General features: G+C 32.5%; 65 protein-coding genes and 4 pseudogenes (2 of these 69 cut by a window edge). 20 read left to right on the top strand and 49 right to left on the bottom strand.

Features of this window, described 5'->3' with window-relative positions:
• From AC0L3M_RS15855 to rpsL, 37 genes and pseudogenes are all read right to left on the bottom strand, one after another.
• Positions 1-985 carry the 5' portion of a citrate synthase gene (locus AC0L3M_RS15855; protein ID WP_473431355.1) on the bottom strand. Its footprint begins 302 nt before the window's first position, so 985 of the gene's 1,287 nt are visible here — the first part of the coding sequence; its start codon is at positions 983-985; its stop codon lies off the left edge, out of view.
• A gap of 180 nt (positions 986-1,165) precedes the next feature.
• Positions 1,166-2,458 (bottom strand): phosphopyruvate hydratase, encoded by a 1,293-nt coding sequence (gene eno, locus AC0L3M_RS15850; protein WP_099570092.1) that lies wholly within the window; start codon positions 2,456-2,458, stop codon positions 1,166-1,168.
• A gap of 151 nt (positions 2,459-2,609) precedes the next feature.
• On the bottom strand, positions 2,610-3,713 hold the full coding sequence (gene carA, locus AC0L3M_RS15845; RefSeq protein ID WP_473431354.1) for a glutamine-hydrolyzing carbamoyl-phosphate synthase small subunit: 1,104 nt from the start codon (positions 3,711-3,713) through the stop codon (positions 2,610-2,612).
• Between the two features lie 76 nt (positions 3,714-3,789).
• On the bottom strand, positions 3,790-4,497 hold the full coding sequence (locus tag AC0L3M_RS15840) for a hypothetical protein (RefSeq protein WP_292946292.1): 708 nt from the start codon (positions 4,495-4,497) through the stop codon (positions 3,790-3,792).
• Positions 4,498-4,554: 57 nt separating this feature from the next.
• Positions 4,555-5,295 (bottom strand): hypothetical protein, encoded by a 741-nt coding sequence (locus AC0L3M_RS15835; RefSeq protein WP_473431353.1) that lies wholly within the window; start codon positions 5,293-5,295, stop codon positions 4,555-4,557.
• A gap of 89 nt (positions 5,296-5,384) precedes the next feature.
• Positions 5,385-5,849 (bottom strand): 50S ribosomal protein L17, encoded by a 465-nt coding sequence (rplQ, locus tag AC0L3M_RS15830; RefSeq protein WP_145000889.1) that lies wholly within the window; start codon positions 5,847-5,849, stop codon positions 5,385-5,387.
• A gap of 60 nt (positions 5,850-5,909) precedes the next feature.
• Positions 5,910-6,902, bottom strand: coding sequence for a DNA-directed RNA polymerase subunit alpha (locus tag AC0L3M_RS15825; RefSeq protein WP_028283893.1), 993 nt, complete (start codon positions 6,900-6,902; stop codon positions 5,910-5,912).
• 97 nt (positions 6,903-6,999) lie between these two features.
• On the bottom strand, positions 7,000-7,605 hold the full coding sequence (rpsD, locus tag AC0L3M_RS15820) for a 30S ribosomal protein S4 (RefSeq protein ID WP_145000891.1): 606 nt from the start codon (positions 7,603-7,605) through the stop codon (positions 7,000-7,002).
• A gap of 186 nt (positions 7,606-7,791) precedes the next feature.
• Positions 7,792-8,184, bottom strand: coding sequence for a 30S ribosomal protein S11 (gene rpsK, locus AC0L3M_RS15815; protein ID WP_028283891.1), 393 nt, complete (start codon positions 8,182-8,184; stop codon positions 7,792-7,794).
• Between the two features lie 8 nt (positions 8,185-8,192).
• Positions 8,193-8,567, bottom strand: a complete 375-nt coding sequence (gene rpsM, locus AC0L3M_RS15810; protein ID WP_028283890.1) for a 30S ribosomal protein S13 — start codon at positions 8,565-8,567, stop codon at positions 8,193-8,195.
• Positions 8,568-8,569: 2 nt separating this feature from the next.
• Positions 8,570-8,686: a type B 50S ribosomal protein L36 gene (ykgO, locus tag AC0L3M_RS15805; RefSeq protein ID WP_010519235.1), complete on the bottom strand. Its 117-nt coding sequence runs from the start codon at positions 8,684-8,686 to the stop codon at positions 8,570-8,572.
• A gap of 4 nt (positions 8,687-8,690) precedes the next feature.
• Positions 8,691-8,906, bottom strand: coding sequence for a translation initiation factor IF-1 (gene infA / locus AC0L3M_RS15800; protein ID WP_007094967.1), 216 nt, complete (start codon positions 8,904-8,906; stop codon positions 8,691-8,693).
• A gap of 10 nt (positions 8,907-8,916) precedes the next feature.
• Positions 8,917-10,266 (bottom strand): preprotein translocase subunit SecY, encoded by a 1,350-nt coding sequence (gene secY / locus AC0L3M_RS15795; RefSeq protein WP_145000893.1) that lies wholly within the window; start codon positions 10,264-10,266, stop codon positions 8,917-8,919.
• Positions 10,267-10,280: 14 nt separating this feature from the next.
• Positions 10,281-10,733 carry a 50S ribosomal protein L15 gene (gene rplO / locus AC0L3M_RS15790; protein ID WP_090841251.1) on the bottom strand — a complete coding sequence of 151 codons (453 nt, stop codon included), beginning with the start codon at positions 10,731-10,733 and terminating at the stop codon, positions 10,281-10,283.
• A gap of 11 nt (positions 10,734-10,744) precedes the next feature.
• Positions 10,745-10,927 carry a 50S ribosomal protein L30 gene (rpmD, locus tag AC0L3M_RS15785; protein WP_028283887.1) on the bottom strand — a complete coding sequence of 61 codons (183 nt, stop codon included), beginning with the start codon at positions 10,925-10,927 and terminating at the stop codon, positions 10,745-10,747.
• 11 nt (positions 10,928-10,938) lie between these two features.
• Entirely contained in the window at positions 10,939-11,463 is a 525-nt protein-coding gene (rpsE, locus tag AC0L3M_RS15780; protein ID WP_099570084.1) for a 30S ribosomal protein S5, read from the bottom strand.
• Between the two features lie 6 nt (positions 11,464-11,469).
• Positions 11,470-11,823, bottom strand: a complete 354-nt coding sequence (rplR, locus tag AC0L3M_RS15775) for a 50S ribosomal protein L18 (RefSeq protein WP_145000895.1) — start codon at positions 11,821-11,823, stop codon at positions 11,470-11,472.
• Between the two features lie 9 nt (positions 11,824-11,832).
• Entirely contained in the window at positions 11,833-12,375 is a 543-nt protein-coding gene (rplF, locus tag AC0L3M_RS15770; RefSeq protein WP_145000897.1) for a 50S ribosomal protein L6, read from the bottom strand.
• Between the two features lie 18 nt (positions 12,376-12,393).
• Entirely contained in the window at positions 12,394-12,792 is a 399-nt protein-coding gene (gene rpsH, locus AC0L3M_RS15765) for a 30S ribosomal protein S8 (protein ID WP_145000899.1), read from the bottom strand.
• Between the two features lie 59 nt (positions 12,793-12,851).
• Positions 12,852-13,121 (bottom strand): 30S ribosomal protein S14, encoded by a 270-nt coding sequence (rpsN, locus tag AC0L3M_RS15760; RefSeq protein WP_028283882.1) that lies wholly within the window; start codon positions 13,119-13,121, stop codon positions 12,852-12,854.
• Positions 13,122-13,124: 3 nt separating this feature from the next.
• Positions 13,125-13,676, bottom strand: coding sequence for a 50S ribosomal protein L5 (rplE, locus tag AC0L3M_RS15755; RefSeq protein WP_292946133.1), 552 nt, complete (start codon positions 13,674-13,676; stop codon positions 13,125-13,127).
• Between the two features lie 2 nt (positions 13,677-13,678).
• A complete protein-coding gene (gene rplX, locus AC0L3M_RS15750) occupies positions 13,679-13,990 on the bottom strand; it encodes a 50S ribosomal protein L24 (protein WP_292946130.1) in 312 nt (103 codons plus the stop codon).
• Between the two features lie 11 nt (positions 13,991-14,001).
• Positions 14,002-14,370, bottom strand: a complete 369-nt coding sequence (gene rplN / locus AC0L3M_RS15745; RefSeq protein ID WP_028283879.1) for a 50S ribosomal protein L14 — start codon at positions 14,368-14,370, stop codon at positions 14,002-14,004.
• A 2-nt stretch (positions 14,371-14,372) separates the two neighbouring features.
• Positions 14,373-14,630 (bottom strand): 30S ribosomal protein S17, encoded by a 258-nt coding sequence (rpsQ, locus tag AC0L3M_RS15740; RefSeq protein ID WP_028283878.1) that lies wholly within the window; start codon positions 14,628-14,630, stop codon positions 14,373-14,375.
• A gap of 13 nt (positions 14,631-14,643) precedes the next feature.
• Positions 14,644-14,835, bottom strand: a complete 192-nt coding sequence (gene rpmC, locus AC0L3M_RS15735) for a 50S ribosomal protein L29 (protein ID WP_028283877.1) — start codon at positions 14,833-14,835, stop codon at positions 14,644-14,646.
• Between the two features lie 13 nt (positions 14,836-14,848).
• Positions 14,849-15,268 carry a 50S ribosomal protein L16 gene (gene rplP / locus AC0L3M_RS15730; RefSeq protein ID WP_028283876.1) on the bottom strand — a complete coding sequence of 140 codons (420 nt, stop codon included), beginning with the start codon at positions 15,266-15,268 and terminating at the stop codon, positions 14,849-14,851.
• 20 nt (positions 15,269-15,288) lie between these two features.
• Positions 15,289-16,008 carry a 30S ribosomal protein S3 gene (gene rpsC, locus AC0L3M_RS15725; protein WP_028283875.1) on the bottom strand — a complete coding sequence of 240 codons (720 nt, stop codon included), beginning with the start codon at positions 16,006-16,008 and terminating at the stop codon, positions 15,289-15,291.
• Positions 16,009-16,015: 7 nt separating this feature from the next.
• Complete coding sequence (rplV, locus tag AC0L3M_RS15720; protein WP_145000908.1) at positions 16,016-16,423, bottom strand: 50S ribosomal protein L22; 408 nt, start codon at positions 16,421-16,423, stop codon at positions 16,016-16,018.
• Between the two features lie 3 nt (positions 16,424-16,426).
• A complete protein-coding gene (gene rpsS, locus AC0L3M_RS15715; RefSeq protein ID WP_028283873.1) occupies positions 16,427-16,705 on the bottom strand; it encodes a 30S ribosomal protein S19 in 279 nt (92 codons plus the stop codon).
• A gap of 6 nt (positions 16,706-16,711) precedes the next feature.
• A complete protein-coding gene (gene rplB, locus AC0L3M_RS15710) occupies positions 16,712-17,536 on the bottom strand; it encodes a 50S ribosomal protein L2 (protein WP_473431352.1) in 825 nt (274 codons plus the stop codon).
• A 10-nt stretch (positions 17,537-17,546) separates the two neighbouring features.
• Positions 17,547-17,837, bottom strand: coding sequence for a 50S ribosomal protein L23 (gene rplW, locus AC0L3M_RS15705; RefSeq protein WP_028283871.1), 291 nt, complete (start codon positions 17,835-17,837; stop codon positions 17,547-17,549).
• A gap of 7 nt (positions 17,838-17,844) precedes the next feature.
• Positions 17,845-18,474, bottom strand: a complete 630-nt coding sequence (rplD, locus tag AC0L3M_RS15700) for a 50S ribosomal protein L4 (protein ID WP_145000912.1) — start codon at positions 18,472-18,474, stop codon at positions 17,845-17,847.
• A pseudogene (gene rplC / locus AC0L3M_RS15695) lies at positions 18,474-19,090 on the bottom strand (50S ribosomal protein L3). Before rplC ends, rplD begins: the two are co-directional and overlap by 1 nt.
• A 145-nt stretch (positions 19,091-19,235) precedes the next feature.
• Positions 19,236-19,541, bottom strand: coding sequence for a 30S ribosomal protein S10 (gene rpsJ, locus AC0L3M_RS15690; protein WP_010181931.1), 306 nt, complete (start codon positions 19,539-19,541; stop codon positions 19,236-19,238).
• Between the two features lie 11 nt (positions 19,542-19,552).
• On the bottom strand, positions 19,553-21,679 hold the full coding sequence (gene fusA, locus AC0L3M_RS15685; RefSeq protein WP_473431351.1) for an elongation factor G: 2,127 nt from the start codon (positions 21,677-21,679) through the stop codon (positions 19,553-19,555).
• A 6-nt stretch (positions 21,680-21,685) separates the two neighbouring features.
• Positions 21,686-22,162, bottom strand: coding sequence for a 30S ribosomal protein S7 (rpsG, locus tag AC0L3M_RS15680; RefSeq protein ID WP_028283867.1), 477 nt, complete (start codon positions 22,160-22,162; stop codon positions 21,686-21,688).
• 21 nt (positions 22,163-22,183) lie between these two features.
• On the bottom strand, positions 22,184-22,558 hold the full coding sequence (rpsL, locus tag AC0L3M_RS15675; RefSeq protein ID WP_028283866.1) for a 30S ribosomal protein S12: 375 nt from the start codon (positions 22,556-22,558) through the stop codon (positions 22,184-22,186).
• Between the two features lie 180 nt (positions 22,559-22,738).
• Here rpsL and AC0L3M_RS15670 point away from each other — a divergent pair, with 180 nt between their 5' ends.
• From AC0L3M_RS15670 to rlmB, 6 genes and pseudogenes are all read left to right on the top strand, one after another.
• Complete coding sequence (locus AC0L3M_RS15670; RefSeq protein WP_473431350.1) at positions 22,739-24,433, top strand: POTRA domain-containing protein; 1,695 nt, start codon at positions 22,739-22,741, stop codon at positions 24,431-24,433.
• 116 nt (positions 24,434-24,549) lie between these two features.
• Entirely contained in the window at positions 24,550-27,612 is a 3,063-nt protein-coding gene (locus AC0L3M_RS15665) for a SusC/RagA family TonB-linked outer membrane protein (protein WP_473431349.1), read from the top strand.
• Positions 27,613-27,624: 12 nt separating this feature from the next.
• On the top strand, positions 27,625-29,112 hold the full coding sequence (locus tag AC0L3M_RS15660; RefSeq protein ID WP_473431348.1) for a SusD/RagB family nutrient-binding outer membrane lipoprotein: 1,488 nt from the start codon (positions 27,625-27,627) through the stop codon (positions 29,110-29,112).
• A 19-nt stretch (positions 29,113-29,131) separates the two neighbouring features.
• Entirely contained in the window at positions 29,132-30,031 is a 900-nt protein-coding gene (locus AC0L3M_RS15655) for a hypothetical protein (protein WP_473431347.1), read from the top strand.
• Between the two features lie 13 nt (positions 30,032-30,044).
• The gene (locus AC0L3M_RS15650; RefSeq protein WP_473431346.1) at positions 30,045-31,058 is read left to right on the top strand and encodes a hypothetical protein; all 1,014 of its coding nucleotides are present in this window, start codon (positions 30,045-30,047) and stop codon (positions 31,056-31,058) included.
• Positions 31,059-31,132: 74 nt separating this feature from the next.
• Positions 31,133-31,866: pseudogene (gene rlmB / locus AC0L3M_RS15645) on the top strand (23S rRNA (guanosine(2251)-2'-O)-methyltransferase RlmB).
• Here the strand turns inward: rlmB and AC0L3M_RS15640 are convergent.
• Entirely contained in the window at positions 31,861-32,613 is a 753-nt protein-coding gene (locus tag AC0L3M_RS15640; RefSeq protein ID WP_473431345.1) for a rhomboid family intramembrane serine protease, read from the bottom strand. The pseudogene rlmB and the gene AC0L3M_RS15640 overlap by 6 nt on opposite strands.
• A gap of 243 nt (positions 32,614-32,856) precedes the next feature.
• Between AC0L3M_RS15640 and AC0L3M_RS15635 the strand changes: the two genes are divergently transcribed.
• Positions 32,857-34,134: a replication-associated recombination protein A gene (locus AC0L3M_RS15635; RefSeq protein ID WP_473431344.1), complete on the top strand. Its 1,278-nt coding sequence runs from the start codon at positions 32,857-32,859 to the stop codon at positions 34,132-34,134.
• On the opposite strand, the gene AC0L3M_RS15630 is transcribed toward AC0L3M_RS15635, so the two are convergent.
• The 4 genes and pseudogenes from AC0L3M_RS15630 to radC form a co-directional block, all read right to left on the bottom strand.
• Positions 34,131-34,982, bottom strand: coding sequence for a hypothetical protein (locus tag AC0L3M_RS15630; protein WP_473431343.1), 852 nt, complete (start codon positions 34,980-34,982; stop codon positions 34,131-34,133). The two genes, AC0L3M_RS15635 and AC0L3M_RS15630, sit on opposite strands and share 4 nt — an antisense overlap.
• Before the next feature lie 2 nt (positions 34,983-34,984).
• Positions 34,985-35,596: pseudogene (locus AC0L3M_RS15625) on the bottom strand (HAD family hydrolase); the annotation flags it as partial.
• 78 nt (positions 35,597-35,674) lie between these two features.
• A pseudogene (locus AC0L3M_RS15620) lies at positions 35,675-36,958 on the bottom strand (polysaccharide deacetylase family protein); the annotation flags it as partial.
• Position 36,959: 1 nt separating this feature from the next.
• Entirely contained in the window at positions 36,960-37,658 is a 699-nt protein-coding gene (radC, locus tag AC0L3M_RS15615) for a RadC family protein (protein WP_145000942.1), read from the bottom strand.
• A 74-nt stretch (positions 37,659-37,732) separates the two neighbouring features.
• Between radC and AC0L3M_RS15610 the strand changes: the two genes are divergently transcribed.
• The gene (locus tag AC0L3M_RS15610; protein ID WP_473431342.1) at positions 37,733-38,326 is read left to right on the top strand and encodes an FMN-binding negative transcriptional regulator; all 594 of its coding nucleotides are present in this window, start codon (positions 37,733-37,735) and stop codon (positions 38,324-38,326) included.
• A 10-nt stretch (positions 38,327-38,336) separates the two neighbouring features.
• Entirely contained in the window at positions 38,337-38,669 is a 333-nt protein-coding gene (locus AC0L3M_RS15605) for a DUF1304 domain-containing protein (RefSeq protein ID WP_473431341.1), read from the top strand.
• 31 nt (positions 38,670-38,700) lie between these two features.
• On the opposite strand, the gene AC0L3M_RS15600 is transcribed toward AC0L3M_RS15605, so the two are convergent.
• Entirely contained in the window at positions 38,701-39,408 is a 708-nt protein-coding gene (locus AC0L3M_RS15600; RefSeq protein WP_473431340.1) for a uracil-DNA glycosylase family protein, read from the bottom strand.
• 118 nt (positions 39,409-39,526) lie between these two features.
• Between AC0L3M_RS15600 and AC0L3M_RS15595 the strand changes: the two genes are divergently transcribed.
• Positions 39,527-39,664 carry a 30S ribosomal protein THX gene (locus AC0L3M_RS15595; protein ID WP_145000950.1) on the top strand — a complete coding sequence of 46 codons (138 nt, stop codon included), beginning with the start codon at positions 39,527-39,529 and terminating at the stop codon, positions 39,662-39,664.
• Between the two features lie 284 nt (positions 39,665-39,948).
• On the opposite strand, the gene yaaA is transcribed toward AC0L3M_RS15595, so the two are convergent.
• The 3 genes from yaaA to AC0L3M_RS15580 form a co-directional block, all read right to left on the bottom strand.
• Positions 39,949-40,707, bottom strand: a complete 759-nt coding sequence (gene yaaA / locus AC0L3M_RS15590; protein WP_473431339.1) for a peroxide stress protein YaaA — start codon at positions 40,705-40,707, stop codon at positions 39,949-39,951.
• A gap of 212 nt (positions 40,708-40,919) precedes the next feature.
• The gene (locus AC0L3M_RS15585) at positions 40,920-41,957 is read right to left on the bottom strand and encodes an RluA family pseudouridine synthase (protein WP_473431338.1); all 1,038 of its coding nucleotides are present in this window, start codon (positions 41,955-41,957) and stop codon (positions 40,920-40,922) included.
• A gap of 3 nt (positions 41,958-41,960) precedes the next feature.
• Positions 41,961-42,524, bottom strand: a complete 564-nt coding sequence (locus AC0L3M_RS15580) for a PASTA domain-containing protein (RefSeq protein WP_145000957.1) — start codon at positions 42,522-42,524, stop codon at positions 41,961-41,963.
• A gap of 126 nt (positions 42,525-42,650) precedes the next feature.
• Here AC0L3M_RS15580 and AC0L3M_RS15575 point away from each other — a divergent pair, with 126 nt between their 5' ends.
• Genes AC0L3M_RS15575 through coaD form a run of 3 tightly spaced genes read left to right on the top strand, consistent with a single transcriptional unit; the run spans position 42,651 to position 44,741 of the window.
• Positions 42,651-43,625 (top strand): D-alanine--D-alanine ligase, encoded by a 975-nt coding sequence (locus AC0L3M_RS15575; protein WP_473431337.1) that lies wholly within the window; start codon positions 42,651-42,653, stop codon positions 43,623-43,625.
• 39 nt (positions 43,626-43,664) lie between these two features.
• On the top strand, positions 43,665-44,273 hold the full coding sequence (locus tag AC0L3M_RS15570; protein WP_473431336.1) for a zinc-ribbon domain-containing protein: 609 nt from the start codon (positions 43,665-43,667) through the stop codon (positions 44,271-44,273).
• A gap of 12 nt (positions 44,274-44,285) precedes the next feature.
• The gene (gene coaD, locus AC0L3M_RS15565; protein ID WP_145000963.1) at positions 44,286-44,741 is read left to right on the top strand and encodes a pantetheine-phosphate adenylyltransferase; all 456 of its coding nucleotides are present in this window, start codon (positions 44,286-44,288) and stop codon (positions 44,739-44,741) included.
• 46 nt (positions 44,742-44,787) lie between these two features.
• On the opposite strand, the gene AC0L3M_RS15560 is transcribed toward coaD, so the two are convergent.
• Complete coding sequence (locus tag AC0L3M_RS15560; protein ID WP_145000965.1) at positions 44,788-46,449, bottom strand: SulP family inorganic anion transporter; 1,662 nt, start codon at positions 46,447-46,449, stop codon at positions 44,788-44,790.
• Positions 46,450-46,545: 96 nt separating this feature from the next.
• On the opposite strand from AC0L3M_RS15560, the gene AC0L3M_RS15555 reads away from it, so the two are divergent.
• The 5 genes from AC0L3M_RS15555 to AC0L3M_RS15535 all read left to right on the top strand — a co-directional run bounded on the left by AC0L3M_RS15555 (position 46,546) and on the right by AC0L3M_RS15535 (position 53,148).
• Positions 46,546-48,276 (top strand): M14 family metallopeptidase, encoded by a 1,731-nt coding sequence (locus AC0L3M_RS15555; protein ID WP_473431335.1) that lies wholly within the window; start codon positions 46,546-46,548, stop codon positions 48,274-48,276.
• Positions 48,277-48,355: 79 nt separating this feature from the next.
• Complete coding sequence (locus tag AC0L3M_RS15550) at positions 48,356-49,882, top strand: GNAT family N-acetyltransferase (RefSeq protein ID WP_473431334.1); 1,527 nt, start codon at positions 48,356-48,358, stop codon at positions 49,880-49,882.
• Positions 49,883-49,989: 107 nt separating this feature from the next.
• Positions 49,990-51,435, top strand: coding sequence for a RimK family protein (locus AC0L3M_RS15545; protein ID WP_339808476.1), 1,446 nt, complete (start codon positions 49,990-49,992; stop codon positions 51,433-51,435).
• A gap of 2 nt (positions 51,436-51,437) precedes the next feature.
• A complete protein-coding gene (locus tag AC0L3M_RS15540; RefSeq protein ID WP_473431333.1) occupies positions 51,438-52,670 on the top strand; it encodes a glutamate-cysteine ligase family protein in 1,233 nt (410 codons plus the stop codon).
• A gap of 1 nt (position 52,671) precedes the next feature.
• Positions 52,672-53,148, top strand: a complete 477-nt coding sequence (locus AC0L3M_RS15535; RefSeq protein WP_473431332.1) for an N-formylglutamate amidohydrolase — start codon at positions 52,672-52,674, stop codon at positions 53,146-53,148.
• A 251-nt stretch (positions 53,149-53,399) separates the two neighbouring features.
• On the opposite strand, the gene AC0L3M_RS15530 is transcribed toward AC0L3M_RS15535, so the two are convergent.
• Positions 53,400-55,571 (bottom strand): T9SS type A sorting domain-containing protein, encoded by a 2,172-nt coding sequence (locus AC0L3M_RS15530; RefSeq protein ID WP_473431331.1) that lies wholly within the window; start codon positions 55,569-55,571, stop codon positions 53,400-53,402.
• Between the two features lie 168 nt (positions 55,572-55,739).
• Complete coding sequence (locus AC0L3M_RS15525; protein ID WP_145000978.1) at positions 55,740-56,321, bottom strand: NUDIX hydrolase; 582 nt, start codon at positions 56,319-56,321, stop codon at positions 55,740-55,742.
• A 120-nt stretch (positions 56,322-56,441) separates the two neighbouring features.
• On the opposite strand from AC0L3M_RS15525, the gene pyrE reads away from it, so the two are divergent.
• Together pyrE and AC0L3M_RS15515 are read left to right on the top strand one after the other, a co-directional pair.
• Positions 56,442-57,086, top strand: a complete 645-nt coding sequence (gene pyrE / locus AC0L3M_RS15520) for an orotate phosphoribosyltransferase (protein ID WP_145000980.1) — start codon at positions 56,442-56,444, stop codon at positions 57,084-57,086.
• A gap of 59 nt (positions 57,087-57,145) precedes the next feature.
• Positions 57,146-57,419, top strand: partial view of an SRPBCC family protein gene (locus AC0L3M_RS15515; protein WP_473431330.1) — the 5' portion only. Its footprint extends 134 nt past the window's final position; only the first 274 of its 408 coding nucleotides appear in the window; it begins with the start codon at positions 57,146-57,148; its stop codon lies beyond the right edge, outside the window.

Below are 57,419 nucleotides of genomic sequence, written 5' to 3'. Positions count from 1 at the left end.
CTAATACTTCATCAGCAGCTTTTTTAATGATTTTTGCTCTTGGATCAAAGTTTTTATATACTCTGTGACCAAAGCCCATTAAACGGAAAGGATCTTCTTTATCCTTAGCTTTAGCCATATACTTTTTAGTATCTCCACCATCTTCTTTAATAGCTTCTAGCATTTCTAATACTGCTTGGTTTGCTCCACCATGCAATGGTCCCCAAAGTGCTGAAATACCTGAAGATAAAGAAGCAAATAAACCTGCGTGAGATGATCCTACTATTCTAACTGTAGATGTAGAACAGTTTTGCTCATGATCTGCATGTAAAATTAATAACTTATCTAAAGCATTAACTAAGATTGGGTTTTGTGTATACTCTTGATTAGGTTTTTTAAACATCATTTTTAGGATGTTTTCTACATAGCCTAAGTTATCATCTCCATAATCTAATGGTAAACCTTTTTGCTTACGCATTGTCCATGCCACTAACACCGGAAATTTACCCATTATTTTACATACAGTTTTGTACATATCCTCCTCTGAGTCTACGTTTACTGATGATGGGTTAAAGGCTGTTAATGCACTTGTTAAAGAAGAAAGGACACCCATTGGATGTGCTGACTTAGGAAATGCATCTAAAATTTTCTTTACATCGTCATCAACAACTGACTGCTCCTTAATATCTTTTTCAAATTTATTAAGTTGCTCTTTAGTTGGTAATTCACCAAAAATTAATAAAAACGCTACCTCAAGGAAATCTGCTTTTTCAGCTAATTCTTCAATAGAATAACCTCTGTATCTTAAAATTCCTTTTTCTCCATCTAAAAAAGTAATAGCACTCTCACATGATCCTGTATTTTTATAACCTGGATCAATAGTTGTCACACCACCTGTAACAGCTCTAAGATTTTTGATATCTATTCCTATTTCATTTTCAGTACCTACAATTAAGGGAAATTCGTGTTTTTCTCCATTAATTTCAAGCGTTGCTTTATTTGACATGTATATTGATTTAATGTATGTTTATTAGAATTGTAAATTTACAAAAACTATAACGATTTAGAAAGGGTATTTATAATGGTTTTAACAATTTTAGTATAGGTTTAATTTATCAATATGAATTAAACTAAAAAAGCCTTTCAACTTACGCTGAAAGGCTTTGTATTTAGAATAGTAAATTACTTATCTTTTAATCTTGAATGCTTTATCTTTTGGATAGTAAGCTACTTCACCTAATTCTTCTTCAATACGAAGTAATTGGTTGTATTTAGCCATACGATCACTACGAGATGCAGATCCTGTTTTTATCTGTCCACAATTAAGTGCTACTGCTAAATCTGCAATTGTATTATCCTCAGTCTCTCCTGATCTATGAGACATTACTGAAGTATATCCTGCGTTATGAGCCATATTTACAGCAGCAATAGTTTCGGTTAAAGTACCAATTTGATTTACTTTTATTAAGATAGAATTAGCAATATCTTCTTTTATTCCTCTTGATAATCTTTCTACATTGGTAACAAATAAATCATCACCTACTAATTGTACTTTATCACCAACTTGTTCAGTTAAATATTTCCAACCTTCCCAGTCGTTTTCATCCATACCATCTTCAATAGAAATAATAGGGTAGTTTCTAGACAATTCTGCTAAGTAATCTGCTTGTTCTTTACTTGAACGTACTTTACCAGTTTCGCCTTCAAATTTAGAATAATCGTAGTTTCCATTAACATAAAATTCTGCAGCAGCACAATCTAAAGCAATCATTACATCGTCTCCAAGTGTATATCCTGCATTTTTAACAGCTATTGCGATAGTATCCAAAGCATCCTCAGTACCATCTAAAGTTGGTGCAAAACCACCTTCATCACCTACAGCTGTACTTAAACCTCTGTCATGTAATACTTTTTTCAGGTTATGAAAAATTTCTGTTCCCATTTGTAATGCATGAGAAAAGTTTTTGGCTTTGACTGGCATAACCATAAACTCTTGAAATGCGATAGGTGCATCACTATGTGATCCTCCGTTAATGATATTCATCATTGGCACTGGTAATGTATTTGCACTAACGCCTCCAATGTATCTATATAATGGCATCCCTAATTCTGCAGCAGCAGCTTTAGCAACAGCTAAAGATACTCCTAAAATAGCATTGGCACCTAACTTAGATTTATTAGGTGTACCGTCTATTTTACACATTAATGTATCTACATAATTTTGTTCAAAAACATTAACTCCTAAAAGCTCTTCAGCTAGAATATTATTTACATTATCTACAGCTTTACTAACTCCTTTACCCATGTATTTAGGTCCTCCATCACGTAACTCTACAGCTTCATGTTCTCCTGTTGAAGCTCCAGAAGGTACTGCTGCTCTACCAACATAACCGTTTTCTGTTTCAACATCTACTTCTACCGTTGGATTTCCTCTGGAATCAAAAATTTGTCTTGCGTGAACATTAATTATAATACTCATATGTGTGTGATTTTAGTTTATTAATTTCAAATTTAACGTTTAATTTTCAGCTATATATAGGATTTATAATAGAAATACATAAAATTTTATCTATAACGTTTTAGTAAAATAAAAAAGACAACGAAACTTTAAAATCGTTGTCTTTTTAATATTATTTATTTTTTATATTACTTATAAATTGGTCAAATAAATAGGATGAGTCATGTGGTCCTGGACTTGCTTCTGGATGATATTGTACAGAGAACACGTTTTTAGATTTCATCTTTAAACCTGCAACTGTATTATCGTTTAGATGCACATGCGTGATTTCAATGTCTGGATGCGCTTCAGCCTCTTCCCTATTTACTGCAAATCCATGGTTTTGAGATGTAATTTCACCCTTACCTGTAATTAAGTTTTTAACGGGATGATTTATTCCTCGATGTCCATTATGCATTTTGTAAGTCGAAATTCCGTTAGCTAAAGCGATTACTTGATGTCCTAAACAAATACCAAATAATGGCAAATCTCTTTTTATAACTTCTTTAGCTAATGCTTGAGCCTCTAGCAATGGTTCTGGGTCACCTGGTCCATTAGACAAGAAATATCCATCAGGATTCCATGAATTTAAATCTTCAAATGTTGCATTGTAAGGAAATACTTTAACATAAGCCTCTCTTTTAACTAGGTTACGTAAAATATTCTTTTTTATACCTATGTCTAATGCAGCTATTTTGATTGGAGCATTTTCATCACCAATAAAATATGGCTCTTTGGTAGATACTTTTGATGCTAACTCTAGTCCACTCATAGATGGTACATCTGCTAACTGTTGCTTTAAACCATCTATATTATCTACATCTGTCGATATAATAGCATTCATTACACCATTGTCTCTAATATAGCTAACTAAGGCTCTGGTATCCACATCTGAAATTGCAAGTAGATTATGCTTGTTAAGAAAGTCCTCTAAAGATCCGTTTGAGTCAACTCTTGAAAAATCATAACTAAAATTTTTACAGATTAATCCCGAAATTTTAATCGAGTCCGATTCGTTTTCGTTATCATTAACACCATAGTTACCAATATGAGCATTGGTTGTTACCATAAGTTGACCAAAATATGAAGGATCTGTAAAAATTTCTTGATATCCAGTCATTCCTGTGTTGAAGCAAATTTCTCCAAATGCTGTTCCTTCTTTTCCAACAGCTTTTCCATGAAAAATGGTGCCATCCTCTAATAAGATCAGAGCTTTTTTTAATCTTTGATATTTCATAATTCTAAAAGTTTCACAAAATTGCATAAAAAAAGGATAATCTAAAATAGATTACCCTTTTTTAATGTCTTGCATCTTAATTAATGCTATAATAATTAAATATCTTGACAACATCTGCTTCCTCTTTATAAGATAAATCATTATCATCAACAAATTTTTCGACTAACTTTTTCTTGTCACCAAGTAATTTTAAAATTGATTTCTTTTTCAATTTAAATTCTTCCGTAGTTACTCCATCTTTTGAAACTGCATAACTATCATTAACAACATATTTATCTGGAGATGTTTTTTGCTTAGTCATTACATTAATCTGACCATCTTTAATTATCGCTTCGTATCTTTTTAAAAGCTTAACCGTAGCATGTGGCGTTAATTCAAAAAAGAATTTAGCTCTGCTATCTTCATCTCTATATATCTTAGCAACATACTTATCAAATTTAACAGATTCTATTGCTTTTGCGTCAAAAACGAAAGACGAGTCTTTGGCAAAATTTGAAACGATTTGGTTTGATTTAGCATTATAATTTCCGTTTGGCACTTTATAAACTTTACCTTCCTTTGAAGTGATTTCAATTGTAGCATCCTCAAATGCAAAAGGAGATCCTATAACAGCGCTTGATTTACCATTTGCTAAGTAAGCACCTTGGTAATTAACCGCATTAAACATATTTTGCTGACTATTATCCATAGTTGCAGATGATAAATTTGAGCTAAAACCGTTACTTCCTTGTGCAAAGGATAAGGTTGATACTAATAAAGTAAAAATAAATAAGTAGTTTTTCATGTGTGATTTTTTGAATGTGTGTGTGTGTGTGTGTGTGTGTGTGTGTGTGAATTATATTTAATTTGATTTTGAAATAACACTATAATAATTTAGAATTCTAATAACGTCATATTCTTCTTTGTATGATAAATTTTCATTTTTAACAAAGTCTTGAATTAACTTTTTATGACTAGACAATAGTTTTAAAACAGACTTTTTGTTCAGCTTAAATTCTGTTACAGTTTTATCATCAATAGTTATGCCATAGCTGTCTGATAAACTAAACATATCAGGAGACGTTTTTTGTTTTGTTAAAACATTAATTTGACCATCAATAACTTTAGCTGAATACTTTTTCAACAACCTGATAGAAGCATGAGGCGTTAATTCAAAATAGAAATGGTCTTTATCGTTTTTATCTTTATATCGTGTAGCTGTATATTTATCAAACTTTACACTTTTAATAGTTTTGGATTGAAATACAAAAGAAGAGTCTTTGGCAAAATTAGATACAACTTCATCTGTACTTGCATTATAATTACCGTTTGGCACTTTATATGCTTTACCATCTGTAGTGTTAATTATAATAACAGCATCTTCAAAGGGAAATGGAGAACCAGAAACATCAGGTAGACTTGCATTAGCCAAATAATAACCTTGATAATTTACAGCATTAAATTTGTCTTGTAATCTAGAATTAAGATCTACTAAAGGAAGATTAGGATGTTTAGCTTGACCTGTAGAAACTTCATTTTTAATAACTTGTGCTGACACCGAAGTCATAACTATAAAAGCAATAAGTAAAAAGATAGGTTTCATATAAATATGTTTGCTTAAATGTAAAAAAAAGAGATAAACTTATAAAGCTTATCTCTCTTTTAATAATAATTTAACAGCAAATTAAGAAACTATTCTTCTTCATTTGAAGCAACTGGAGGAGTAACAGTATTACTACTACCACCTCTACGACTTCTACGAGTAGTTTTCTTAGCTTTTTTATCTGCATTGTAGATTTCGTTGTAATCTACTAATTCAATCATTGCCATATCAGCGTTATCACCTAAACGGTTTCCTAACTTGATAATTCTAGTATATCCACCTGGGCGATCACCAATTTTAGCAGCAACATCTCTAAAAAGTTCAGTTACAGCTTCTTTTTGACGTAATTTAGAAAATACTAGACGTCTGTTGTGCGTCGTATCATCTTTAGCCTTAGTGATTAATGGCTCAATAAATCCTTTTAAAGCTTTAGCTTTAGCAACAGTTGTGTTAATACGTTTATGTTCTATTAAAGAACAACCCATATTTGCCAACATTGATTTTCTGTGAGCAGTTTTTCTACCTAAATGGTTTACTTTTTTTCCGTGTCTCATGACATTTGTTTTTAATCATCATCTTGCTCAAACTCTTTATGAGGAGCAAAATATGATGTATTAGTCTTTATCTAGTTTGTATTTTGAAAGATCCATTCCGAAATTTAATCCTTTAACATTTACTAGCTCTTCAAGCTCTGTTAAAGATTTCTTTCCAAAATTACGGAACTTCATTAAATCATTTTTATTAAAAGATACTAAGTCTCCTAAAGTATCTACCTCTGCTGCTTTTAAACAATTTAGAGCACGAACAGAAAGGTCCATATCTACTAATTTAGTTTTAAGTAACTGTCTCATGTGAAGTGATTCTTCATCATAAGTTTCAGTTTGAGCAATCTCATCAGCTTCTAATGTAATACGCTCATCAGAGAATAACATAAAGTGGTGAATCAGAGTTTTTGCAGCTTCTGTTAATGCATCTTGAGGCGTAATAGAACCATCAGTCTGAATTTCGAAAACTAACTTTTCGTAATCCGTTTTTTGTTCTACACGATAATTCTCAATGCTGTACTTAACATTTTTAATTGGTGTGTAAATTGAATCAGTAAAAATAGTACCTATTGGTGCTGAAGCTTTTTTGTTTTCTTCTGCAGGAACATATCCTCTACCCTTTTCAACAGTAATTTCCATGTTGATATTTACTTTAGAATCTAAGTTACAAATCACTTGATCTGTATTTAATACTTGGAAACCTGAAATAAATTTCTGGAAATCTCCTGCTACAATTTTGTCTTGACCAGAAATTGAAATCGAAATAGATTCGTTATCAACATCCTCTATTTGACGCTTAAAACGAACTTGTTTAAGATTTAAAATAATTTCTGTTACGTCTTCAACAACACCTGCTATTGTTGAAAATTCGTGGTCTACACTTTCTATTCTAACAGATGTGATAGCAAACCCTTCTAGAGAAGATAATAAAACTCTTCTTAAAGCATTTCCTACTGTTAGTCCATAACCTGGTTCTAAAGGTCTGAATTCGAATTTACCTTCGAAGTCAGTTGAATCAATCATTATTACCTTATCAGGCTTTTGGAAATTAAATACTGCCATAATTTTTCTTCGTTTTAATTGTTATTTAGTTGCGCGGTTTATAAGTTTGAAGAAGTACAAATAAACCCTTTGGCTAAACACCAATGTTAATAATTTATTATTTAGAGTATAATTCTACGATGAATTGCTCATTAATATTTTCTGGGATTTGGATTCTAGCAGGAACAGAAACGTAAGTACCTTCCTTTTTCTCGCTATTCCAAGTAATCCACTCATATACATTGCTAGAGTTTGATAAAGATCTATCAATAGACTCTAACGATTTAGACTTCTCTCTTACAGCAACAACATCTCCAGCATTAAGTTGGTATGAAGGTATGTTTACTAACTCTCCATTAACAGTAATATGTCTGTGAGATACAAGTTGTCTTGCTCCGCTTCTAGAAGGAGATAATCCCATTCTAAACACTACATTATCTAATCTAGATTCACAAATTTGAAGTAATACTTCACCTGTAATTCCTTGAGCTGCAGTTGCTCTTTTAAACATGTTTCTGAATTGACGCTCTAAAATACCGTAAGTATATTTAGCTTTTTGCTTTTCCATTAATTGGATTGCGTACTCAGATTTTTTACCACGTCTTCTGTTGTTTCCATGTTGACCTGGTGGGTAATTTCTTTTCTCAAAAGACTTATCGTCTCCGAATATAGCTTCACCAAATTTACGAGCTATTTTAGTTTTAGGACCAGTATATCTTGCCATTTTTAAATTGATTTAAGAGTGATTATGAATTAAGGTCTAAATCTTATCCTTCGATAATCGTTAATCTCTTTGTTGATACTTGTTTTAAATTTTCAGTTTGCAAATTTATACAAAAAATTAATACCATCTGATAAACAGACGATATTAATTTTTTTATTGCTTAAGTAAAGTAACTATGTAGTAAACTTATACTCTTCTTCTTTTAGGAGGACGACAACCATTATGTGGTAAAGGAGTAACATCAATAATTTCTGTTACTTCAATTCCTGCATTATGGATAGATCGTATAGCAGATTCTCTACCATTTCCAGGTCCTTTAACATAAACCTTTACCTTTTTTAATCCAGCTTCTTTAGCTACTTCAGAAGCGTCTTCTGCTGCTAATTGTGCTGCATAAGGTGTGTTTTTCTTAGAACCTCTAAATCCCATCTTACCAGCAGATGACCATGAAATGACATCTCCTTTTTTGTTTGTAAGTGAAATAATGATATTATTGAAAGAAGCAGTAATGTGAGCTTCTCCAACAGCGTCAATAATAACTTTACGTTTTTTTGTGCTTTTAGCGTTTGTCTTTGCCATACTACTTATTATTTAGTTGCTTTTTTCTTGTTAGCAACTGTTTTTCTTCTTCCTTTTCTTGTTCTAGAGTTATTCTTAGTACGTTGACCTCTTAAAGGTAAACCAACTCTATGACGAATTCCTCTGTAACAACCAATATCCATTAAACGCTTAATGTTTAATTGTGTTTCAGAACGTAATTCACCTTCAATAGTATAAGTACCTACAGTTTCACGGATTGCTCCAATTTGATCATCTGTCCAGTCTTGTACTTTGATGTTTTCGTCCACTTTAGCCTCAGCTAAAATTTCTTGAGCTCTACTTCTACCTACTCCGTAGATATAAGTTAATGAGATCACTCCTCTTTTTTGTTTTGGTATGTCTACACCTGCGATTCTTGCCATAATTACCCTTGTCTTTGTTTGAATCTAGGATTCTTTTTGTTAATGACGTAAAGTCTACCTTTTCTGCGCACAATCTTACAATCTGCACTTCTCTTTTTAATTGATGCTCTTACTTTCATCGTATTAGTATCTATAGGTTATACGAGCCTTAGTTAAATCATAAGGACTCATTTCTAATTTAACTTTATCTCCTGGTAACAACTTAATATAATGCATACGCATCTTACCCGAAATATGTGCGGTCACAATATGACCATTTTCTAATTCAACACGGAACATAGCATTTGATAATGCTTCAATGATAGTTCCGTCTTGTTCTATTGCTGCTTGTTTTGCCATAGTTAAAATATTAAGCTACTGCTTTTCTGTTTTTACCAGTTTTCATCAAGCCATCATAGTGTCTATTTAACAAGTAACTATTTACTTGTTGCATAGTGTCAATTGCAACTCCAACCATAATTAATAAAGATGTACCTCCGAAAAATAAAGCCCAACCAGATTGAACGTTAAGTAACTTAACAATAAATGCTGGGAACACAGCTATTAATGCAAGAAAAATAGAACCTGGTAAAGTTATTTGAGACATAATTTTGTCAAGATATTCAGAAGTTTCTGATCCTGGACGAATACCTGGAATAAATCCTCCGCTTCGTTTAAGATCATCAGCCATTTTATTTGTAGGAACGGTAATCGCAGTATAAAAATATGTAAATATAATAATCAATAATGCAAATACTAAATTATACCAAAATCCGAAGATGTCAGAGAAATTAGATTGTAACCACAATCCAGAAGCAGTATCTTTTAATAAAGATGAACCACCAATTAAACCAGGAACAAACATAATCGCTTGAGCAAAAATGATTGGCATTACACCAGAAGCATTAAGCTTTAAAGGAATATATTGTCTTGATCCAAATACATTTTTCTCGTAACCTCCAGTTGCTGAACGCCTAGCATATTGTACTGCAATCTTACGAACTGCCATTACTAACAAGATTGAAAGAAGAATAATAACAAACCAAATAACGATTTCAAATAAAATCATCATTACATTATTACCTGTTTCTAATCTAGAAGCAGCATTTTGTAAGAAAGATTTAGGAAGCGTTGCGATAATACCCACCATAATTAATAGTGATATACCATTACCAATTCCTTTATCTGTTATTTTCTCACCTAACCACATTGCAAAAATACAACCAGTTACTAGTATAACTATTGATGAGAAATAAAACATACCACCTTGCCCTAATAAAAAGGCCGAGTTTGGAATACCAAACATAGGTTGTAAACTAGCTAAATAACCTGGTGCTTGAACTAAACATATTGCTATAGTCAACCAACGTGTTATTTGAGTAATCTTTTTCTGACCACTAGCGCCTTCTTTTTGTAGTTTTTGCAAATAAGGAATAGCTATTCCCATTAATTGAACTACAATAGAAGCAGAAATATATGGCATAATTCCAAGTGCAAATACAGAAGCATTAGCAAATGCACCTCCTGTGAAGGCATTTAATATCCCAAAAATACCTTCTGATGTTCCAGTTTGTAGGCTTTCTAATTGGGTTGCGTCAATACCTGGTAATACTACTTGTGCTCCGAAACGATAAACTAAAAGTAGACCTAGTGTTACTAGAATTCTATTTCTTAATTCTTCAATTTTCCAAACATTTTTTAATGTCTCTATAAATTTCATGCGTTCGATTGTTCTTATAAAGTTACAGCTTCTCCTCCTGCAGCTTCAATAGCAGCTTTTGCAGTAGCAGTAAATTTATGAGCTGTGATACTTAATTTAGCTTTTAACTCTCCTCTTCCTAAAATCTTAACTAGCTCGTTTTTACCAGCTAAACCAAGACCTACTAAAGTATCAAAATCTAAAGTATCTTTAATTTTCTTATCGTCAACTAATTGTTGAATAACATCCAAGTTAACACCTTGATGCTCTATACGATTAATGTTAGTAAAACCAAACTTAGGCACTCTACGTTGAAGTGGCATTTGCCCTCCTTCGAAACCTACTTTCTTAGAATAACCAGATCTTGACTTAGCTCCTTTGTGACCACGTGTCGCAGTACCACCTTTTCCAGAACCTTGTCCTCTACCTATTCTTTTACCTTGATTTTTAACTGAACCTTCTGCAGGTTTTAAATTACTTAAATCCATTTTCAGTATTATTATTTAGTTTCTTCTACAGAAACTAAGTGGTTTACTTTTGCTACCATACCTAAAATATTAGGTGTAGCCTCATGTTCTATAGTTTGTCCAATCTTCTTAAGACCAAGAGCTAATAAAGTTCTTTTTTGTCTTTGAGTTCTGTTGATTGCACTTTTAACTTTTGTTACTTTTATCTTCGACATTGCTGTTGTGATTATCCGTTAAAAACTTTTTCTAAAGAAACACCTCTTTCACGAGCAATCGTTTTAGGGTCTCTTAATTGTAATAAAGCATCAAAAGTAGCCTTAACAACATTATGTGGATTTGATGAACCTTGAGATTTAGATAAAACATCATGTACACCTACTGCCTCTAAAACTGTTCTCACAGCTCCACCAGCAATAACCCCTGTTCCAGGAGCTGCAGGAATAATATTTACTCTTGCTCCACCAAATTTACCTTTTTGTTCATGAGGTAATGTTCCTTTCATGATAGGGATACGAACTAGGTTTTTCTTAGCATCTTCTATTGCTTTTGCAATTGCACTAGCAACATCTTTTGATTTTCCTAAACCTTGACCTACAACACCAGCTTCATCTCCAACCACTACGATTGCAGAAAAACCAAATGCTCTACCTCCTTTAGTTACCTTAGTAACTCTTTGCACACCAACTAAACGATCTTTAAGATCTAATCCACTTGGTTTTACTAGCTCTGCGCTTTTGTATTTTTGATACATAATTTCTTAGAATTTAAGTCCTCCTTCTCTAGCTCCTTCAGCTAACGATTTTACTCTACCATGATATAAATAACCACCTCTATCAAAAGCGATCGTTTCAACACCAGCCTTCAAGGCTTTTTCTGCGATAGACTTACCTACTAATGCAGCTAGTTCTACTTTATTTCCTTTTGCAGCAATATCTTTATCTCTAGAAGATGAGGCAGCTAATGTTTTACCAGTAACGTCATCTACTAATTGAGCATAAATTTCTTTATTACTTCTAAAAACAGCTAATCTAGGTCTTGCTTCTGTACCAGAAACAACCTTACGGATTCTGTTTTTAATTCTTATTCGTCTTTCGTTTTTTGTTAACGCCATAACTAATTATTATGCTGATTTACCTGCTTTTCTTCTTAATACTTCTCCAACAAACTTAATACCTTTTCCTTTGTACGGTTCAGGTCTTCTAAATCCTCTGATTTTAGCAGCAACTTGTCCTACTAATTGTTTATCATGAGAAGTTAATTTGATTATTGGATTCTTACCCTTATCAGAAACAGTTTCTACTTGTACTTCTGGTGCTAAACTTAAAATAATGTTGTGTGAAAAACCTAAAGCTAGTTCAAGGACATTACCTTGATTAGAAGCTCTATAACCTACACCAACTAATTCTAATTGTTTAGTCCAACCTTTTGAAACACCTTCAATCATATTAAAAACTAATGAACGGTATAAACCATGCTTAGCTTTTTGATCTTTAGTATCTGTAGAACGTGTTACTAATACATTTCCATCTTCAACTTTTACTTCAACAGTATCAAAATCTTGAGTTAACTCACCTAATTTTCCTTTTACTGTTATTGTATTGTTATCAACTGTTACAGTTACTCCTTCTGGAATGGCAACTGGATTATTTCCTATTCTTGACATTTTCTTCTGGATTTTAAATTAGTAAACGTAACATAAAACTTCACCACCAACGTTTTCCCTTTGCGCTTGCTTTCCAGTCATTACTCCATGAGAAGTAGAAACGATTGCAATACCCAAACCATTAAGAATACGTGGTAATTCTGTAGAACTAGAATATTTACGTAAACCAGGCTTACTGATTCTTTGCAATTTTCTAATTACAGGTTCTTTTGTTTCCTTATTGTATTTTAAGGCAATTTTGATTGTACCTTGAACAGTAGAATCATCGAACTTATAACTTAAAACATATCCTTGATCGAATAATATTTTAGTAATGTCCTTTTTTAAATTTGAAGCAGGAATTTCTACAACTCTGTGATTAGCACGCACTGCGTTTCTAATTCTAGTTAAGTAATCTGCTATTGGATCTGTATACATATGTATTTATTTGCGGACTTGGTTTTCAGAATATCCCGAACCTAAGACCAATTAAAATTTTACCAACTTGCTTTTTTAACACCTGGTATTAAACCTTGATTTGCCATTTCTCTAAACATAACACGAGAAAGTCCAAAGGTACGCATATATCCCTTTGGTCTACCTGTTAATTTACATCTATTATGTTGACGTATAGGCGATGCGTTTTTAGGTAACTTTTGTAATGCTTGATAATCTCCAGCTTCTTTAAGAGCTTTACGTTTTTCAGCATATTTAGCTACTGTCTTCGATCTTTTAACCTCGCGGGCTTTCATTGATTCTTTAGCCATAACTTAGTTTTTTTGAAAAGGTAACCCTAATTCTGTTAATAATGATTTTGCTTCTTTATCTGTTTCAGCAGAAGTTACAAATGTAATATCCATTCCGTCAATTTTATTAACTTTGTCAATATTTATTTCTGGAAAGATAATTTGTTCAGTAACTCCTAAATTGTAGTTACCTCTTCCGTCAAAACCTGTAGCTTTTATTCCGTTAAAATCTCTAACACGTGGAAGTGCAGAAGTTATTAAACGATCTAAAAACTCATACATTCTTTCTCCTCTTAACGTAACTTTAGCACCAATTGGCATTCCTTTACGTAATTTGAAAGTTGCAACATCTTTTTTAGATAAAGTAGATACAGCTTTTTGACCTGTGATAGTTGTAAATTCATCAACTGCATAGTCAACCAATTTCTTATCAGCAACTGCAGCCCCAACACCTCTAGATAATACTATCTTTTGTAATTTTGGCACTTGCATTACATTACTGTATCCAAATTCTTCTGTAAGAGCAGCAATTACTTTGCTTTTATACTCTTCTTTTAGTCTCGGTGAATATTCCATAACTATATTACTTCATTTGATTTTTTAGAAAATCTGACTTTCTTATCACCTTCCATTCTAAATCCTACTCTAGTCTCTTCTCCTTTAGAAGTTAATAAAGATAGGTTAGAAATGTTGATAGATGCCTCTTTTTCTACAATACCACCTTGAGGATTTTGTGCACTTGGTTTAGTATGTTTCTTAACCATGTTTACTCCTTCAACTATAGCTTTGTTCTTCTCGATAAATACTTTTTGTACTTTACCTTCAGAACCTTTATGATCACCAGCTATAACCTTGACGATATCTCCTGTTTTTATTTTTAGCTTTGTCATTTTTTTATCAATTAAAGCACCTCTGGTGCCAATGATACAATTTTCATGAATTGTTTATCACGAAGTTCTCTAGCTACAGGTCCAAAAACACGTGTACCTCTCATTTCTCCCGTAGGATTTAAAAGGACACAAGCGTTATCATCAAATCTGATATAAGATCCGTCTGGACGTCTAACTTCTTTTTTAGTACGCACAACTACTGCTGTTGATACTGCTCCTTTTTTAATGTTTCCATTAGGAGTTGCATCTTTAACAGTGACAACAATTTTGTCACCTACAGAAGCATATCTTCTTTTAGTACCACCTAAAACACGGATAGTTAATACTTCCTTTGCCCCAGTGTTATCTGCTACTCTTAGTCTTGATTCTTGTTGTACCATAATTACTTCGCTCTTTCAATTATTTCAACTAATCTCCAACATTTAGATTTACTTAAAGGTCTTGTTTCCATAATCTTTACTGTATCTCCAATATTACAATCGTTTGTCTCATCGTGTGCAACATATTTTTTTGTTTTCAACACGAATTTTCCGTACATAGGGTGTTTTACTTTTTTAACTTCTGCAACAACAATTGATTTTTGCATCTTGTTACTAGTAACGATCCCGATACGCTCTTTTCTTAAGTTTCTTTTTTCCATCTTGTAAGCAGAATTATTTTAAATCTCTTTTAGTTAATTCTGTTGCAATTTTTGCAACCGTACGTCTTACTTGACGTAATTGAATAGGATTCTCTAAAGGAGAAACTGCATGAGCCATTTTTAAATCTGAATAGCTCTTCTTTGTTTCACTAAGTTTCTCTTGTAACTCAGCTACAGATAATTCTTTAATTTCTGATTGTTTCATAATATCAAATAAATTATGCTTCGTAATCTCTAGCGATTACAAACTTAGTTTTTACTGGTAATTTTTGAGCTGCAAGTCTTAATGCTTCTTTAGCTACTTCTAAAGGCACTCCTCCAACTTCAAAAAGGATTCTTCCTGGTTTAACAACTGCTGCCCAATATTCTACTGCTCCTTTACCTTTACCCATACGTACTTCAAGAGGCTTTTTTGTAATAGGCTTATCTGGAAATATTTTAATCCAAAGTTGACCTTCTCTTTTCATGTAACGTGTAGCTGCAATACGAGCTGCTTCTATTTGACGTGATGTTAAAAAATTAGAATCCAATGATTTTATTCCAAAAGTTCCGTTTGAAAGTAAGTGACCTCTACCAGAGTTCCCTTTCATACGTCCCTTTTGCATTTTTCTAAATTTTGTTCTTTTAGGCTGTAACATTTTTTCTGTTCTTTAAAAAATTACTTTCTACGACGTTGTTGTGGTTTTCCACCTCCTTGACGTCCACCTTTTCCTTGCTTCTTAGCTAAGCCAACAAGAGGAGAAAGCTCTCTTTTACCATATACTTCACCTTTCATGATCCATACTTTAACCCCTAATCTACCGTAAGTAGTATGAGATTCAACTAAAGCATAATCAATATCGGCTCTAAAAGTTGATAAAGGAATACGTCCTTCTTTGTAGTGTTCTGAACGTGCCATTTCAGCTCCATTCAAACGACCACTAATCTGTACTTTAATTCCTTCAGCATTCATACGCATTGTTGCAGCAATAGCCATTTTAATTGCACGTCTATATGAAATTCTATTTTCAATTTGACGAGCAATACTAGTTGCTACTAAAAACGCATCAAGTTCAGGTCTCTTAATTTCAAAGATGTTAATCTGAACTTCTTTACCTGTAATTTTCTTAAGTTCTTCTTTTAACTTGTCTACCTCTTGCCCACCTTTTCCGATAATAATACCAGGTCTAGCAGTAGTGATAGTAACGGTTACAAGTTTTAAAGTTCTCTCAATAATTACACGAGATACACTAGCTTTAGATAAACGCGCGTGAACGTATTTTCTAATCTTATCGTCTTCGGCAAGTTTATCACCATAATCGTTTCCTCCGTACCAGTTAGATTCCCATCCTCTGATAATTCCTAAGCGATTTCCGATTGGATTTGTCTTTTGTCCCATATCTATCTTAGCTTTGTGTTTTATTATTAGCCCCAACCACGATAGTTACGTGGTTTGAGCGTTTTCTTATCCTGTGAGCACGTCCTTGTGGTGCTGGACGTAATCTTTTTAACATAGACCCACCATCTACTCTTATTTCTTGAACAAATAATTCAGCATCTTCGATACTTGCATCTTCATTCTTAGCTTGCCAATTAGCTATCGCAGAAAGTAATAATTTCTCTAAACGATTTGAAGCTTCTTTTTGACTAAACTTTAAAATATTAAGTGCCTTTTCTACGCGTTCACCTCTTACTAAATCGGCTACTAAACGCATTTTTCTTGGTGACGTAGGACAGTTATTAAGTTTAGCGAAAGCTATTTGCTTTTTACCTTCCTTAATAGCGTCTGCCATTTGTTTTTTACGACTTCCCATAGCTTACTTTTTACCTTTATTTTTAGCACCAGCGTGACCTCTAAAAGATCTTGTTGGTGAAAATTCTCCTAACTTATGTCCAACCATGTTTTCTGTAACGTAAACTGGAACAAACTGACGACCGTTATGAACTGCAATTGTTTGTCCAACAAAATCAGGTGTTATCATACTTGCTCTTGACCAAGTTTTAATAACAGTCTTTTTGTTAGCTTCCACATTGTCAGCTACTTTTTTCTCTAATTTATAGTGAACGTAAGGTCCTTTTTTTAATGATCTTGCCATGATTTCTTATTTCTTTCTACGTTCTACAATATATTTATTACTCGCTTTAGTTTTAGAACGTGTTCTATATCCTTTAGCTGGTATACCGTTTCTAGAACGTGGATGTCCACCTGATGACTTACCTTCACCACCTCCCATTGGGTGATCAACTGGATTCATTACAACTGGTCTTGTTCTTGGTCTTCTACCTAACCATCTACTACGTCCAGCTTTACCTGAAACAAGTAATTGATGATCTGAATTAGAAACTGCTCCTATCGTTGCCATACATGTAACTAAAATTAGTCTAGTTTCACCTGATGGTAATTTAATAGTAGCAAACTTACCATCTCTAGCCATTAATTGAGCAAAAGCTCCAGCACTTCTTGCCATTACAGCACCTTGTCCTGGTCTTAACTCAACACATGAGATAATTGTTCCTAATGGAATATTAGCTAATGGCAATGCATTTCCAATTTCCGGAGAAGAACCTTCACCTGAAACAACAGTTTGACCTACTTGTAAACCATTTTGAGCAATGATATAAGCTTTCTCACCATCTTGGTAATTCAATAATGCGATAAACGCTGTTCTGTTTGGATCGTATTGTATTGATGCTACTTCAGCAGGAATACCTGCTTTAGATCTTTTGAAATCAATTATACGATATCTACGTTTGTGTCCACCACCTTTATAGCGCATGGTCATACGTCCTTGACTGTTTCTACCACCTGATCGTTTTTTCGGAGCTAATAAGCTTTTTTCCGGCTTGTCAGTAGTAATGGCGTCAAATCCGTTTACTACTCTAAATCGCTGACCTGGTGTGATTGGTTTTAATTTTCTTACTGACATTTGTCTTTAATTACATGTTAGTGTATAAATCAATCATTTCACCTTCCGCCAGTTGTACAATTGCTTTTTTCTTAGCATTTGTTTTACCATGTTGAATACCAGTTTTAGTAAACTTGGTACTTCTATCTGGACGGACATTTATAGTACGAACTTTTTCAACAGAAACTCCATAAGCAGCTTCCACTGCTTTTTTGATTTCTACCTTGTTCGCCTTAGTGTTCACAAAGAAACTATAGCAGTTGTTTAACTCGCTATTAGCAGTTGCTTTTTCTGTGATTATAGGTTTAATTAAGATATTCATTTTGCTTCTATTTACTTAAATTCGACTCAATTCCTTCTAAAGAGCTCTCTAAAAGGACAACTTGATTTGCATTTAATATTTTGTAAGTACTTAATTCTGAGGCGATTATAACTTCTGAGCCTTTCAAATTACGTGACGACAAATATACATTATTATTTGACGTACCCAACACAAACAGTGATTTTTTGTTTTGTAGGTCTAACGCATTTAATACAGCTGTAAAGTTTTTAGTCTTTGGAGCATCAAAATTAAAGTCCTCTAGGACGATAATAGACTTTTCATTTGCCTTAATACTTAAAGCTGATTTACGCGCTAAACGTTTTAAGCTTTTATTAAGTTTGAATGAATAGTTTCTAGGTCTTGGTCCGAACATACGTCCTCCACCTCTAAAAACTCCTGACTTAATACTACCTGCTCTGGCAGTACCTGTACCTTTTTGTTTTTTAATCTTACGTGTACTTCCAGTAATCTCAGCACGCTCTTTAGCTTTGTGAGTTCCCTGTCTTTGATTTGCTAAGTATTGCTTAACATCCAAATATACAGCATGATTATTAGGTTCAATAGCAAAAACACCATCAGAAAGGTCTGCCTTTCTACCTGTTTCTTTTCCGTTTATATCTAAAACTGCTACTTTCATTATTTTCTGATAATTACATAAGCGTTTTTATGTCCAGGTACACAACCTTTAACAACTAGTAAGTTCTTTTCAGGAACTACTTTTAAAACTCTTAAATTTTCAACTTTAACTGAATCTGTTCCCATTCTACCTGCCATACGCATTCCTTTGAATACTCTTGCTGGATAAGATGCTGCTCCAATAGATCCTGGTGCTCTTAAACGGTTATGTTGTCCGTGAGTAGCTTGACCTACACCACCAAACCCATGACGTTTTACAACTCCTTGGAATCCTTTTCCTTTTGATGTACCTGATACATCAACAAATTCACCTTCTACAAAGTGCTCTACAGTGATTGCATCACCTAACTTGTACTCCGCATCAAAACCTTTAAATTCAACGATTTTGCGTTTTACAGAAGTCCCTGCTTTTTTAGCATGACCTAAGTCAGCTTTAGTAGCACTTTTTTCTGTCGCGTCATCGAAACCAAGTTGCACAGCATTATAACCGTCAACTTCTTCAGTTCTGACTTGGGTAACGATACATGGTCCAGCTTCGATTACTGTACATGGTACATTCTTACCATTTTCATCGAAAATGCTGGTCATACCGATTTTTTTCCAATTAACCCAGACATAATTATTATTTATTTATTATTACTATTTATTAAAAAATATTCAAGGCTGAAAATACGTTTCAGCCTTGAATTGTATTTTTACCGTTTTTCCTTCGCTCGAAGCTTAGGACATGTTTCGCTTAAAATCTTTAAACGAATAAATTACTTATACTTTAATTTCAACTTCTACTCCACTTGGTAATTCAAGTTTCATTAAAGCATCAATAGTCTTTGAAGATGAAGAGTAAATATCTAATAATCTCTTGTAAGAGCTTAATTGAAATTGTTCTCTAGACTTCTTATTTACGTGTGGTGAACGTAATACAGTAAAGATTTTTTTATGAGTTGGTAATGGAATTGGTCCAGTTACTACAGCTCCAGTACTTTTTACTGTCTTTACAATCTTCTCAGCAGATTTATCTACTAAATTGTGATCGTAAGATTTTAATTTTATTCTAATTTTTTGACTCATTTCTTTAAGATTTACGATTCAACGCCTTTAGCAGCTTTAATTACTTCTTCTGAAATATTAGAAGGAGTTTCAGCATAATGTGAAAATTCCATTGTAGAAGTTGCTCTACCAGAAGATAATGTTCTTAATGTTGTAACATAACCAAACATTTCAGATAATGGCACAGTAGCTTTAATTGTCTTAGCTCCAGCACGATCACCCATACCTTCCATCATACCTCTTCTTCTATTTAAATCTCCAACAATGTCACCCATATTTTCTTCAGGAGTAATTACCTCAAGCTTCATGATTGGCTCCATTATTACAGCTTTAGCAGCTTTAGCACAGTTTTTAAATCCTAACTTAGCAGCCAACTCAAAAGATAATTGATCAGAATCCACATCATGGTAAGATCCATCTTTCAAAGTAACTTTCATTGAGTCGATTTCATAACCTGCTAATGGACCGTTAACCATTGCCATCTTAAATCCTTTTTCAATTGAAGGGATAAATTCCTTAGGAACGTTACCACCTTTAATTACAGATTCAAACTGTAATCCAACAACACCTTCGTCTGCTGGTTCAACAGTAAATACGATATCGGCAAATTTACCACGTCCACCTGATTGTTTCTTATAAACTTCTCTATGATCTGCCGATGCAGTAATAGCTTCTTTATATTCAACTTGAGGTTGACCTTGATTTACTTCTACTTTAAACTCACGTCTTAAACGATCTACAATTACATCTAAGTGAAGCTCTCCCATTCCAGAAATAATAGTCTGACCTGAAGCTTCATCTGAACGCACTGTAAACGTTGGATCTTCTTCTGCTAATTTAGCTAAACCAATACCTAATTTATCAACATCAGCTTTAGTTTTAGGCTCAACCGCGATACCAATTACTGGATCTGGGAAGTCCATAGACTCTAAAATGATTGGATGATCTTGGTCTGATAAAGTATCTCCTGTTTTGATAGATTTAAATCCAACAGCAGCTCCAATATCTCCAGCCTCGATAAAATCAATTGCATTTTGCTTGTTAGCATGCATCTGATAGATACGAGAGATACGTTCTTTTTTACCAGAACGATTATTTAACACATAAGAACCTGCATCTAAACGACCAGAATAAGCTCTAAAAAATGCTAAACGTCCTACGAAAGGATCCGTAGCAATTTTAAACGCTAACGCTGCAAAAGGTTCGTCAACACTTGGCTTACGTAATTCTTCTTTTTCAGTATCTGGATTCATTCCTTTAATACCTTCCTTGTCCATTGGAGAAGGCAAGTAACGACATACAGCATCTAACAAGAACTGTACACCTTTATTTTTAAAAGCTGAACCACAAATCATAGGAATAATAGCCATATCCATTACAGCAGCTCTAAGCGCTTTATGCACTTCTTCTTCTGTAATTGAATCTTCATCTTCCATGAATTTCTCTAAAAGATTCTCGTCATAACTAGCTACTTCTTCAATTAAAAGTGCACGGTATTTACGAGCTTCTTCTTTCATATCCTCAGGAATTTCGATAACATCGAAAGTTGCTCCTTGAGTTTCATCGTGCCATACAATAGCACGGTTTTTTACTAAATCTATGATACCTTTAAAATCTTCTTCATCACCAATGTTTAAAACAATTGGCACTGCGTTAGACTTTAACATATCTTTTACTTGTTGACAAACAGCTAAAAAGTCAGATCCTTGACGGTCCATCTTATTAACAAAACCAATTCTTGGCACTTTATAATTGTCTGCAAGTCTCCAGTTAGTTTCAGATTGAGGCTCAACACCATCAACTGCACTAAACAAGAATACTAAACCATCTAATACACGTAAAGATCTATTTACCTCTACAGTAAAATCAACGTGACCTGGAGTATCAATAATATTAAAATGATAATCCTTTGTTGTTGGTGTAGGTTCTGCATTTTCTAATGGGAACTTCCAAATACAAGTTGTAGCTGCAGACGTAATAGTAATACCACGTTCCTGCTCTTGCTCCATCCAGTCCATTGTAGCAGCACCATCATGCACTTCTCCAATTTTGTGCGAAACACCTGTATAATAAAGAACACGCTCTGTTGTTGTAGTTTTACCTGCATCAATGTGAGCTGCAATTCCAATGTTTCTTGTATATTTTAAATCTCTAGCCATGTCTTATTAAAATCTAAAGTGAGAGAATGCTTTGTTTGCCTCAGCCATCTTGTGAGTATCTACACGTTTTTTAACTGCTGCTCCTTCTTCTTTAGCTGCTGCTAAAATTTCTGATGCTAAACGCAATGCCATAGATTTTTCGTTTCTCTTACGAGAATAACTAATTAACCATTTCATTGCAGTTGAAACCTTACGATCTGCACGTATTGGATTAGGTATTTGAAATGTTGCTCCTCCAACTCTACGACTACGTACTTCTACGTGAGGCATAACGTTTGATAACGCATCTTTCCAAATTTCTAAAGCTGTTTTTTCTTCGTCTGTCTTCTTTGTATCTACGATGTCAATTGCATCATAAAACACTTTAAAGGCTACAGACTTCTTTCCGTCCCACATCATCATGTTAACAAATCTAGTTACTAACTGATCGTTAAAGCGAGGATCTGGTAAAAGCGGTCTTTTTTTCGCTGCTCTTTTTCTCATGTCTTCTTCTTAAGTTTTTAATTAACTTTTAGGGCGTTTTGCACCATACTTAGATCTACGTTGTGTTCTACCTGCAACACCTGCTGTGTCTAAAGCACCACGAACGATGTGATATCTAACTCCTGGTAAATCTTTTACCCTTCCACCTCTAACCAATACTATCGAGTGCTCTTGTAAATTGTGACCTTCTCCACCGATGTATGCATTTACTTCGTTTCCGTTTGTTAAACGAACCCTTGCCACCTTACGCATTGCTGAGTTAGGTTTTTTAGGTGTCGTTGTATAAACACGAGTACACACACCACGTCTTTGAGGACACGAATCTAAAGCAGCCGATTTACTCTTCTTGGTTATTTTGGCTCTTCCTTTTCGTACTAATTGTGAAATTGTTGGCATATAACTTTAATATAATTTTATGTTACCTCTCTTTAAGAGGGGTGCAAATGTAGTGATTATATTTAATTAATCAAATCATAACACATTAATTTTCAATAGAATTTAAAAATAAATCGCAGCACCATATTATATAGTAAGATTTTTACGTTATTTTATCCTCTAAAATATAATTATCACATCTTGAATCTAAAAACAGCAACATCAATACTTTTTATTCTTCTATTTCAATTTAGTTGGAGCCAAGAATTAGTTTTAAATATTTCTGGAGTTGACTCAAAAGATGATAAAATTATTTCATTTTATGATTACACTAAAAAGCACGAAACCCTACAATCATTAAAAGATGAAATAACACTATTTCAAAATAAACTTAAGAAGAACGGTTATGTTAATAACACACTTTTTAGTATTAAAGAAAATAATGACTCCGTTTTTTCAGCTTTACTACAATTAAATAACAAAATAGAATTTTTAGCTATAACACTAGACAGCTTTATTACTAAGCAAACCTATTATTCAAAATTGAATTTAAAAATATCCAAAGAAAACGAAGTCATAATTCCTTACAGCAATATAGAAAACGAACTTATAAAGTATAATAAAATAATAGCCTCAGAGGGCAACCCTTTTTCGACATTAAAACTAAGCGACATTATTAGTCGTGATCAAAACACATTAACCGCTAAACTTATAATTAGTGACGACGACAATAAAAGAAGTCTTGATAAAATAGTAATTAAAGGATACGAAAAATTCCCGAAGTCCTTTTTAAAACGTTTTTTAAAAATTAATAAAAACAAGACCTTTAATATTGAAGCCATTAATAAAAAAACAAAATCACTAAACAATTTAAGTTTTGCAAGACAATCAAAAAGTCCTGAAATATTATTTACTAAAGATTCCACTCACCTATACCTTTATTTAGAAAAACTAACAAGCAATAATTTTGATGGATACATTGGATTTACCACCAACGAAAACACAAATAAAATTGAATTTAACGGATACCTTGACTTAAGCTTAAATAATAATCTAAATTACGGAGAAACCTTGTACCTAAATTACAAGAGCGATGAAAGTGACCAAAAGAATTTCAATCTTACCACCACTCTACCTTACATATTTTCATCGCCAATAGGTATTGAAGCATCGTTACAAATTATAAAACGAGACTCTTCTTTTATAAATACAAAACAAAAAGGAAACCTTTACTACCAATTAAACGACGCTAATCGCATATATGCAGGAATTGAATCCACCGAATCGAGCAACTTATCAAACACAGAAGATTTTACTAACATCACCGACTTTAATAGCCAACTTTTTACCACAAAATATCAATACAAAACATTACAAAACGAAGAAAGAATTTTCAAAACAAAAACCGATTTAAGTTTAGAGCTTGGAACAGGTTCTAGAAAAACAACCACAAACAGCACTAAGCAAACCTTAATAACCATTATTGGAGAGCACATATTTAAATTAAATCATACCAACAGTATTTATACTAAAGCACTAATACATAGACTTGAATCTGATAATTATTTTGACAACGAGCTATATAGATTTGGAGGAATAAATAACATTAGAGGTTTTACAGAAAACAGCCTAAGTGCAAACAGCCTTAATATGCTAATGACAGAATATAGGTACACGTTAAGCGAAGGCGTGTTTGTAAATACAGTTTTAGACTATGCCAACTTTAAAAACCAACTACTAAACCAAAATGAAAATCTTATAGGTTTTGGCTTTGGATTTGGCATTTTAACAAACAGCGGATTACTACGTTTTATATACGCTAATGGTAAGACAGAAAATGAAACAGTAAAATTCTCAAATTCTAAGATACACCTAAGTTTAACTGCTAATTTTTAGGTAAAACTTATGTTCTTATTGAATATTTCAAAAAAATGAAATTTTAACCAATAAATATTGTTTAATTAACTTTTTATTATGATTTTTGGCATAGACTAATTCAAATAAATTATAAAATGAAAACAAAGTTTAGTGGAATTTTAACGCTATTTCTAGCGTTTGTTGTGCAACTATCGTTCGCACAAGACAAAACAGTTTCAGGAGTTGTTTCTGACGAAAATGGGTTGCCTTTACCTTCGGCAACTATTGTAGTTAAAGGAACTTCTCAAGGAACGACAACAGATTTTGATGGTAATTACTCTATTGGTGTAACAACTGGTGGTGTTTTAACATTTAGTTATGTTGGTTACGGTACTAAAGAAGTAAAAGTTGGTGCTAGTAACAGTATTAATGTAAGCCTTGAGCCAGATAATGCTCTTGACGAAGTAGTAATTACCGTTTTAGGTATTGAAAGAAAAGCGGATGAGCTTACTGCTGCTACTGAAACTGTAGACGCAGAAGTGCTGACACAGGCTTCTAACCCTAACGTAATACAGAGTTTAGCTGGTAAAGTATCAGGATTAAAAATTAACACAACTAATAACGGTGTTAATCAATCAACTCGTATTGTATTAAGAGGTAACAGATCGTTAACAGGTAGTAACGAAGCGTTAATTGTAATTGATGGAGCGATTTCTTCAGCAAATACTTTAGCAAATCTTTCGCCTGAGATCATTGCATCTACAAACGTTATTAAAGGAGCTGGAGGTAGTGCACTTTACGGTTCTCAAGGAGCAAATGGTGTAATCATCGTTACTACTAAAAGAGGAACTAGTGATGAAAAAATCAAAATTGATTTTAACAGCTCAATTCAATTTGAGTCAGTTTCTTTCTTACCAAAAAGACAGACTAAGTACGGTCAAGGTTGGAATGGTGGTCACGTAGCTTATGAAAACGGAGGATGGGGTCCAGAATTTGATGGATCAATAATGCCTGTAGGTTTAGCGCAAGCTGATGGATCTTACATTATGGCACCATATTCTGCTATTGAAGACAATATTAAAGATTTCTTTAAAACAGGTACAATTAAGCAAACAGGAGTTTCTATCTCAGGTGGAGATGCAACATCTTACGCTTTATTATCTGTTAACAGACAAAATACTGATTTTGTTGTAGATGGAGATGAATTAGGTAGAACAAACATCTTATTTAAGGCTGGTAAAACAATCGGAAAATGGGAATTAGGTGGTAACATTAACTATGTTAACTCTAAAACAAGTACTACTACTTCTGCTTTATTTACTGAGTTATTACAAACTGCAACTAACATTCCTGTTGGACAGTTTTCTCAACCTTTAAATCAATACCACTGGACATCATATTACAGAAGTCCATACTGGATGAGAGATAACATCAGAAACAATGATGAGTCTGATCGTTTTAACGGTATCATCAATTTAAAATACCAAATTAATGATAACATTAATGTAAGTTCTCTTTCAAGTTTAAGAACTTTTAGCAGCAACTTTTTAGGATATACTAATGGATATACTGACCTTTTAGGTGTTGGTGGTGGAGATCACTCTACTGTATCTAACTTTAGTACAAACAATCAAGAATCTAAGAATATCTATAACGATATCTTCTTAAACTTTGATTATATGTTAAATGATGATGTTTCATTAAAAGCAACATTAGGTAACAACATACAAGATAACTTATCTACATTCACAAGTGTTGCAGGTAGTAACTTAACTATCCCTGGTTTTTATAACATTGACAACATTACAGGAACACCAACAGTATCTAACAGTACTTCTAGAAACAGAAGTTATGCTGTATTTGCAAGTGTGGATTTAGGATATAAAGATTTCTTATTTGCTACTTTAACAGGTAGAAATGACTGGACTTCAAGATTAAATAGTGATAACAACTCTTTCTTCTACCCAAGTGCAGGTTTAGCATTCATTCCAACTAAAGCATTCCCAGAATTAAAAGGAGATGTTTTAAACTACGCTAAAATATCAGCTAACTACGCAAGAGTAGGTAATGACCGTGTAGGAACTTATGAAATCAACAATACTTACAACCAAGTTAGTGGATTCCCTTTTGGAGGTCTTAACTCTTTTGGTGTAGACACAAGTGTAGCAGATCCAAACTTAGTTAATGAGTTTATTACAAACAAAGAGATAGGTTTAAACTTAGCATTCTTTAAAGGAGACCGTGTAACAATTGGAGCTTCTTACTATGTAACAAATAACACTGACTTAGTAACAAACGTTACTTCATCTACAGCTTCTGGATTAACTCAATCTACAATTAACATTGGAGAAACAGAAACTAAAGGTTACGAAGTTGATTTAGGTATTACACCAATCAGAAATGATAACTTTAGATGGGACTTAAACTTTAACATTGCTTCTGATGAAACAATCGTTAAGAAAGTATCTGATAACACTGATGAAGTTTCATTAGGAAACGGAAATGCAGATGTAGGTATCTTCGCTACAGTAGGTGAAGCTTTCCCTTTAATTAAAGGTACAGGTTACCAAAGAGATCCTAATGGACGTGTCTTAATTGACCCTGCTACAGGAAACCCATTAAAAACGTCTGAATTTATTAATTTAGGAGTTGCAAACCCTGATTATGTATTAGGTTTAAGTACTTCTTTAACTTATAAAGGATTTAGATTAGCTGGTGTATTTGATTACAGAACAGGAGGTCAATTCTGGGCTGGTACTAAAGACTGGTTATCATGGAGTGGACACTTAGTAGAATCTGCTGAAAACGGAAGAAGAGGATTTATATTCCCTAACTCTGCTATCGAAACTTCTCCAGGAGTTTATGCTGCTAACACAAACGTTGTTACAGGTGGAACTACTTACGCTAACTACTTAGATTATTTCTCTAATGAATATAGAGATGTATCAGAAAACTTTGTATTAGATGCAACTGCATTTAAAGTAAGAGAGCTTTCATTAAGTTATAGCCTTAACCAAAAAGCATTAGATGCTATTGGATTTAGCTCAGTAAGAGTAGGTGTAAATGCAAGAAACCCGTTTGTTGTATTACCTAAAGAAAACAGAGGATATGCTGATCCAGAATTCTCTAACACTACAGGAAATGCTCAAGGTTTAAGTGTATCTGGACAATATCCAGCAACTAGAAGTTACGGACTAAGTGTTAATTTAACTTTTTAATAAAATTCAAAGATGAAAACAAAATTTAATATTATATTATTAGTAATTCTTACAATTACTATGTCATGTAGTAATTATTTGGATATCAATGACAATCCAAATAGTCCATCTGCAGATGTTGTAACGCCTGATTTAGTATTAGCAGGTGCATTAGCATCAACATACAGACAACAAGCTAGAAGAATGAACATTCTAGGAAACGTAATGATGAACAGATGGGGAGCTAACGTAAATGCTTTTACAGGTGGTTTCTCTGAAGAATTCTCATTAGCGATTGATAATGGATTTTACGATGACATTTACGATGGTCTTTATTTAACGACTGCTAACTTTCAAGCAATCATAGATTACGATGGTAGTGACTATAACAACCATAAAGCGATTGCTAAAATTATGAAAGCATATTACTTTCAGTATTTAGTAGATTTATATGGTGATATTCCTTACACAGAAGCACATAAAGGTATTGATAACTTAACACCTTCTTATGATGATGATGCTACGATTTACAGATCTTTAGTAACTGAAATTGATGAAGCAATTGCTTTAATAGCTTCTTCTGGATCAGCAACAGCTGTAGGATCAGAAGATATCGTTTACGGTGGAGCAATGTCAAATTGGGCTACTTTAGGTAACACAATTAAATTAAGACTATTATTAAGACAAGCAACTAAAGCTTATACTTTAGGAAATGATGCTGAATTAGCAACATATTTAGATGCACAATTTGCTGCACTAGATGGTAGTAACTTTATTGCTGTTGATGCTGTAATTAACCCAGGATATTCTGATGGACAAGTTGCACAACAAAATCCATTTTACGCTTTAATGTTTTCTAATGATGAGTCGACTTCTGTAAGTTATAATTTTTACAGAGGATCTGATTACGCAATTGAATTCTTAAAAGGTAACTTCCCAGGAGCTATACCAGATGCTAGATTAAGTGCACTTTACGGATTAAATGATGATGACCAATATGTTGGACATACGCAAGGTTTTGATGGTACTCAATCTCCAGAAAGTCTTTCTCCAATTGGACCAGGTTTAGTAATAAACTCTGCTCAAGATGGTTATTTAATGACAGCTGCTGAATCTTTCTTATTACAAGCTGAAGCGCAGTTAATAGGTAAATTAAGTGGTGATGCTCAAACATCATTCCAAGCTGGTATTGATGCTTCTTTCAACTTATTTGGATTAGATTCATCTACTTATAACCCTACTGCTCCAACTATTGGATGGGCTGGAACAGATGCTGAGAAAACTGAAGCTATCATGAGACAAAAATGGGTTGCATTAAATGGAATTAATGGTATTGAATCTTATATCGAGTTTACAAGAACTGGATATCCTTCAGGAATACCTTTAGCTACAACAGCGCAATCATCAACTAGACCAAAAAGATTATTATATCCTTCGTCTGAGTTAATATCAAATGCTTCTAATGTTCCTCCAGTAAGCAGTGCGCAAGCATTTGCAACAGGACCATTCTGGGCACAATAAACTATAAAAAAGAAAAGAAATGAAAAATTTAAGAACTTATTTGTTAGCAGTTTTAAGCTGCTCGCTTTTAGCATCATGTATCGTTGATGACGAAATTGATGTAGACAATGAAAATTTTAACGGTCCTTTAGTGGTTGGTTTTAAAACTGACGACAACTTAGGGAACTTTGTTGAAGAGCCAGGTGCTCAGTTTGATTTTGATATTCCTGTACACCTTATTGGAGGTGCATCTGGACAACCTTCAGGATCAACGATCACTATGTCTTATGAAATTGGAACATTTGCAGATTTAAAAATATCTGAAGATGAATTAGCTGATTTAGAAACAATGTTAGATATTAACAATACACCACTTGATCCAAGTGATGATGTTAGAAAATATCCTATAGCTGTTCCTGGAACACATTTTGACTGGGTTGATACAACTTTAGAAACAACTATACCTGCTAACTCAACATTTGATTTAATTCCAATTAAAGTTAATAACGATGCTTTAGATAATGCAAAAACTACTGTTTTTGTAGTTAACCTAAAAACATTAGTAACAGTGGATAACGTAGTAATTTCTGAGCAATTAGAATCTACTTTAGTAAGATTACAATTATGTCGTACTGATTTAGCTGGAACGTATAGTGTAAACTATGCAACACCTGCTAACCATACGATTGTACACTTAGGAGCTGGTAACTATGAATTAAATAGTATGTTTGGATGGCCAAACAACACTTACAAGTCTTACTTCTATGCTTGTGCTGGTAACTTAATCTTTACTGAATGGCAATTTTCTAACGAAATTATCCAAGGTAGTCCAGGTTATGTTGACCAAGCTACAGGACAATTAGTATTCCCTGAATTTGGTATTGGTGGATCTGCTGGACCTATATATTCTGGAAGTACTTGGATATTAACTTTACAATAAAAAATATAAGACGATGAAATACATTAAAAATATATTATTATCATGTACTGTTGTAGCGCTTACATCATGTGTTAATGATGATGTAAATTACACTACTACAGATAAGCCTACTGTATCTATGACAGGGCAATCTGCTACTAGTATAATGGAAGGAGAAACAATTACTGTTTCTTTAACAACAGATGCTACTTATAAAGAAGAAATGGACTTTAAACTAGAATTAGTTTCTGGTGGATCTAACTCTGACTATATAGTAAGTGATGCAGATGGTTTAGCAGTTGGTGCAACATCTGTGGATGATGGTTTTGGAGCGTTTGGTTACAAAGTAGAGTTTCCTGCATATGCAGAAAACCATACTTTTAACATTACTGCTGTACAAGACGTTGTAAAAGAAGGTACTGAAAATTTAAGATTTAAATTAACAAGTGCTGATAACAAAAATGGATTAGCTGCAGGTGGAGCTATCTTTATTGACTTAGAGGTAACTAACTATGTTAGTGATTTACCATCTATTGTTGTTGATTGGGATATCCCTGTAACTTATGTTACATTAGAACAAAACATTCTTGAAACTACATTAGATGATGTAGAGGTTTCTCATACTGAAAGTTTATGTGGTATTGCAGATTTCGACTTTTATTTAAACTCTTTTGATGCTTATGCTTTTACAGGTGCTTGTCCTGAAGTTGTTGATCAAAACACAGTTAATAGTGGTAGTATCGGAAACGGTGTATTAGCTGATGGTACATACGACTTAGTAGTTGACTTATGGGATTTCGATTTAGGTTTAGATTCTAGCGTTAATGAAGTGTTAACTGGAGATTTTGCATTTCCTTTTAACGTTGAAATTTCACATATTGGAACTTTTAACTCTGGAGTAATAAGTATTCCTGCATTATACTTTTCAAATTCTTCAACTAGCGCAGCTGCTGGAGGATCGGGAGAAACTGTAGTTGCTACGATTGAAGTAGTAGGTGGTAAATATAAAGTTTACAATATGTTAGGTGACCTAGTTGCTGCTGAGTAATTATTATATTTCTTTTACAAGAAACTCATTAAAGAGCCTGCAATTTGCAGGCTCTTTTTTTATACCTTTGCGTCATGGATAAAACAACTCAAATATTTGGACTTAGAGCTATTATTGAAGCTTTAAATGCTGGCGAACATGTAGATAAAGTCTTTTTGCAAAAAGGACTTAAAGGCGACTTGTTTCAAGAATTAGAAACGGTATTAAAAGACAAGAGAGTTAACTCGTCTTACGTTCCAGTTGAAAAATTAAATAGATTAACAAAAAATAATCACCAAGGTGCTGTTGCACAAATTGCTCCTGTTAAGTTTTATGATATCGAGGAGCTGTTTGACATGGTGTCTAAAAAAATACAACTCCGCTTTTTTTATTATTAGATCAACTTAGTGATGTTAGAAACTTTGGTGCTATAATACGTACTGCAGAATGTACTGGAGTAGACGGAATAATAATACAAAGTAAAGGTGCTGCTCCTGTAAATGGTGATACTATTAAAACAAGTGCTGGTGCAGTATTTAAAGTGCCAATTTGTAGAGTGGACCACATTAAAGACGCTGTGTTTTTTCTGCAAGCTTCAGATATTAAAGTTATTGCTGCTACAGAGAAAACAGATAACACCTTATTTGATGTTTCGTTTAAAGAGCCATGTGCTATTATAATGGGATCTGAAGGTCGTGGTATAAATCCATCTATATTAAAAATAGCTAATGAGAAAGCTAAACTACCTTTATTAGGTGAAATAGAATCTTTAAATGTTAGTGTTGCTTGTGGTGCCTTTTTATATGAAGCGGTAAGACAACGTCTATAATTCCTTGTTTTTTTTATACGTATAATTGATAGTAACTGGAAGTGTTACTTCTGGAAGATTGTTTTCAGGTAACTCCTCCTCTACTATGGTTTCGATAAAATTACCGTTTTCATCAAAATGTTTTAAAAACTCATCATCGTCTTCGTTGTAATCGGGTTCTTCCCAAACATATCTTTTAGGTTTTGCTATTTGTTTTCTAAAAAATAAAGCAAATACTAATCCCACGATTAAACCACTTAAATGACCTTCCCAAGAGATACCTTCCTCCAAAGGAATAGTATTCCATATCATACTACCATATAAAAAAGCGACTAGTAAGGACAATGCAATTAGCCTATAGTGTTTAGCAAAAACACCTTTAAAAAAAATAAAACTAGCTAATACATATATTAATCCGCTTGCTCCTATGTGGTATGATGGTCTACCAATGCACCAGGTTAAAAAACCAGATAATAGTATGCCATACAACAGTACTTTAAACGCGATAGGTCTATAAAAATAAAACAAGGCTGTACTTAACACAAATAAAGGTATGGTATTATGCCATAAATGGGAAATCCCAGAATGTATAAACGGACTGCAAATCACCCCTATTAATCCTGTTATTTTTTGAGGGTAGATGCCTAAAAAATTAAGGGAAAATCCAAACCTAATTTCGATAGCAAAAATTAACCATAGCAATATTACAAACCCTATTGGATAAGCAATAACGTCTATGGTAAACTTAAAAGGTTCTTGTTGTTTCATTTGCAATACTTATAGCAAATAGTTAACCACTTTTAATGTCTTGCAATAATGTCAGTCGGTTACTGCGTGAAGGATTACTCATGAATACTATTTTGAAAGAAATCGTGAAGACTTCGTAATTGAATGGTTTGTCTGAAATCCTTTTTGCATTAGCAAAAAGATTGAGTAATGAAAGCCTGACTTTTTTGTTAAGAATGCGCAAAAAAGACACGCCTAAACAAAAATTAATTTAATTTTACAGTTATGAACACGCCTTTAGCAGAACGATTACGTCCACAAACTTTAGACGACTACATAAGTCAGTCACATTTAGTAGGTCCAAACGGGACTTTAACCAGTCATATTAATCAAGGCATTATACCTAGTATGATACTTTGGGGACCTCCTGGTATTGGAAAAACAACGTTGGCTAATATTATTGCGCAAACCTCTAAGCGTCCTTTTTATACTTTAAGTGCAATTAGCTCTGGTGTTAAAGATGTGCGAGAGGTTATTGAGAAGGCTAAAAATAGTGGTGGTTTATTTACTGCTAAAAACCCAATTTTGTTTATTGATGAGATTCATAGATTTAGCAAATCACAGCAAGATAGTTTGTTACAAGCTGTAGAAAAGGGTTGGGTGACGTTAATTGGTGCAACGACTGAAAATCCAAGTTTTGAGGTAATATCGGCATTATTGTCACGCTGTCAGGTTTATATTTTAAAAGCTTTTGAAAAAAGTGATTTAGAGGACCTTTTAAAGCGTGCGATTGAAAAAGACGAGTACTTATCTAAAAAGACTATAGAACTTAATGAAACGAGTGCTTTATTGCGTTTGTCAGGTGGTGATGCTAGAAAACTTTTAAACATCTTTGAACTGGTTGTTAATAGTGAGGATAAACCTATTATTACAATAACAGATACTATGGTTTTAGACAAGGTGCAAAATAATACTGTGCGTTATGATAAAACTGGAGAGCAGCATTATGATATTGTGTCTGCTTTTATAAAATCCATTAGAGGTAGCGACCCAAATGCTGCTGTGTATTATTTGGCTAGAATGGTTGAAGGTGGTGAGGATGTAAAGTTTATTGCTAGACGTATGCTAATTTTGGCTAGTGAAGATATTGGTAATGCTAATCCTACTGCATTGGTCATGGCTAATACAACGTTTCAGGCTGTAAGCACGATTGGTTACCCTGAGTCTAGAATTATATTAAGTCAGTGTGCCACTTATTTAGCAAGTTCGCCAAAAAGCAATGCTGCTTATATGGCTATTAACCATGCTCAACAATTGGTTAAACAAACTGGAGATTTAAGTGTGCCTTTAAATATTAGAAATGCACCAACTAAATTAATGAAAGAAATTGGTTATGGCGAAGACTACAAGTACAGCCATAATTATGAAAATAATTTTGCTAGTCAAGAGTTTTTACCAAAAGAGGTTAGTAATACTAAGTTATACGACCCAGGAAATAATGCTAGGGAAAATGCCCAACGCGACTTTTTAAGATCACGTTGGAAGGAAAAATATGGTTATTAAAACTTAATATTAATTGCCTTTATCTGTAGGTCATTATTAACGTAGTGTGCCAAAACCCATTGATTATTCATTTTATAGATTAAAGCGTCTTGTCCTTTTACAATGTAATAATCCTCTTTACCTGAAAATAGAATAGTATAAACGACAGTGTTATTGGCGTCTAATAGATTATAACTAAATACAGATCCTGTTATTAATTGCGCTTTTAAGGTGTTATCTACTGTAGTAGCTACTTCTAAATTACTATTGGATTTGATAGCTGTATTGGTTGCTTTAACAACCTCATCTTTAGTATCATCTTTAGTAGTTACTTTAGGACTCTCTTCAGTTACTTTATTAGCTTTTAAGGTTTCTATTTCTTGTTTTAGCGCTTCCACTTGCGTTGTTGTACTATTTTCTGATGTCGCTTTGTAGGTGTGCTCAAAACTTGAAAAGGTATTAAATGCATTACGCGTTGCTTCGTTATAGGCTACGATGTACTTTTTATCTCTAGACTCGCCAATATCCGAAGTAAAAACAATTTCTTTTTTACAGTTTTCAAATTGGACGTTTACTTTGGTCTTAAATAATGAAGATGAATTTTTTAATGTTGCATACAATACTAAACAACCATTAGCTATAGCGTCGTCTGGTAAAACATCGGTATTACTAAATACAGTGAAATTTTGTTTTTGTAATAAAAACGTAGTCAAACCATTTAATCTATATTGATCAGGTTCTGACTGAAAATCAAATTGATTAGCCACTACAACATACTTGTAATTATTTAACTTGTCTTGTGCGTTAACACTTGTTAGTAAGCTTACTAACAGGATTACAATTACACTTACTTTATTTGAAATTTTCATAATTATAAATATTTTTTAATGTCTAATAAATGATTAACAACCTTAATTTCTGGACTAATTTCTGCTTTATGATAATTAAAACAAATGGCATCCAATCCAATATCTAATGCGCCTAAAATATCTGCTTCATAATTATCTCCTATCATGATACTGTTAGAGGAATTGGCATTAGCTAACTTTAATGCAAAGTTAAAAATTTGAGGGTTAGGTTTTTTAACACCTGCAACCTCTGCACTTGTAACTGTAGTAAAATAATGATCTAACTTAGATCCTTTTAATTTATTGTTTTGTGCTTCCTTAAATCCATTTGTAATAATATGCAAATTATATTTGGTTTTAAGGTAATCCAACAACTCTATAGTGCCATCAAATACATGATTAAAACTGCTTAGATGGTTAATATAATCTTCAGATATTGTGTTAATCAAATCATCTTCAATACTAAATTGCAATGCATCAAAGGTTTCTTTTAATCTATTGTAACGCAAATTGTCTTTAGATACTTTTTCATCTCTATATAGTTTCCAATATTTAAGATTTATGGGTTCGTAAAATTTTAAAAAATCGGCTAATTTAGTATTAACCTCATGTTTCTTAAAAAGAAAATCAAAGGTTAAAGCAGAGTTTTTATCAAAGTCCCAAAGCGTGTGATCTAAATCAAAAAATATATGTTCTACTTTATTTTTTTTAACATCTAAAATAATATTGAATAAGGTTTTAAAATGTTTCCAACGTTCTTGTTTATTAAAGGTGTAGTTATGAAACACAGGTACAAAAGTACCATTTACATTTTTGATACTTTTAATTAATCTTTTTAAAGATTGTTGTTTATCTAATAACGAGTGATATTTTAAAAATGCAAAATCTAATGCTTGATAAGGTACAATTTTAAGCGGTGTTTGCACTTCAAAATCTACATCATAAAATAAAAATGGAGTACACGTTCCGGCTCTAAACCCTAAATGATTAACGTAACCCATGGTATAATCCTCAGGAATTTCTAACTCGACTAAATTACGATAAGATTCTGGTAAATTAACTTTAGAAAACGAGTGTCTAGAACCCACTATAGCATTGTTTATAATACCTTCCATTCTTGTTTTTTCTTCTTTTAATAAATCCAAATTAGTTAAAGCAAAAAAAGAGGTCTTGATACCTATTTTGCAATAATCTGCAATGTGTTTGATTAACGAAATAAACTTTTGCTTTTGAGGATTTATATTTTTATCATAGGTTGAAAAATCGCCTAATAAAAAGAAAAACACAAACTTATATTTTGAAGCTTTTTGCTTATTAATAATATACTTGTAATTATCCAATGGATCACGCTTAAAACCGGTTAAAACCGAGTAACGCTCGTACAAGCGTCTAAATTTAAAAGTAAAAAAATCTTTAGACGTACCTCCTACAGTGCGCATTATTCCTTTTAATTTATACTCGTAAGCCATAGGAACATCAATAACAGGAATTACAGTATACTTTTGTTCTGGAAAGCTAAAATCTGGATAAGTCGCTTTTAAAATAGCTTTAAATTTATATGCCCAAATATCTACTACAGGTTGGTCTAAAAAGTTGTTTTTATATGCTAAACTCTCTTCTGCTGTGTAGCGTCCAAACTCATCTTTAAGGTGTGGTAAATATTCTTCATACCTACTAATTAAATAAAAAGAAGCTGCAAAAATATCAAATGGTACTGCACTTTTATCTCCTGTTGGAAAAAAACATTTTGTGTCTTCCCAAGGTAATACCGTTATATCAATATCTGATAATCCTTGCTCAAATAGCAACTCATTGCTACGCACAAAAATCTCGTTACTTAAAGGCTGTCTTGTATAAGACATTTTTAAGCTATCATGTGCAATAAACTCTTCAATAACTGTCGTAAAACTAACAGGTACTCCTAAAATTCTAGTACAAATTTGTTTAAAAACATACTTTACTCTAGGTGTTATTTTATGTGTATAAACTAATAGCATATTACAGTATAGATTGATCTGCAAAGCTAAAATAACTTTGCTCTGTAATGATTAAATGATCTAAAACTTTTATATCTAAACTTTGCGCTGCTAATTTTAATTTTAAGGTCACATCCTTATCTGCTTGACTAGGTTTTAAAGTTCCTGAAGGATGATTGTGTGTTAATATTAAGCCTACTGCTCCAACCTCTAAAGCTGTTTTTAAAACTAATCTAGTGTCTACTAATGTACCTGTTATTCCACCTTTACTTAGTTGGCTTTTGTGAATTACTTTATTTGAATTATTTAAATAAATTATCCAAAACTCTTCATGTGGTAACTCGCCAATAATAGGTTGCATCAATTCAAATACAGATTTACTAGAGGTTATCTTCTTTCTTTCTAGTGCTTCTCCTCCTCTACGTCTACGTCCTAACTCCAAAGCTGCAATAATAGTTATTGCTTTGGCTTCTCCAATTCCCTTAAACTCCATTAATTGTTTTATGGTCAGTTTTCCTAATTGGCTTAAATTATTGTCTGTAGACGCCAGAATACGCTTACATAAAGCAACAGCACTTTCTTGTCTATTACCAGATCCTATTAAAATGGCAACCAACTCTGCATCACTTAAGGCGACTTTACCTTTGTAAAGCAGTTTTTCTCTAGGTTGATCGTCCTGAGACCAGTTTTTTATTGAAAATGAAGTACTTTTATCAGACATTTTATAAATCTACACAATATTTAGTAAATTTTAAATGAAATAAAATACTTTGAACTTATAACGTTATAAATCTATTGTATCCTCCAGCAAAACATCAAGAAAATGATAAAGGACACTTATTAGAAGTGATAAAAACATATCCTTTAGCAACTATTATATCTGTAAAAGATAACACACCTTTAATTACACATTTACCATTAATATATCGTGAAACTGATGGTAAATTAATTGGCCACATTGATATATATAATCCACAAACTAATCTTTTAAAGGATGAAAACGAAGTCACTATCCTTTTTTATGGCCCACAATGCTATATATCGCCTAGCATATATACAACTACTCAATTACCAACTTGGAATTATATTAGAGTACATTTAACTGGAAAAGTGACTAAAATTGAAAGTACTGAAGCTTTAAAACAATCGTTGATTACCATGACTGAATTTTTAGAAGCTCCAGACCACAACTATGTTTTGGAATCCGACAATCCTAGATTAGATAAAAATTTAGAGTATATTAAAATGTTTGAAATCACAATAAACACTTGGGAAGGTAAGTTTAAATTGTCTCAGGATAAAAAACCAAAGGATAAAGAAAATGCACGTGAAGCCTTAATAAAAGCTAACCAAGAAAGCATTAAACAATTTTTAGAATCAATTTTTTAAAAATATAATTATGGATATACTATTAAACCTTGTTATTGGATTTGTAACGTTATTACACGTATACTTTTTATATTTTGAAATGTTTGCTTGGGAAACTACAGGTCGTAAAGTTTTTAAAACTTTTCCAAAAGCGCTTTTTAAACCTACTAAAAGTATGGCTGCCAACCAAGGCTTGTATAATGGGTTTTTAGCTGCTGGATTATTATGGACTTTTTTTATAACTAATCAATACTGGCAATCCAATATTAGATTGTTTTTTTTAAGTTGTGTAACTATTGCTGGTATTTATGGAGCGATGAGTGTTTCTAAAAAATATTTTTTGTACAAGCACTTCCTGCTATAATTGGCATCCTATTGGTACTATTTATTAATTATTAAAAATACTCACTATACTGCATGACCCTAAAATCAAAAGTATTAAAACTTGGGTCTTTAGCTTTTAACTGCTTATATAATGGATTACTACCAATAGCGATATTTGCTGCTCCAGATCCTGAGGTTAGTGATACAGTTTTAATTAAACGCTCTTTTTTATTACTGAATAAATTATCTTTAATGTTATCAACTGTGTTTACAGCATTTGGTAACATAAATTGATGAATTTTAGGCGTGATTTTGGATACCAACTTTAAAGAAATATTATAGTCTTTAATATGTTTTCTAAAAAAATATTCAGGTCCATTTTTGCTGTTACCTCCTGTAAACAATAAGGTGTCAATATTTGGATACTTTAGTAAATAACCAATTAAATCGCGTAGTTGTATATTAGTCATGCCTAGGTCTGAAGCATCTATTTTTTCTCGTTCTGCACTAGCTACAATATCACAAACACCAATTTTATTTTGAATTAAAAAACGCTTGCGTTGTTGGATGGCTTCTTGAGAGTTATCATAACGCAAACCTAAACTGTGAATTTTATCAATATATAACCATAAACTGTTATAATAGCTTCCATAGCAAAAGTCTACGTCTTTTTCTAATAACTGTCCAGTAGTAAAACGTGGTGGTGGTAAAGTACCGACTATTAGCTTAGTGGTATCTTTTTTAATAAATGGTGGATATGGATGTATATGTTTAAACATCGTATAATTTAAGTATAAAATAAAGTCCAAATAAATTTTATAACAACTTTAATAATATAACCTTGTTTAAAAATAGTGCTTTTACTACCTTATACTATAATTTTAAAATAAAAAAAACATGGGTAAAGGAGATAAAAAATCCAAACGAGGAAAAATTAACAGAGGTACATTTGGCACTAGACGTCCACGAATTAAAAAACGTGTAAAACCTGAAACCAAAATTAATGTGGACAAAAAAGATACGGTTAAACCTTAAACCGTTCTCCTATTTTTTTACCAACGACATAAGCACCATAAATTGCTAAGATCAATATTACTATAGTACAAAAAATATACAGTGGATATAATATAAAGTTATGCTCTGAATTTAAACATATAGTGTCTGTTATACAAACAGTAATTACCTGATCGTATAATTTAGGCAGCAAAAAGCTAACTAACAATAAAGCACCTATTACAGAAAGCAAATACGTAACATTCTTATTTTTTTTAGGCTTCCCTGTTGCTTTAAATAAATCGCGTTCTGATTGTGTACGTTTATTATCTTGTAAAGACCAAGTCTTTTTGGGTTGAGAGGTTTCCATCAAATTGATAATTATTGTAGTTAAACTGTTTTAAATCTTCTATGGTTTGAGCGTTAGTATCAATAACGTATTTAGCCATTAAACCTCTAGCCTCTTTGGCATAAAACGATATTATTTTAAGTTTACCGTTTTTAAATTCTTTAAAATTTGCTGTTACGACTGGTACTTTAAGTGCTTTTGTATCTATTGCTTTAAAATACTCGTTACTGGCTAAATTAAGAAACACTTCGTCGTCTTCTAGTTCTTGGTTTAAGGCTTTGACTATATCTTTTTTCCAAAATTCGTATAGATTTTTATTACTTCCTACTGGCATTTTTGTTCCCATTTCTAGTCTGTAGGGTTGTATTAGGTCTAACGGTTTTAAAACACCGTATAAACCGGATAAAATCCTGATAGTATCTTGAGCAAGGTCTAACTTGTCTGCTGCAATATTATAAGCGTCTAACCCTTTATATACATCTCCATTAAAAGCATACATTGCTGGTCTAGCATTATCCTTTGTAAAAGGTAGTGTCCAATCTTGATTACGGTTATAATTTAATTGTGCTAAATTATCGCTAATACTCATTAATTGAGATAGGTCTTTAGGCTTTTGCTTTTTTAATACCTTATTTAATTTTGTGGATTGCTCTAAAAAAAGAGGTTGTGTCGCTTTTACTGTAGGTAATTTGCTTTCAAAATCAAGGGATTTTGCTGGAGATATAACTAGTTTCATTGTGTTTTTATTTCTGATATAAAAATACAAATTATATGACCTTTATAAAAGCTGAAACTATAGTAATTTTATATATTAAAATGTGTGTTTACTATCGCTAGTCTTTGCGTTAGCGATAGTAATGACATCCTTTTTTTGCTGCCATATATGGCAAAAAAAGATATAATGGATAGCGCGACCCTTGTGGTAACGCCCAAATTATATTTTATAACTTATTCCATGTGTTTGGAATAGCCTCTCCACTTTTCAATACATTCCTGAATATCTTCTGGAATTTCAGACTCAAAACTCATAAATTTATTTGTTGTAGGATGCACAAAGCCTAGTGTTTTTGCGTGTAGTGCTTGACGTGGTAATACTTTAAAACAGTTATCTACAAATTGCTTGTACTTGGTAAACGTGGTTCCTTTTAGTATTAGGTTTCCGCCATAACGCTCGTCATTAAACAAGGTATGTCCAATGTGTTTCATGTGGACACGTATTTGGTGTGTGCGTCCTGTTTCTAGCTTACAGCTGACTAAAGTAACATAGCCTAAACGCTCTAAAACCTTATAGTGTGTTACTGCTGGTTTACCTTTGTCTGCATCGTCGTCTAAGTATACTGTGTTTTGCAGTCTGTTTTTTGGATGACGTCCAATGTTACCTTCTATGGTACCTTCTTCCTCATCCATATTTCCCCAAACTATTGCGACATATTCACGCTCGCTTGTTTTGGCTTTAAACTGTGCTGACAAATGTGCCATAGCGACTTCCGTTTTTGCTACAACTAATAAACCTGATGTGTCTTTATCTATCCTATGGACTAATCCTGGACGATCGCTAGAGTTGTTAGGTAAATTATCAAAATGAAATATTAATGCATTAATTAGTGTCCCAGAATAATTACCATGTCCTGGATGGACAACCATACCTGCTGGTTTGTTAACGACTAGCAATTGGTCGTCTTCATAAACAACATCTAATGGTAAATCTTCTCCTACCAATAGGTTTTCGTGTGGTGGATGCTCAAAACGCACTGCAATAACGTCTTCCGGTTTAACCTTATAATTGGATTTAACTGGTACGTCATTTACAAATATGCTTCCGTTTTTGGCTGCATCTTGTATTTTATTACGTGTTGCGTTTTCTATTTTGTTCATTAACCATTTGTCTATACGTAATGGTTTTTGACCTTTATCTGCTGTAAAAGAATGATGTTCAAATAGTCCATCTGCATCTTCCTCTTGTAATTCTGGTGTGTAGTCCTCCATAATTTAATTGCCTCCAGGACGGTTACCGTTACCTAGCACGACATCTATTACTGCTGTTTTAGGCAGTTTTGTGTTAGGTTTTAATGTTTCTCCTTTATGACGTAATTCTCTAACCATATCTTTACCAATATGGTCAACATATATTGTTTTTCCTATTTTAAAGCCTAATGCTTCAATTGTTGGTTTTGCTTGTCTAAAACTTTTATGACTTAAATCAGGCACTGCTATTTTACGGTATCCTGACGGATTTAATGTAATGTATATTTTACGGTTTTCTTTAACTTTAGCGCTTGCTTTTGGGTCCTGCTCTATTACAGAAAACTTTGGGTAATCGGGATTAAAATTAGCCGAGTCCTGAATTTGCATTACCAAGTTGTTTTTTTCTAACTCTATTTTTGCAACTTCTATCGATTTTCCTGTCAAATCCGGAACCGTTTCAAACTCGTTATTATTTGTAGTAATGTTTAACCACTTAAGCATTAAAAACACTAAAACAACCACAGCGACTACTGCTATTGCTAATTGCTTAAAAAACACTTTACTTTTAAGAAAATTGATGACACTCATTTAACTAATTTTTGTAGGCAAATATATAAAAACTAAAAGGTTTTATCTTCGGAATAAAATAAATGATATTTTTACAAAACGAATATTTTAATGGTTTATTGAATATCTGAAATAATTTAGATTTAAATGAAAAAAAACATTGCCATAATAATGGGAGGTTATTCTAGTGAATATAAGATCTCTCTTACCAGCGGAAACGTGGTATATCAAAATTTAGATAAGGTTAAATATAATGCCTATCGCATACATATCTTTAAAGACAAATGGGTGTATGTAGACGATGCAGACCAAGAATTTGCTATTGATAAAAACGATTTTTCTGTAACTATAGACAATACTAAAGTTACTTTTGATTGTGTTTTTAATGCTATCCATGGTAGTCCAGGAGAGGATGGTTATATGCAAGGCTATTTTAAATTATTAAACTTACCTCATACTAGTTGTGGCATGTATCAGGCTGCTGTTACTTTTAACAAGAGAGACTGTTTAAGTATTTTAAAACCTTATGGTATTTTAACTGCTGAAAGCTATTACCTAAATTTAGGTGATCCCGTAAATGAGGAGAATATTATTACTAAAGTTGGATTACCTTGTTTTGTAAAGGCTAATAAAGCTGGAAGTAGTTTTGGTATTACAAAAGTGCACAAAAAAGAAGACCTACAACAAGCAATTAACCATGCTTTTAAAGAGGATGACGAAATAATTATAGAATCTTTTTTAGATGGTACTGAGGTATCTGTAGGTGTTATTACTTATAAAGGCGAAACTAAAGTTTTACCTATCACAGAGATTGTAAGCGAAAATGATTTTTTTGATTACGAAGCTAAATACCTTGGTAAATCTCAAGAAATTACACCTGCAAGATTAACTAAAGCACAAGAAGCCAAAGTAAATACTGTAGCTAAAAAGGTCTATGAGGTTTTAAGAATGACTGGTTTTTCTAGAAGTGAATTTATTTTTAAAAATAACGAACCTCATTTATTAGAAATGAATACCATTCCTGGTCTTACTAACGCTAGTATTTTACCACAACAAGCGCAAGCTGCAGGAATTAGTATGCCTGATTTATTTGGAAATGCTATTGAAGAAGCTTTAAAATAAATAGCCTATATTTAATAATTAACCAAATCCCCAAACACTATGGTTTTTTACGGAAGTAAAGCTAGCAAACTTAAAGAAGGTCAACTTATAAATGTAAAATGTCCCAATTGCACAGAAGGACAAACTATGCATTATACTATTTATGGCAAATATGCTTACGTATATTGGATCCCTTTATTTCCTATAGGTAAAACTTATGTTTTAGAATGCAACCATTGTAAACGCACGTACAACCTAAAAGAACTACCTGAACAAATAAAACAAAAGTTTGAACTAGAAAAAACAGGCGTTAGGTTTCCGTTATGGTATTTTAGTGGATTGATAATTATTACTCTTGCTATTTTAGTTGCAACATACTTAAGTAAAAAAGATGACGAAAATGATACCTTGTATATTAACAATCCTAGGATTGGAGACGTGTATTCCGTTAAGGCTTCACAAACTGGATATTACACATCTATGAAGGTTACTACAGTCACATCAGATAGTATTTACGTCATTTTTAATGATTATGAAATAGATAGAAAATCTAAAATTTATAAAATAAATAAAACAGAAAATTATACCACAGAGCTAGATGGCTACTCAAAACAGGAAATAAAAACCCTTTTTGAGCAAGAGTACATTTACGAAGTGGATAGAGATTAAATTAAGATAATTATGAAACGAGCACTTTTTCCTGGATCCTTTGATCCTATCACATTAGGTCATTTGGATATAATAAAACGTGGCGTAAAACTTTTTGATGAAGTAGTTGTGGCTATAGGTGTTAACTCTGAAAAAAAATATATGTTTTCTTTAGAAGACCGAAAACGTTTTTTAGAAGACACCTTTAAAGATGAACCTAAAGTAAAAATAATGACCTATAAAGGTCTGACTATTGATTTTTGTAAAGAGATTAATGCTCAATTTATTTTACGTGGTTTACGTAATCCTGCTGATTTTGAGTTTGAAAAAGCAATTGCACATACTAACAGAAAACTATCAAAAATAGAAACTGTATTTTTATTAACTGCTGCCAGAACATCCTACATAAGCTCTAGCATTGTTAGAGAAGTAATAAGAAACAATGGTGATTACACTGTCTTAGTACCAGATAGTGTTAGGGTTAAATAACCTGACAATAAAAAAAGGCGAGCATCAAATGCTCGTCTTTTTTTATTTAAAATTTATATTCTGATAGTGGTTTAGGGAAATCTTCTGGATTAGCTGCTAAATGATACCTAGGATCATCAATAGCCTCTACAACAACCTCTCTAAACTTAGGACTAGATTTATATAGTAATACTTTACAATCTTCGCTTAAATGCTTTAAACGTATTTGCTTACCTTCTTTCTCATACTTTTCAACTAAATTAAAAATAGCCTCTAATGCAGAATGATCACTCACACGAGATTCAACAAAATCTATTTCTATTTTCTCTGGATCGTTTTTAGCATCAAACTTATCATTAAACGCTTGAATACTTCCAAAAAATAATGGTCCCCAAATTTCGTAAACTTTAGTACCATCTTCTTTAATACGCTTTCTAGCTCTAATTTTTGTTGCGTTTTCCCAAGCAAATACTAAAGCCGAAATTATTACACCAATAAATACTGCAACTGCTAAATCAACAAATACTGTAACTAAGGATACCGTTATTAGCACCACTGCATCAGACATTGGTATTTTCTTTAATATTCTAAAACTAGACCATGCAAAAGTTTCGATGACCATCATAAACATCACACCTACTAAAGCTGCAATTGGCACCATTTCTATTAACTTATCTGCAAACAAAATAAAGGACAATAAAGTCACAGCCATCATAATTCCAGATAATCTACCACGTCCACCTGCATTAATATTAATAACCGTTTGACCAATCATACCACAACCACCTGTACCACCAAACAATCCTGACACAATATTTCCTGCACCTTGCGCCACACATTCTCGGTTACCGTTTCCTCTGGTTTCTGTCAATTCGTCAACTAAATTCATAGTCATTAAAGACTCAATTAATCCAACAGATGCTGCTAAAAATGCTGGTAAAGCAATAAATTTTAAAGTATCTAAATTAAATGGTAATTTCTCCCAAAGCTCCATATTTGGTGTTGGAAATTCTCCTTTTAACCCTGTTCCTCCACCTTCAATAATATAAGATCCTACAGTAGATACGTCCATATTAAATCCAATAACAATTAAACTGGTTACTAAAATAGCAGTTAATGCTGCAGGCAACTTTTTGGTTATTTTAGGTAATCCCCAAATAATTCCCATAGTTAATAATACCAATCCAATCATGGTATACAACTCAGAGCCTTGCATGTAGGTGCTCACATATTCGTTTACTCCTGCATCAGACACTTTTAAGGATTTATGAGAAAACATTTTTACTTGAGCCATAAAAATAACGATAGACAAACCGTTTACAAATCCCATCATTACAGGATGCGGAATCAATCTAACAAAACGTCCTAATTTAAAAACACCTGCAAAAATTTGTATAATTCCCATTAAGACCACACAAGCCATCAGATAGAAAAAACCCATGTTTTCAATAGGTGTATCCATTAACATCCCTTTGGTATGACCATCCGCAATCATAGTTACAAAAATAACTGCTACAGCTCCTGCTGCTCCAGATATCAAACCTGGTCTACCTCCAAAAATAGCTGTTATCAATCCTATAATAAAGGCACCTGATAATGCCATTAAAGGATCTATTTGTGCTACAAAAGCAAAAGCCACTACTTCTGGAATCATTGCTAAAGACACGGTTATTCCTGCTAATACATCATCTTTTGCGTTCGGAACTATTTTTCTAATAAACTCTGTCATATCTTCAATTTTTCAAGCTGCAAAAGTACGTTTAATTACAACAATCACAAGTCTATAGTATTATATTTGTGTAACCGTTATTTAAAAATACAATTGATGAAAAAAATATTAGTCTTATTAATTTTAGTTGTTTCGTGTAAATCTACAACTAAAAAGGATTTTGATTTTGAAACTGTTTTTGAAAAATCTCAAGGATTAGAAACTGCTACTTACCAACAAACGATTCAGTATTACAAGGATTTAGCTACAGCCTATACTTCAATATCTATCGACTCTATTGGCAGTACGGATTCCGGAAAACCATTGCATTTAATCACATTAAATCCTGATGGAAATTTTAATTTTAAAACAATAAGAAACCACAAACGTATTTTACTAATTAATAACGGAATACATCCAGGAGAATCTGATGGTATTGATGCCACTATGATGCTATTTAGAGATATTGCTTCTGGTAAAATTGAAGCACCTAAACATACTGTATTAGTCACAATTCCTATTTATAATGTTGGAGGTAGTTTAAATCGAAACACGTCTACAAGAACAAACCAAAATGGACCTAAAGCTTATGGGTTTAGAGGTAACGCTAGAAACTTTGATTTAAACAGAGATTTTATTAAAAGTGACACCAAAAATGCTAAGACCTTTGCTCAAATTTTCCACTTGGTAAAGCCTGATGTTTTTATAGACAATCACGTAAGTAATGGCGCAGACTACCAATATACTTTAACGCATTTATTTACGCAACACAATAAGCTTGGTGGTACTTTAGGTAATTATTTACATACCAAAATGCAACCTAACTTAGAAGCTAAGTTAGCAATTAAACAATGGGACATTACACCATATGTTAACGTGTTTAATAAAGTTCCGGAAGCTGGATTTAGTCAATTTATGGATAGTCCAAGATATTCTACGGGTTACACTACTTTGTTTAACACCTTAGGTATGATGGTTGAGACACACATGCTTAAACCTTACAAACAACGTGTAGAAGGCACCTTTGAGTTAATGAAATCCATGATTGAAATTATAGAAGAAGACCATGAACAAATTAAATCCTTACGTCAAAACTACAACCAACAACTTATTGCAAAAAAGACTTATCCATTGCAATGGGAAATAGATACCACACAAACCACAACCTTAAATTTTAAAGGTTTTGAAGGTAATATGATACCTAGTAACATTACTGATGCAGACCGTTTAAAATTTGACAGAAGCAAGCCTTTTACAAAGCAAATTACCTATCAAAATTATTTTAAACCTAGTTTAGAAATCAACATACCAGAAGCCTATATCATTCCTCAGGGATGGTGGAATGTCATTGAGCTTTTAAAATTAAATGAGGTGGAGATGACACCACTAACCAAAGACTCTACTTTAACGGTTCAATCTTATAAAATTGACAACTACCAAACAAGGTCGCAAGCTTATGAAGGACATTACCAGCATTTTAATACAAGTATAAAAGTTTCGGAAGACGCCATAACATTTAAAAAAGGAGATTTCATTATTAAAACTAATCAAGAGGCTTTTAGATACTTAATCGAAACTTTAGAACCGCAAGCTCCTGATTCATTTTTTAACTGGAATTTTTTCGATACAATACTGCAACAAAAGGAAGGGTTTTCGCCTTATGTTTGGGAAGATAAAGCCGAATTAATTTTAAGACAAGACCCAAAATTAAGAATCAATTTTAATCTTAAAAAATCTTACGATAAAGACTTTGCTTCAAATTGGTACGCTCAGCTTGACTGGCTTCATAAACAGAGTGTTAATTACGAAAAAGCACATTTACAATATCCTGTTTATAGACTAAAATAATGCCTGAAAAATAATTTTTATTGTTGATTATTGGATAAATTTTTATATTACATTTACTTAAAATTTCAAGTAAATAAAAATGAATCCACAAGACATTGAAAATATAGAATTAGCATATCTAACTTTAGATGATTATCAAGAGTTAAAAGAAGCTATGCAAGAAGCATACAAATCTATGCCTAATCTATATTGGAGAGAAAATCAAATTAAAACTTTAATTGACAAGTTTCCGGAAGGACAAGTTGTTATTAAAATTAACAATCAAATCGCTGGTTGTGCTTTGTCTATAATAGTTGATTATGACAGGATTGAAGCAGAGCATACCTACGAAGATATTACTGGCAACTATACTTTTAATACACACACAAAATCTGGTGATGTATTATATGGTATTGACGTATTTATTAAACCAAAATTTAGAGGTTTACGTTTAGGTAGACGTTTATATGATTACAGAAAAGAGTTGTGTGAAAAACTTAACTTAAGAGGTATTGTTTTTGGCGGTCGTATTCCTAATTTTCATAATTACCAAAACGAAATGACACCTAAGGAGTACATGGATAAGGTAAAAAGAAAAGAAATTCATGACTCAGTTTTAAATTTTCAAATCTCAAACGACTTTCACCCACTAAGAGTTTTAAAAGGCTATTTAGAAGGTGATAAAGATTCTGGTGAATTTGCTGTACTATTAGAATGGGATAATATTTATTACCAAAAACCATCTAAAAAAGCAGCTACCAAGAAAAAAGTTGTGCGATTAGGTCTTATACAGTGGCAAATGCGTTTGTATAAAGATTTAGAAGAATTAATGCAACAAGCAGAATACTTTGTTGACGCAGTATCTGGATATAGATCTGACTTTGCATTATTTCCAGAGTTTTTTAATGCGCCTTTAATGGCAGATAACAACCATTTACCAGAGTCTGAAGCAATTAGAGAACTAGCCAAACACACGGAAGAAATCGTTCAGAAGTTTTCTGAATTAGCAATATCCTACAACATAAACATCATTACTGGAAGTTTTCCAGAAATGAAAGACGACTTATTATACAACGTTGGCTATTTATGTAGACGTGATGGTACTTTAGAACGTTATGAAAAACTTCATGTTACTCCTGACGAAGCTAAAGTTTGGGGAATGCAAGGTGGTACTAAATTAGAGGCTTTTGATACCGACTGTGGTAAAATAGGAATTTTGATATGTTACGATTCTGAGTTTCCAGAGTTAAGTAGACTTTTAGCAGACGAAGGTATGGACATCCTATTTGTTCCGTTTTTGACAGACACACAAAATGGATACTCTAGAGTACGCAATTGTGCACAAGCAAGAGCGATAGAAAACGAATGCTATGTAGCTATCGCAGGAAGCGTAGGTAATTTACCTAAAGTGCATAACATGGACATCCAATATGCGCAATCCATGGTATTTACACCATGTGATTTTGCCTTTCCAGCAAATGGAATAAAAGCAGAAGCAACAACCAACACAGAGATGATATTAATTGCAGATGTTGACATAGATTTACTACGCGAACTTAACCAGTTTGGTAGCGTTAGAAACCTAAGAGACAGACGTAAAGACATCTTTAGCTTAACTAAAAAATAAGTCTAAATTATTTATTAAAAATTTAACTAAACTGGTTTTACAAAATGTAAAACCAGTTTAAAAATAATATAACTTTACATAAATTTATATCGCGATCTTCGCATAAAATGAACAAATACATTGTTGTCAATCAACCAGAAAAATGGCATTTTTCGATTGAGAATATTACGGTAATTTCATCGCAAGATTATCTTACCAATCCTAAATTTTCGCTTTTAAAAAAAGCAAGAATATTTAATCTTTGCAAAGATTATAGTTACCAATCCAAAGGTTACTACGTCTCGCTTTTAGCCGAAGCTAGAGGTCATTTAGCCATTCCAACAGTAAGAAACATTGTAGATTTAAAAACACTTAAACTAGTCAAAATAGTTTCCGACGAGTTTGACGATGTTATTCAACAAAGCCTAAAAAGCATTAAGTCTAGAGAGTTTACTTTAAGTATATACTTTGGTCAAAATGTGGCACAAAAATATAAAGAGCTAAGTAGTTTGTTTTACAAACATTTTCAAGTTCCTTTTTTACGCGTAAATTTTCATCATAATAATAAATGGAACATACAAAGTATTAAAGCTATTTCAGAATCAGAAATCCCTAGTGATCATCTTGAAAGTGTCAACCTTTTTGCTAATCAGTATTTTGCTAAAAAACGTTACGATACACCTAAACTAACAACATCAGATTTTGACTTAGCTATTTTGGTCAATCCAAACGATCCTGCTCCTCCTAGCAATACAAAAGCTTTAAAAAAGTTTATAGATATTGCTGAAAAGATGAATATTTATGCTGAAATTATAGAGCCTAAAGATTTAAGTCGCTTGTCTTCTTTTGACGCTTTATTTATTAGACAAAGTACTGAAGTTAATAATGAAGCATATGCATTTGCGCGTAAAGCACAGCAAGAAGGTATTGCTATTATTGATTACCCAGAAGCAATTTTAAAATGCTGCAACAAAGTGTACATGGCAGAAGCGCTAAACAATGCTCATATTGCGACTCCAAAAACAGTAATTGTCCACAAGGAAAACAGAGCCTTAGTCCTAGAACAAGTTGGTTTACCTTGTGTATTAAAAGCACCAGATAGCACGTTTTCATTTGGAGTAAAAAAGGCTAAAACAGCTAAAGAATATGACACCTTGGTAACAGATATGCTAAAAGAGTCCGATTTAATTATTGCACAAGAGTTTTGTCCTTCAGATTATGATTGGCGCATAGGCATTATCGACGATGTTCCATTTTATGCTTGTAAATATTATATGGCTAAAGGACATTGGCAAATCTATAACTGGAATGCAGACAAAAAAAATGATCAAGATGGTGACGCTGATTGCCTGCCTATAGAAGACGTCCCAAAGGATGTAATTACTATGGCAATAAAATCTGCAAAACTAATGGGTAAAGGCTTGTATGGTATTGACATAAAAGTGGTCAATAACAAACCAATGGTTATTGAAATAAATGACAATCCAAATATTGACTATGGCGTAGAGGATGCCTATTATGGCGATTTAGTTTACACTAAAATACTACAGGCTTTAAAAACTAGATTAGAATAATTATGTCTAAAAAATATCACTTATTTGAAGTTTACGGAATAGAGCTAGAATATATGTTAGTAAACACTAACAGCTTTAAAGTTGCTCCTATTGTTGATGTTTTACTTACTAAAAAAAATGGTAAAATAACTTCTGATATCGAAAACGGATCTATCGCTTGGAGCAATGAATTGGTTGGACATGTTGTTGAAATTAAAACGAATGGACCAACTAATGATTTAAATAATCTTGCAGAAGCATTTCATCAAAACATCATAGAAATAAATGGTTTATTAAAACCTTTAAACACAAAATTACTACCTACAGCGTCTCATCCTACGATGAATCCTTTAAAGGATACACAACTATGGAAACATAGTTATAGTGAAGTTTACGAGTTGTACAACAGGATTTTTGATTGTAAAGGTCATGGTTGGAGTAATGTGCAAAGCACACACATTAACTTACCCTTTTATGATGATAAAGAGTTTGAAAAATTACATGCTGCCATCAGGATAATATTACCCTTAATTCCTGGTCTATGTGCAAGTTCGCCTATTTTAGATGGTAAAATTACTGGATTTAAAGACACTAGATTAGAATATTATAAAACCAATCAAAAAGAAATTCCAGAAATGACTGGTTTGGTTATACCAGAGCGTGTTTTTACAAAAGCAGATTACTACGCTACCATTTTTGAACCCATAAAACAAGTCATTAAAAAGTATGACACAAACAATATTTTAGATCATCATTTTTTAAATAGTCGTGGTGCAATTGCAAGGTTTGACCGAAATGCAATAGAAATTAGACTAGTGGACATTCAAGATTGTCCAAAAGCCGACATTGCTATTTGCGCATTAATAATTGAAGTCTTAAAGCTTTTAGTTAATGAAGATACAACACGTCTTAAAAATCAAAAAAAATGGTTAAAGCAGGATTTGTTTTCTATTTTAAACGCAGTAATTAAAGATGGTGAAGTATATAATATCTCTAACTTAGACTACCTTGAGTTATTTGGAATAAAGCAAGCTTCTAGTGTTAAAAACGTGTGGCAACAACTATACACATTAGTAAAAGATAATATTTCTAAGGACTATCAAAACGCATTAGAAGTCATTTTTAATCATGGTACGCTATCAACCAGAATTGTTAACGCGTTGAATCATGATGTTTCGGTTAAAAATATTGAATTGGTTTATAAACAATTAGCAACATGTTTGGAGGAAAACAAAATGTTTATTCCTATAAATTAAAATGAAATTAGTCATTACTTGTGAGCATGGTGGCAATACTATTCCTTTAGAATATAAACCCTATTTTTTAGATACTTCAGTTTTAGAAACACACAAAGGTTATGACTTAGGCGCATTGGATGTATTTAATTATTTAAAGCCTATTGCGGATTATTCAAACTTTAGTACAACAAGTCGTTTATTAATAGAATTAAATAGATCTACTAATAATAAAAATTTGTTTTCAGCATACACAAAAACATTGACAACAAAACAAAAACAAAGCCTAATTAACACGTATTATAATGACTACAGGCAAGCTGTAACAAAGTATATAGCATCAATTATAAAAAACAATTTAAGCGTCGTACATCTCTCTATTCATTCTTTTACACCTATTTTAAACAATACTATAAGAGACTGTGACATTGGGCTTTTATATGACTCTAGAAGGATTCAAGAAAAGCAATATGCAATGCAAGTAAAAAAAATATTTTAGCTTTAAATCCAGAGTATCGTGTCAGATTTAATTATCCCTATTTAGGAAAAGCCGATGGCTTTACAACTGCATTAAGACAACAATTTAAAAACAATTATGTAGGCATTGAGGTAGAAATAAATCAGTCTTTTGCTATAGATAATAAAATGCCAGAAAAGCTAAAACATGTTTTAAAGCAAAGCATTATTAATTTTTAAACATAAAAAAACCGTTACAATTTGTAACGGTTTTTTATTATCTAATGTAATTGGTTATTTTCTAACCATTATCTTTTTAGTAAGTTGTCTTACTTCCGAGTTTAACTTAAGGATATAAAAACCTGCTGCTAAATCTGAGGTGTTAATAGTATTACTATTATTAGATAGCTTACCTGTAAGTATTAATTTACCATTAACATCAATCATAGCGTAGTTAAGGACTTCATTTTTAAGTAAATCCACGTTAATATTTAATTGTGTTACAACTGGATTAGGGAACAATCTAATATCTGCAGATAATTGTGCTTCAATAGCTTGATTACCTTTTACCTGATCAACAGTTATGCTACTATTTCTGTCTGTAGACCCAGTTACAATCACCATTAATTGACTACCAACAGTATCAAGATCTGCGCATATTTGGTTGTTTTCAATTAAGTCTAAAACATCAAAAGCAGTTGATGTACCCAATACTAAATCGTTTAAATCTAATGTCTCTGGATCAAAAGCTAAAGTATGTACTGTGTAAAAACCTCCCATTTCTGGAATATCTAATACTAAGTTTTCACTAAACCCAACAATTGTTAAATCATCTCCTTTAGTGATTACTGTTGCTAAGCTATAGCCATCAGGTAAAATAGCATCGTTATTTAAATTGACTGTTACAGTAGACGCAACACCAGGAATAATTATAGCTAATCCGCTAGAGATCGTTGAAGTTCCTGCAAATGTAGCTTGACAAGCTAATACATCAACTAAAGTAAAGTTAATGGATTGCGTATCACATTGTGTACCTGAAGCATTATCCTCTGAAAATAATTGAGTTACTATTTGGTAAGTACCTGCTTCTAAATCCCAAGCAGCTGCTGTAGGATAAGAATATGGTAATGTGTTATCTGTTATTACAACAGAAGCACCTGTCGTTACATTAGTAATTGTTGTAGAAACACTTTGAGAAGCTCCTGTAATTAAAGTTGCTACTGCAAATCCTGTTGGTAAATCTGTAACATTATATGTTTGACCTTCAGTGATTGTTAAATCATCAGTTCCGTTTGAGAATGCAAACGCATCAATCGTACCACAAGGCTCTTCACAATTAATGGAAAATGTTACACATGTGTTATCACATGCTGTTCCACTAGCATAGTTTTCTTGAAAAATACTAGCGCATATTTTAAATGTACCGCAACCATGTGACCAAACTGAATTAGTTGCACCTGGATAAGTGTATGGAATTGCATTTTCTGTTTTAGTAAATACCTCTCCAGTATCTAAGTTAGTTAAAGTAAAAAATGCACTTTCTAAATCTCCAGAGGTTAATAAGTTGATATTAAAATCTGTTGGAAGACTATCTAGATCATAATTTGCTTCATCTACAATCGCTACAGTTGCGTCAGCAAAATTTGAAAACTCATATCCTACAATTTGACTACACGTTGTTTCATCAATTGTAAAATAGATAACCTCTTCATCACATAAAGTCCCTTGAAAATAATTGTTTTCAAATATTTTTCCTATTAATTTAAAGTCTCCTGTTCCGTAACACCATGCTGCATTTCCTCCTGGAATTGTATAAGGTGTATAGTTTTCACCGACATTAAACGTTTGACCAGTTGTTAAGTTTACCAATATTAAATTAGCACTTTCCGACGCACCATCAACTAATAAGTCAACATAAAAGTTATTTGGTAAGGCATCTAATGCATAAGTTTCATTATTTGTTATTGTCACATCTTGAGATCCATTTGTAAACTGAAATCCAGAAATTTCTCCACATGTTTCCTCTGGCTGACAAGTAATAGTAAATCTAATAGTTTCACTGTCGCAATATGTCCCACAGCTATCGTATTTGTACAATTTAGCTTTAACTTCAAAATTACCACAACCATAGTTCCATGCGCCATTTCCTCCTGGAAAAGTATAAGGCAAATGATTTTCGTTTACGTTATAACATTGTCCAGTGTCTAAATTTCTAACATAAAATTTAGCACTTTGTGAGTAACCACTAACTAATAAGTTAACGTAAAAGTTATTTGGAAGATCGTTTATGTAATAAGATTGGTTATGACTAATTGCTGTAGTAGTCGTTCCGTTAGAGAATTCAAAGCCAGCAATAGAACCACAATAGGTGTCTTCTAAGGCAAATGATTGAAAAGAAAAAGTCATTGCTAATAAGACTAGCATTGCTTTAAAATTAACCAATCGGTTAAGTAATTTTGTATACATACTGTGAGGGTTTTAAATTAATTACATTTACAAGTGCGAAAATAATTAACTGAATTCTCCTACAGTAAAATATTGGCTAAAGTGTATAAAATTAACCATTAAAAGATAAAATGCTAAATACCTAGGACAAAACACACTACTGTGTTTTATTTATAAAAAAATATGGTTTTAAAATAATAATTTAATATTGGCATAAGATTTTTTTAAAGCTTCAGATGCAGCCTCCTGATCCAACCATTCTACTTTTGTTATTCCTTCGTTTAATTGCGGAAATAAATTACCTTCAAATGAAGAATGCATTTCAAACCAATACGTAATTTTAAGTTTAGACTTACCATTTCGTTTAAAAATGTGATAAGTAATAGGTAACGGTTTTATAATTTTTAATTTGGATACACCAGTTTCTTCAGCGACTTCTCTAATCGCTGTTTCTTCTATAGTTTCCCTTTTTTCTGTTTTACCTTTTGGCAAATCCCATTTATCATTTCTGTATATAAAAAGTATTTCACCTTTATCATTAAAGACTTTACCACCTCCTGCAACTACATTAGGTAATTTTTTCTTGAAGGATTTTAATAATTTATCGTCACTATGTCCAATTAATCTAACAGAATTTATCGATTTTTTGGACAGCGTATGAAGTACTAAATCCAGATCCACATCCTTAAGTAAAAAGTTTTTAAAATCAGTTTCTTTTTCCACCTTAGTAGTCAAAAAGATAGGCTTATCGTTTACAAAAATGCATTGCATAAAAAATAGTAGCTAGTTATAAATAGGTAAAAATATTAAAATTAATGACATTGAGACTTTATGCTAATTTATTTTAAAATTAATTTTAAGTAAAATTAAATAAATCTGTACTTTTGCCATATGATTTTTAACAAGCAAACTGCCAGACAAACAGCACAAGTTTTATTACAAATAAATGCAATAAAACTACAACCTAGCAATCCATTTACTTGGGCTTCAGGTTGGAAATCGCCAATCTATTGTGACAATCGTGTTGTACTATCCTATCCTCCAATAAGAAATTATATTAGAGAGGAAATGAGTAAATTTATTGAAGAACATTACGGAAAACCAGATGTTATTGCAGGTGTTGCAACAGGAGCTATTGGGATTGGGATGTTAGTGGCTGAATATTTAGGACTACCTTTTATATATGTTAGACCAGAAGCTAAAGGACATGGTCGTAAAAACCAAATAGAAGGTCATATAGAAAGTGGTCAAAATGTCGTCGTTGTTGAAGATTTAATTAGTACCGGAAAAAGCAGTCTTAATGCTGTCAAAGCATTAAAAGAAGCTAATGTAAATGTAAAAGGAATGATTGCAATATTTTCCTATGGGTTTGACGTAGCAAAAGAAAATTTTGAAAAAGAAAATATCACTTTACACACCTTAAGTAATTACGAAAGTTTACTAACGGAAGCTGCATCTAGCAACTATATCTCTGAAAAAGAAATTGAGACATTAGGTCGTTGGAATGCCAATCCAAGCGTTTGGAACGTTAATTGATATTAAATTAATAGCAATACTATAAAACACTATTAATTTTAAATAACTTAAATACAAATATGAAACTAGAAAGCCCTAAAGTAACTTTAGATAAATCTCCAGAAGAGACCTTTAATTTTTTAAGCGATGTCAAAAACTTTAAAAACTTAATGCCTGAAAACATAAGTAAATTTGAAGTTTTAGGTGAAGACAAATTTTTATTTGCACTTAAAGGAATGCCAGAAATTGTCTTAAAAAAGAAAGAAATGACACCAAATAGCAAAATTGTTTTAGGTGCAGCTGGTGGAAAAATAGATTTTTCGTTAACAGGAAATATCACTGAAGTTGAAGCTA

The organism is Olleya sp. KJ81-1 (assembly GCF_055808135.1).
Note: the sequence above shows the minus strand (reverse complement) of the source record. Positions and strands in the feature narration are given on the sequence as shown.

Excerpts from the sequence above, each read along its gene's own strand:
- eno (WP_099570092.1), bottom strand. The coding sequence starts at position 2,458 with ATGAGTATTATAATTAATGTTCACGCAAGACAAATTTTTGATTCCAGA.
- carA (WP_473431354.1), bottom strand. The coding sequence starts at position 3,713 with ATGAAATATCAAAGATTAAAAAAAGCTCTGATCTTATTAGAGGATGGC.
- AC0L3M_RS15840 (WP_292946292.1), bottom strand. The coding sequence starts at position 4,497 with ATGAAAAACTACTTATTTATTTTTACTTTATTAGTATCAACCTTATCC.
- AC0L3M_RS15835 (WP_473431353.1), bottom strand. The coding sequence starts at position 5,295 with ATGAAACCTATCTTTTTACTTATTGCTTTTATAGTTATGACTTCGGTG.
- rplQ (WP_145000889.1), bottom strand. The coding sequence starts at position 5,849 with ATGAGACACGGAAAAAAAGTAAACCATTTAGGTAGAAAAACTGCTCAC.
- AC0L3M_RS15825 (WP_028283893.1), bottom strand. The coding sequence starts at position 6,902 with ATGGCAGTATTTAATTTCCAAAAGCCTGATAAGGTAATAATGATTGAT.
- rpsD (WP_145000891.1), bottom strand. The coding sequence starts at position 7,605 with ATGGCAAGATATACTGGTCCTAAAACTAAAATAGCTCGTAAATTTGGT.
- rpsK (WP_028283891.1), bottom strand. The coding sequence starts at position 8,184 with ATGGCAAAGACAAACGCTAAAAGCACAAAAAAACGTAAAGTTATTATT.
- rpsM (WP_028283890.1), bottom strand. The coding sequence starts at position 8,567 with ATGGCAAGAATCGCAGGTGTAGACATACCAAAACAAAAAAGAGGAGTG.
- ykgO (WP_010519235.1), bottom strand. The coding sequence starts at position 8,686 with ATGAAAGTAAGAGCATCAATTAAAAAGAGAAGTGCAGATTGTAAGATT.
- infA (WP_007094967.1), bottom strand. The coding sequence starts at position 8,906 with ATGGCAAAACAAGCAGCAATAGAACAAGACGGAACTATCATTGAAGCA.
- secY (WP_145000893.1), bottom strand. The coding sequence starts at position 10,266 with ATGAAATTTATAGAGACATTAAAAAATGTTTGGAAAATTGAAGAATTA.
- rplO (WP_090841251.1), bottom strand. The coding sequence starts at position 10,733 with ATGGATTTAAGTAATTTAAAACCTGCAGAAGGTTCAGTTAAAAATCAA.
- rpmD (WP_028283887.1), bottom strand. The coding sequence starts at position 10,927 with ATGTCGAAGATAAAAGTAACAAAAGTTAAAAGTGCAATCAACAGAACT.
- rpsE (WP_099570084.1), bottom strand. The coding sequence starts at position 11,463 with ATGTATCAAAAATACAAAAGCGCAGAGCTAGTAAAACCAAGTGGATTA.
- rplR (WP_145000895.1), bottom strand. The coding sequence starts at position 11,823 with ATGGCGTTAACAAAAAACGAAAGACGAATAAGAATTAAAAACAGAATC.
- rplF (WP_145000897.1), bottom strand. The coding sequence starts at position 12,375 with ATGTCAAGAATAGGAAATAATCCAGTTGCCATTCCAGAAGGAGTAACT.
- rpsH (WP_145000899.1), bottom strand. The coding sequence starts at position 12,792 with ATGTATACAGATCCAATAGCAGATTACTTAACTAGAATTAGAAACGCA.
- rpsN (WP_028283882.1), bottom strand. The coding sequence starts at position 13,121 with ATGGCTAAAGAATCAATGAAAGCCCGCGAGGTTAAAAGATCGAAGACA.
- rplE (WP_292946133.1), bottom strand. The coding sequence starts at position 13,676 with ATGGAATATTCACCGAGACTAAAAGAAGAGTATAAAAGCAAAGTAATT.
- rplX (WP_292946130.1), bottom strand. The coding sequence starts at position 13,990 with ATGACAAAGCTAAAAATAAAAACAGGAGATATCGTCAAGGTTATAGCT.
- rplN (WP_028283879.1), bottom strand. The coding sequence starts at position 14,370 with ATGGTACAACAAGAATCAAGACTAAGAGTAGCAGATAACACTGGGGCA.
- rpsQ (WP_028283878.1), bottom strand. The coding sequence starts at position 14,630 with ATGGAAAAAAGAAACTTAAGAAAAGAGCGTATCGGGATCGTTACTAGT.
- rpmC (WP_028283877.1), bottom strand. The coding sequence starts at position 14,835 with ATGAAACAATCAGAAATTAAAGAATTATCTGTAGCTGAGTTACAAGAG.
- rplP (WP_028283876.1), bottom strand. The coding sequence starts at position 15,268 with ATGTTACAGCCTAAAAGAACAAAATTTAGAAAAATGCAAAAGGGACGT.
- rpsC (WP_028283875.1), bottom strand. The coding sequence starts at position 16,008 with ATGGGACAAAAGACAAATCCAATCGGAAATCGCTTAGGAATTATCAGA.
- rplV (WP_145000908.1), bottom strand. The coding sequence starts at position 16,423 with ATGGGAAGTCGTAAAAAACAAATGGCAGACGCTATTAAGGAAGGTAAA.
- rpsS (WP_028283873.1), bottom strand. The coding sequence starts at position 16,705 with ATGGCAAGATCATTAAAAAAAGGACCTTACGTTCACTATAAATTAGAG.
- rplB (WP_473431352.1), bottom strand. The coding sequence starts at position 17,536 with ATGTCAGTAAGAAAATTAAAACCAATCACACCAGGTCAGCGATTTAGA.
- rplW (WP_028283871.1), bottom strand. The coding sequence starts at position 17,837 with ATGAATATCTTAATTAAACCTATAATCACAGAAAAAGCAACTGCTAAT.
- rplD (WP_145000912.1), bottom strand. The coding sequence starts at position 18,474 with ATGAAAGTAGCAGTTTTAGATATAAACGGAAAAGAAACAGGTAGAAAG.
- rpsJ (WP_010181931.1), bottom strand. The coding sequence starts at position 19,541 with ATGAGTCAAAAAATTAGAATAAAATTAAAATCTTACGATCACAATTTA.
- fusA (WP_473431351.1), bottom strand. The coding sequence starts at position 21,679 with ATGGCTAGAGATTTAAAATATACAAGAAACATTGGAATTGCAGCTCAC.
- rpsG (WP_028283867.1), bottom strand. The coding sequence starts at position 22,162 with ATGAGAAAAAGAGCAGCGAAAAAAAGACCGCTTTTACCAGATCCTCGC.
- rpsL (WP_028283866.1), bottom strand. The coding sequence starts at position 22,558 with ATGCCAACAATTTCACAATTAGTACGAAAAGGAAGAGCCAAAATAACC.
- AC0L3M_RS15665 (WP_473431349.1), top strand. The coding sequence starts at position 24,550 with ATGAAAACAAAGTTTAGTGGAATTTTAACGCTATTTCTAGCGTTTGTT.
- AC0L3M_RS15660 (WP_473431348.1), top strand. The coding sequence starts at position 27,625 with ATGAAAACAAAATTTAATATTATATTATTAGTAATTCTTACAATTACT.
- AC0L3M_RS15655 (WP_473431347.1), top strand. The coding sequence starts at position 29,132 with ATGAAAAATTTAAGAACTTATTTGTTAGCAGTTTTAAGCTGCTCGCTT.
- AC0L3M_RS15650 (WP_473431346.1), top strand. The coding sequence starts at position 30,045 with ATGAAATACATTAAAAATATATTATTATCATGTACTGTTGTAGCGCTT.
- AC0L3M_RS15640 (WP_473431345.1), bottom strand. The coding sequence starts at position 32,613 with ATGAAACAACAAGAACCTTTTAAGTTTACCATAGACGTTATTGCTTAT.
- AC0L3M_RS15635 (WP_473431344.1), top strand. The coding sequence starts at position 32,857 with ATGAACACGCCTTTAGCAGAACGATTACGTCCACAAACTTTAGACGAC.
- AC0L3M_RS15630 (WP_473431343.1), bottom strand. The coding sequence starts at position 34,982 with ATGAAAATTTCAAATAAAGTAAGTGTAATTGTAATCCTGTTAGTAAGC.
- radC (WP_145000942.1), bottom strand. The coding sequence starts at position 37,658 with ATGTCTGATAAAAGTACTTCATTTTCAATAAAAAACTGGTCTCAGGAC.
- AC0L3M_RS15605 (WP_473431341.1), top strand. The coding sequence starts at position 38,337 with ATGGATATACTATTAAACCTTGTTATTGGATTTGTAACGTTATTACAC.
- AC0L3M_RS15600 (WP_473431340.1), bottom strand. The coding sequence starts at position 39,408 with ATGTTTAAACATATACATCCATATCCACCATTTATTAAAAAAGATACC.
- AC0L3M_RS15595 (WP_145000950.1), top strand. The coding sequence starts at position 39,527 with ATGGGTAAAGGAGATAAAAAATCCAAACGAGGAAAAATTAACAGAGGT.
- yaaA (WP_473431339.1), bottom strand. The coding sequence starts at position 40,707 with ATGAAACTAGTTATATCTCCAGCAAAATCCCTTGATTTTGAAAGCAAA.
- AC0L3M_RS15585 (WP_473431338.1), bottom strand. The coding sequence starts at position 41,957 with ATGGAGGACTACACACCAGAATTACAAGAGGAAGATGCAGATGGACTA.
- AC0L3M_RS15580 (WP_145000957.1), bottom strand. The coding sequence starts at position 42,524 with ATGAGTGTCATCAATTTTCTTAAAAGTAAAGTGTTTTTTAAGCAATTA.
- AC0L3M_RS15575 (WP_473431337.1), top strand. The coding sequence starts at position 42,651 with ATGAAAAAAAACATTGCCATAATAATGGGAGGTTATTCTAGTGAATAT.
- AC0L3M_RS15570 (WP_473431336.1), top strand. The coding sequence starts at position 43,665 with ATGGTTTTTTACGGAAGTAAAGCTAGCAAACTTAAAGAAGGTCAACTT.
- coaD (WP_145000963.1), top strand. The coding sequence starts at position 44,286 with ATGAAACGAGCACTTTTTCCTGGATCCTTTGATCCTATCACATTAGGT.
- AC0L3M_RS15560 (WP_145000965.1), bottom strand. The coding sequence starts at position 46,449 with ATGACAGAGTTTATTAGAAAAATAGTTCCGAACGCAAAAGATGATGTA.
- AC0L3M_RS15555 (WP_473431335.1), top strand. The coding sequence starts at position 46,546 with ATGAAAAAAATATTAGTCTTATTAATTTTAGTTGTTTCGTGTAAATCT.
- AC0L3M_RS15550 (WP_473431334.1), top strand. The coding sequence starts at position 48,356 with ATGAATCCACAAGACATTGAAAATATAGAATTAGCATATCTAACTTTA.
- AC0L3M_RS15545 (WP_339808476.1), top strand. The coding sequence starts at position 49,990 with ATGAACAAATACATTGTTGTCAATCAACCAGAAAAATGGCATTTTTCG.
- AC0L3M_RS15540 (WP_473431333.1), top strand. The coding sequence starts at position 51,438 with ATGTCTAAAAAATATCACTTATTTGAAGTTTACGGAATAGAGCTAGAA.
- AC0L3M_RS15535 (WP_473431332.1), top strand. The coding sequence starts at position 52,672 with ATGAAATTAGTCATTACTTGTGAGCATGGTGGCAATACTATTCCTTTA.
- AC0L3M_RS15530 (WP_473431331.1), bottom strand. The coding sequence starts at position 55,571 with ATGTATACAAAATTACTTAACCGATTGGTTAATTTTAAAGCAATGCTA.
- AC0L3M_RS15525 (WP_145000978.1), bottom strand. The coding sequence starts at position 56,321 with ATGCAATGCATTTTTGTAAACGATAAGCCTATCTTTTTGACTACTAAG.
- pyrE (WP_145000980.1), top strand. The coding sequence starts at position 56,442 with ATGATTTTTAACAAGCAAACTGCCAGACAAACAGCACAAGTTTTATTA.